The sequence below is a fragment of the Cupriavidus sp. IDO genome, from assembly GCF_000812465.1.
Lineage (GTDB): Bacteria > Pseudomonadota > Gammaproteobacteria > Burkholderiales > Burkholderiaceae > Cupriavidus.
The window spans coordinates 1-56,928 of sequence record NZ_JWMA01000055.1 but is presented as its reverse complement, the minus strand read 5'-3'; the positions used below and the strand labels follow the sequence as shown (position 1 = coordinate 56,928).

General features: G+C 65.7%; 52 protein-coding genes (1 of these 52 only partly in view). 45 read left to right on the top strand and 7 right to left on the bottom strand.

The genetic code is table 11. From position 1 onward, the window contains the following. From RM96_RS17590 to RM96_RS17580, 3 genes are all read right to left on the bottom strand, one after another. Nucleotides 1-497: the beginning of a PhoH family protein gene (locus RM96_RS17590; RefSeq protein ID WP_039012403.1), read on the bottom strand. 1,207 nt of this gene lie to the left of the window's left edge; 497 of the gene's 1,704 nt are visible here — the first part of the coding sequence; the start codon lies at nt 495-497; its stop codon lies beyond the left edge, outside the window. A 364-nt stretch (nt 498-861) separates the two neighbouring features. Continuing rightward, on the bottom strand, nt 862-1,326 hold the full coding sequence (locus RM96_RS17585) for a peroxiredoxin (protein WP_039012401.1): 465 nt from the start codon (nt 1,324-1,326) through the stop codon (nt 862-864). Nucleotides 1,327-1,470: 144 nt separating this feature from the next. Beyond that, complete coding sequence (locus RM96_RS17580; RefSeq protein ID WP_039012398.1) at nt 1,471-1,860, bottom strand: Mth938-like domain-containing protein; 390 nt, start codon at nt 1,858-1,860, stop codon at nt 1,471-1,473. A gap of 321 nt (nt 1,861-2,181) precedes the next feature. Between RM96_RS17580 and RM96_RS17575 the strand changes: the two genes are divergently transcribed. The 7 genes from RM96_RS17575 to crcB all read left to right on the top strand — a co-directional run bounded on the left by RM96_RS17575 (nt 2,182) and on the right by crcB (nt 8,824). Continuing rightward, nucleotides 2,182-3,417 carry a pyridoxal phosphate-dependent aminotransferase gene (locus RM96_RS17575; RefSeq protein WP_039012629.1) on the top strand — a complete coding sequence of 412 codons (1,236 nt, stop codon included), beginning with the start codon at nt 2,182-2,184 and terminating at the stop codon, nt 3,415-3,417. 50 nt (nt 3,418-3,467) lie between these two features. Beyond that, the gene (locus RM96_RS17570) at nt 3,468-4,778 is read left to right on the top strand and encodes a homoserine dehydrogenase (protein ID WP_039012397.1); all 1,311 of its coding nucleotides are present in this window, start codon (nt 3,468-3,470) and stop codon (nt 4,776-4,778) included. A 19-nt stretch (nt 4,779-4,797) separates the two neighbouring features. Further along, on the top strand, nt 4,798-6,243 hold the full coding sequence (gene thrC / locus RM96_RS17565) for a threonine synthase (RefSeq protein WP_039012395.1): 1,446 nt from the start codon (nt 4,798-4,800) through the stop codon (nt 6,241-6,243). A gap of 176 nt (nt 6,244-6,419) precedes the next feature. After that, nucleotides 6,420-7,661, top strand: a complete 1,242-nt coding sequence (locus RM96_RS17560; protein WP_039012394.1) for a molybdopterin molybdotransferase MoeA — start codon at nt 6,420-6,422, stop codon at nt 7,659-7,661. Between the two features lie 29 nt (nt 7,662-7,690). Next, nucleotides 7,691-7,948 (top strand): molybdopterin converting factor subunit 1, encoded by a 258-nt coding sequence (moaD, locus tag RM96_RS17555; protein ID WP_039012392.1) that lies wholly within the window; start codon nt 7,691-7,693, stop codon nt 7,946-7,948. Nucleotide 7,949: 1 nt separating this feature from the next. Then, nucleotides 7,950-8,444, top strand: coding sequence for a molybdopterin synthase catalytic subunit MoaE (gene moaE / locus RM96_RS17550; protein WP_039012391.1), 495 nt, complete (start codon nt 7,950-7,952; stop codon nt 8,442-8,444). Beyond that, on the top strand, nt 8,444-8,824 hold the full coding sequence (crcB, locus tag RM96_RS17545; protein WP_039012628.1) for a fluoride efflux transporter CrcB: 381 nt from the start codon (nt 8,444-8,446) through the stop codon (nt 8,822-8,824). The genes moaE and crcB overlap by 1 nt, the downstream gene beginning before the upstream one ends. On the opposite strand, the gene RM96_RS17540 is transcribed toward crcB, so the two are convergent. Continuing rightward, complete coding sequence (locus tag RM96_RS17540) at nt 8,806-9,678, bottom strand: alpha/beta fold hydrolase (protein WP_063925994.1); 873 nt, start codon at nt 9,676-9,678, stop codon at nt 8,806-8,808. The genes crcB and RM96_RS17540 overlap by 19 nt on opposite strands. Nucleotides 9,679-9,895: 217 nt before the next feature. Here RM96_RS17540 and RM96_RS17535 point away from each other — a divergent pair, with 217 nt between their 5' ends. The 35 genes from RM96_RS17535 (at nt 9,896) to aceA (ending at nt 47,045) form a co-directional block, all read left to right on the top strand. Next, on the top strand, nt 9,896-10,501 hold the full coding sequence (locus tag RM96_RS17535; RefSeq protein WP_039012388.1) for a TetR/AcrR family transcriptional regulator: 606 nt from the start codon (nt 9,896-9,898) through the stop codon (nt 10,499-10,501). Next, nucleotides 10,498-11,280, top strand: a complete 783-nt coding sequence (locus tag RM96_RS17530; protein WP_039012382.1) for an enoyl-CoA hydratase/isomerase family protein — start codon at nt 10,498-10,500, stop codon at nt 11,278-11,280. The genes RM96_RS17535 and RM96_RS17530 overlap by 4 nt, the downstream gene beginning before the upstream one ends. 87 nt (nt 11,281-11,367) lie before the next feature. Continuing rightward, nucleotides 11,368-12,555: a substrate-binding domain-containing protein gene (locus tag RM96_RS17525; RefSeq protein WP_039012381.1), complete on the top strand. Its 1,188-nt coding sequence runs from the start codon at nt 11,368-11,370 to the stop codon at nt 12,553-12,555. After that, nucleotides 12,555-13,418 (top strand): ABC transporter ATP-binding protein, encoded by an 864-nt coding sequence (locus RM96_RS17520; protein ID WP_202966743.1) that lies wholly within the window; start codon nt 12,555-12,557, stop codon nt 13,416-13,418. Before RM96_RS17525 ends, RM96_RS17520 begins: the two co-directional genes overlap by 1 nt. After that, nucleotides 13,411-14,154, top strand: coding sequence for an ABC transporter ATP-binding protein (locus RM96_RS17515; protein WP_039012380.1), 744 nt, complete (start codon nt 13,411-13,413; stop codon nt 14,152-14,154). The genes RM96_RS17520 and RM96_RS17515 overlap by 8 nt, the downstream gene beginning before the upstream one ends. Nucleotides 14,155-14,359: 205 nt before the next feature. Beyond that, a complete protein-coding gene (locus RM96_RS17510; RefSeq protein WP_039012379.1) occupies nt 14,360-15,385 on the top strand; it encodes a branched-chain amino acid ABC transporter permease in 1,026 nt (341 codons plus the stop codon). Nucleotides 15,386-15,401: 16 nt separating this feature from the next. Continuing rightward, on the top strand, nt 15,402-16,478 hold the full coding sequence (locus RM96_RS17505; protein WP_039012377.1) for a branched-chain amino acid ABC transporter permease: 1,077 nt from the start codon (nt 15,402-15,404) through the stop codon (nt 16,476-16,478). A gap of 24 nt (nt 16,479-16,502) precedes the next feature. Continuing rightward, entirely contained in the window at nt 16,503-18,062 is a 1,560-nt protein-coding gene (locus tag RM96_RS17500; RefSeq protein ID WP_039012375.1) for an acyl-CoA synthetase, read from the top strand. Between the two features lie 109 nt (nt 18,063-18,171). After that, a complete protein-coding gene (locus RM96_RS17495) occupies nt 18,172-20,292 on the top strand; it encodes a D-(-)-3-hydroxybutyrate oligomer hydrolase (protein WP_039012374.1) in 2,121 nt (706 codons plus the stop codon). Further along, nucleotides 20,292-21,197 carry a MaoC/PaaZ C-terminal domain-containing protein gene (locus tag RM96_RS17490; RefSeq protein ID WP_039012373.1) on the top strand — a complete coding sequence of 302 codons (906 nt, stop codon included), beginning with the start codon at nt 20,292-20,294 and terminating at the stop codon, nt 21,195-21,197. Before RM96_RS17495 ends, RM96_RS17490 begins: the two co-directional genes overlap by 1 nt. 191 nt (nt 21,198-21,388) lie before the next feature. After that, nucleotides 21,389-23,977: an ATP-dependent chaperone ClpB gene (gene clpB, locus RM96_RS17485; RefSeq protein ID WP_039012372.1), complete on the top strand. Its 2,589-nt coding sequence runs from the start codon at nt 21,389-21,391 to the stop codon at nt 23,975-23,977. A 283-nt stretch (nt 23,978-24,260) separates the two neighbouring features. After that, on the top strand, nt 24,261-24,812 hold the full coding sequence (locus tag RM96_RS17480) for a ferritin-like domain-containing protein (protein ID WP_039012371.1): 552 nt from the start codon (nt 24,261-24,263) through the stop codon (nt 24,810-24,812). 440 nt (nt 24,813-25,252) lie between these two features. Next, nucleotides 25,253-26,257 carry a sulfate ABC transporter substrate-binding protein gene (locus RM96_RS17475; RefSeq protein ID WP_039012370.1) on the top strand — a complete coding sequence of 335 codons (1,005 nt, stop codon included), beginning with the start codon at nt 25,253-25,255 and terminating at the stop codon, nt 26,255-26,257. Nucleotides 26,258-26,321: 64 nt separating this feature from the next. After that, entirely contained in the window at nt 26,322-26,930 is a 609-nt protein-coding gene (gene ssuE / locus RM96_RS17470) for an NADPH-dependent FMN reductase (protein ID WP_039012368.1), read from the top strand. A gap of 186 nt (nt 26,931-27,116) precedes the next feature. Next, nucleotides 27,117-28,172, top strand: a complete 1,056-nt coding sequence (locus tag RM96_RS17465) for a sulfonate ABC transporter substrate-binding protein (protein ID WP_082016584.1) — start codon at nt 27,117-27,119, stop codon at nt 28,170-28,172. Between the two features lie 36 nt (nt 28,173-28,208). Then, complete coding sequence (gene ssuD, locus RM96_RS17460; RefSeq protein WP_039012366.1) at nt 28,209-29,372, top strand: FMNH2-dependent alkanesulfonate monooxygenase; 1,164 nt, start codon at nt 28,209-28,211, stop codon at nt 29,370-29,372. A 10-nt stretch (nt 29,373-29,382) separates the two neighbouring features. Next, entirely contained in the window at nt 29,383-30,186 is an 804-nt protein-coding gene (gene ssuC, locus RM96_RS17455; RefSeq protein ID WP_039012364.1) for an aliphatic sulfonate ABC transporter permease SsuC, read from the top strand. A gap of 24 nt (nt 30,187-30,210) precedes the next feature. Next, complete coding sequence (locus RM96_RS17450; RefSeq protein WP_039012363.1) at nt 30,211-31,137, top strand: ATP-binding cassette domain-containing protein; 927 nt, start codon at nt 30,211-30,213, stop codon at nt 31,135-31,137. A gap of 95 nt (nt 31,138-31,232) precedes the next feature. Then, nucleotides 31,233-31,448: a TOBE domain-containing protein gene (locus tag RM96_RS17445; protein ID WP_011298135.1), complete on the top strand. Its 216-nt coding sequence runs from the start codon at nt 31,233-31,235 to the stop codon at nt 31,446-31,448. 78 nt (nt 31,449-31,526) lie between these two features. Beyond that, nucleotides 31,527-32,408: an EAL domain-containing protein gene (locus RM96_RS17440; RefSeq protein WP_039012357.1), complete on the top strand. Its 882-nt coding sequence runs from the start codon at nt 31,527-31,529 to the stop codon at nt 32,406-32,408. Next, nucleotides 32,405-33,082: an RBBP9/YdeN family alpha/beta hydrolase gene (locus RM96_RS17435; RefSeq protein ID WP_039012356.1), complete on the top strand. Its 678-nt coding sequence runs from the start codon at nt 32,405-32,407 to the stop codon at nt 33,080-33,082. Before RM96_RS17440 ends, RM96_RS17435 begins: the two co-directional genes overlap by 4 nt. Nucleotides 33,083-33,243: 161 nt before the next feature. Continuing rightward, the gene (gene cysT, locus RM96_RS17430) at nt 33,244-34,203 is read left to right on the top strand and encodes a sulfate ABC transporter permease subunit CysT (RefSeq protein WP_039012355.1); all 960 of its coding nucleotides are present in this window, start codon (nt 33,244-33,246) and stop codon (nt 34,201-34,203) included. 1 nt (nt 34,204) lies between these two features. Next, the gene (gene cysW, locus RM96_RS17425) at nt 34,205-35,134 is read left to right on the top strand and encodes a sulfate ABC transporter permease subunit CysW (RefSeq protein WP_039012353.1); all 930 of its coding nucleotides are present in this window, start codon (nt 34,205-34,207) and stop codon (nt 35,132-35,134) included. Then, nucleotides 35,131-36,261: a sulfate/molybdate ABC transporter ATP-binding protein gene (locus RM96_RS17420; RefSeq protein WP_039012352.1), complete on the top strand. Its 1,131-nt coding sequence runs from the start codon at nt 35,131-35,133 to the stop codon at nt 36,259-36,261. Before cysW ends, RM96_RS17420 begins: the two co-directional genes overlap by 4 nt. Continuing rightward, on the top strand, nt 36,258-37,205 hold the full coding sequence (locus tag RM96_RS17415; RefSeq protein WP_039012351.1) for a CysB family HTH-type transcriptional regulator: 948 nt from the start codon (nt 36,258-36,260) through the stop codon (nt 37,203-37,205). The genes RM96_RS17420 and RM96_RS17415 overlap by 4 nt, the downstream gene beginning before the upstream one ends. 227 nt (nt 37,206-37,432) lie before the next feature. Continuing rightward, nucleotides 37,433-37,618 (top strand): LiaI-LiaF-like domain-containing protein, encoded by a 186-nt coding sequence (locus RM96_RS17410; protein ID WP_039012624.1) that lies wholly within the window; start codon nt 37,433-37,435, stop codon nt 37,616-37,618. A gap of 65 nt (nt 37,619-37,683) precedes the next feature. Then, on the top strand, nt 37,684-38,067 hold the full coding sequence (locus tag RM96_RS17405) for a terminase (protein WP_039012349.1): 384 nt from the start codon (nt 37,684-37,686) through the stop codon (nt 38,065-38,067). 72 nt (nt 38,068-38,139) lie between these two features. Beyond that, nucleotides 38,140-39,312 carry a sensor histidine kinase gene (locus RM96_RS17400; RefSeq protein ID WP_039012348.1) on the top strand — a complete coding sequence of 391 codons (1,173 nt, stop codon included), beginning with the start codon at nt 38,140-38,142 and terminating at the stop codon, nt 39,310-39,312. An 83-nt stretch (nt 39,313-39,395) separates the two neighbouring features. Next, nucleotides 39,396-40,214: a LytR/AlgR family response regulator transcription factor gene (locus RM96_RS17395; protein ID WP_039012347.1), complete on the top strand. Its 819-nt coding sequence runs from the start codon at nt 39,396-39,398 to the stop codon at nt 40,212-40,214. Between the two features lie 167 nt (nt 40,215-40,381). Beyond that, a complete protein-coding gene (locus RM96_RS17390) occupies nt 40,382-41,638 on the top strand; it encodes an MFS transporter (RefSeq protein WP_039012346.1) in 1,257 nt (418 codons plus the stop codon). Nucleotides 41,639-41,685: 47 nt separating this feature from the next. Next, nucleotides 41,686-43,392: a thiamine pyrophosphate-binding protein gene (locus tag RM96_RS17385; RefSeq protein WP_039012344.1), complete on the top strand. Its 1,707-nt coding sequence runs from the start codon at nt 41,686-41,688 to the stop codon at nt 43,390-43,392. Between the two features lie 43 nt (nt 43,393-43,435). Continuing rightward, complete coding sequence (rraA, locus tag RM96_RS17380) at nt 43,436-43,933, top strand: ribonuclease E activity regulator RraA (RefSeq protein ID WP_039012343.1); 498 nt, start codon at nt 43,436-43,438, stop codon at nt 43,931-43,933. Nucleotides 43,934-43,935: 2 nt separating this feature from the next. Next, nucleotides 43,936-44,352, top strand: coding sequence for a gamma-glutamylcyclotransferase family protein (locus RM96_RS17375; protein WP_039012342.1), 417 nt, complete (start codon nt 43,936-43,938; stop codon nt 44,350-44,352). Between the two features lie 110 nt (nt 44,353-44,462). Beyond that, nucleotides 44,463-45,416 (top strand): alpha/beta fold hydrolase, encoded by a 954-nt coding sequence (locus tag RM96_RS17370; protein ID WP_039012341.1) that lies wholly within the window; start codon nt 44,463-44,465, stop codon nt 45,414-45,416. 336 nt (nt 45,417-45,752) lie between these two features. Next, nucleotides 45,753-47,045: an isocitrate lyase gene (gene aceA / locus RM96_RS17365; RefSeq protein WP_039012340.1), complete on the top strand. Its 1,293-nt coding sequence runs from the start codon at nt 45,753-45,755 to the stop codon at nt 47,043-47,045. A gap of 181 nt (nt 47,046-47,226) precedes the next feature. On the opposite strand, the gene RM96_RS17360 is transcribed toward aceA, so the two are convergent. Further along, complete coding sequence (locus RM96_RS17360; protein ID WP_039012339.1) at nt 47,227-50,460, bottom strand: BTAD domain-containing putative transcriptional regulator; 3,234 nt, start codon at nt 50,458-50,460, stop codon at nt 47,227-47,229. Between the two features lie 347 nt (nt 50,461-50,807). On the opposite strand from RM96_RS17360, the gene RM96_RS17355 reads away from it, so the two are divergent. Continuing rightward, nucleotides 50,808-52,460, top strand: coding sequence for a hypothetical protein (locus tag RM96_RS17355; protein ID WP_039012338.1), 1,653 nt, complete (start codon nt 50,808-50,810; stop codon nt 52,458-52,460). A 196-nt stretch (nt 52,461-52,656) separates the two neighbouring features. On the opposite strand, the gene RM96_RS17350 is transcribed toward RM96_RS17355, so the two are convergent. Both RM96_RS17350 and RM96_RS17345 read right to left on the bottom strand, forming a co-directional pair. Beyond that, nucleotides 52,657-53,091, bottom strand: coding sequence for a universal stress protein (locus RM96_RS17350; protein WP_039012336.1), 435 nt, complete (start codon nt 53,089-53,091; stop codon nt 52,657-52,659). A gap of 163 nt (nt 53,092-53,254) precedes the next feature. Further along, on the bottom strand, nt 53,255-54,205 hold the full coding sequence (locus RM96_RS17345) for a LysR family transcriptional regulator (protein WP_039012335.1): 951 nt from the start codon (nt 54,203-54,205) through the stop codon (nt 53,255-53,257). Nucleotides 54,206-54,454: 249 nt separating this feature from the next. On the opposite strand from RM96_RS17345, the gene RM96_RS17340 reads away from it, so the two are divergent. Both RM96_RS17340 and aceB read left to right on the top strand, forming a co-directional pair. Continuing rightward, nucleotides 54,455-55,156, top strand: a complete 702-nt coding sequence (locus RM96_RS17340) for a haloacid dehalogenase type II (RefSeq protein WP_039012334.1) — start codon at nt 54,455-54,457, stop codon at nt 55,154-55,156. Nucleotides 55,157-55,199: 43 nt separating this feature from the next. Continuing rightward, nucleotides 55,200-56,786 carry a malate synthase A gene (aceB, locus tag RM96_RS17335; protein WP_039012333.1) on the top strand — a complete coding sequence of 529 codons (1,587 nt, stop codon included), beginning with the start codon at nt 55,200-55,202 and terminating at the stop codon, nt 56,784-56,786. Nucleotides 56,787-56,928: the final 142 nt, after the last annotated feature.

The following is a 56,928-nucleotide window of genomic DNA, read 5'->3' as shown; positions in this document are numbered from 1 at the left end:
CCCACCAGCGAATCGAGCGTGCGGCTCACCATGCGGGCGTTGCGCGCGACTTCGCTCATGCCCTTCTTGTGGTTGTCCAGCTCTTCGAGCGTCATCATCGGCAGATAGATGTCGTGTTCCTCGAAGCGGAAGAGCGAGGCCGGGTCGTGCATCAGCACGTTGGTATCGAGCACGAACAGCTTGCTCGGGCCCTCGGCCTTGCGCGTGCGGCGCGTGGTGCCGGTGGCCGGTTTGACCAGGCTGACCGGCGCGGCGCTGACCGGTGCAACCGGCGCGGCGGGTGTTTCGGTGGAGCGGGCGCGTGTGCCACCGGCGGCGCGCGCCGTGACATCGGGCGCTTTCGATTCACCGGTTTCCAGCAATGCCACGCGCTCAAGTGCCGGCACGGGTTTCTTCCCCTGTGCGGCGGATTTGGCCTTGGGCACCACGGAGACCGGAGCAAATTCGCTCGGATCCAGCAATTGGGCAGGCTTGGCGGGCATGGTAGGCAGCGGCATGCTTGGCTTTCCTTTCAGGGGGACGGGAAGGGGGCGGTGGTGTCCGCATCGCGCCAGTGATTCGAGGCGCGACCGCTGGCCGGGGCATGCATGCGCGAGGCATCCGGCGCGGACAAACAAAAAAGCCGCCATCCCTGCAAGACAGGTAAGGCGGCTTCTTCGCGGACCGGCGACACGGCAGGTCCGCTACCGGCCTGTGGCGCGAACCGCCTGGGCCGGGAAGTCGAAACAGCGTGGCATCCGGAATCTGAACTCATTACGGCCCAATGTATCCGAAGGATTTCGGTTTGGCAATCGCTTGCCACGCCACCGTGCTGCGGTGTGTCGCGGCTGCGCCAACGCCACCTGCGGATGGCATCCCGGATCAGAGCCCTTTTACGATTTCCAGGACTTCGTCGACATGATTGGGCACCTTGATGCTGCGCATTTCGTGCCGCAGGATGCCCTTGCCGTCGATGATGAAGGTGCTGCGTTCGATGCCGCGGTACTCCTTGCCATAGAGTTTTTTCATCTTGATGACATCGAACAGCGTGCAGACCGCTTCGTCGGCATCCGAGATCAGCTCGAATGGCAACTCCAGCTTGGCCTTGAAGTTCTCATGCGACTTCATGCTGTCGCGCGAGATGCCGAAGACATGCACGCCAGCCTTGACGAAGTCGTCGTACTGGTCGCGGAAGTTCATGGCCTCGGTGGTGCAGCCGGGGGTGTTGTCCTTGGGGTAGAAGTACAGGACCACCGTCTTGCCGCGCTGGGCGGCGAGGCTGAACGTGGCGCCGCCGGTCATCGGCGCGCTGAAGTCCGGTACGGCCTTGTTGAGACTGACTGTCATGCTTAGTGGCTCCTGGAGGAGGGGGCAGGAATCGGAGAGGGGCTGCCGCCATAGCGCGAGCAGATTGGGGCGCACCGGAAGACTTCAAGCGTGGCGTTGACTCAACTTTCATTGCGGCGGGCGGGCGCCCGCTCCGGCGACGGTTCAGGCGGCCGGGGCTTCGGGTTCGACCAGCAGCACGGCAGCCACCTTGCGGCCCTCGGCCATCAGGATATTGTAGGTACGGCATGCTGCCTGCAGATCCATGGCATCCACGCCCACATGGCGGCCCGTCAGGGAAGCCGTCAGCCGCGGGTGCGGGAAGCGCAGGCGCGAGCCGGTACCCAGCAGCACCACTTCGGGGCCCAGTTCGGCCAGGGCCTCGAAATGGGCCGGTTCCAGGTCCTCGAAACGGCTGACCGGCCACGGCTGGATCTCGCCCTCGGGCATGACCAGCACGGAAGTGGTGTGACGTACCAGGTTGATTTCGATGTATCCCGGCCCGTAGGCGGTGACCGTATTGAGTGTCTGGGGCTGGTCGGCGTGGAGTTTCAATTGGGGGCCTCGGAGGCGCCCGCCGCAGGCAGCCGGTCCGGCCCGCGGGACGGGCGGCCACAGCGCGGGCGGGCAGCGGGTTGGTGGCAGGGCTTGCCGGCCGGTCGCCGGCGTTCTCGGCGCGTGCCTCGGGTGCACGCTGCAATGCAAGAATCCCTGCCGAAGTCTGTCATAATCCGATAAATTATAGCTTTTGCCTCCCCGTCTGCCACGTTCGCGTTGCACCGCAGCGGACGGCGCCCCCGCTTTCGCTCAGGTTCGCCCAGATTCCCTTGTTTGCTGCCGCTGCCGCGGCACTCATTCGCCTCCGCCGACATCGCCGTGAAACCCATCCAGAAATCCAACAAACTCAATAATGTTTGCTACGACATCCGCGGCCCGGTACTGGAAAAGGCCAAGCAGATGGAGGAAGAAGGGCACAAGATCATCAAGCTGAATATCGGCAACCTGGCCGTATTCGGTTTTGATGCCCCGGAAGAGATTCAGCAGGACATGATGCGAAACCTGCCAAATTCGGCAGGTTATTCCGATTCCAAGGGCATTTTTGCCGCGCGCAAGGCGATCATGCACTACACCCAGCAAAAAAATATCCAGGGCGTCGGGCTGGAAGACATCTATGTCGGCAACGGCGCGTCCGAGTTGATCGTGATGTCGGTGAACGCGCTGCTCAACAGCGGCGACGAAGTGCTGGTGCCGGCGCCCGACTACCCGCTGTGGACCGCCGCGGTGAGCCTGTCCGGCGGCACGCCGGTGCACTATATCTGCGACGAGTCGAACGACTGGATGCCCGACCCGGACGATATCCGGGCCCGCATCACGCCGCATACCAAGGCCATCGTCATCATCAACCCGAACAACCCCACCGGGGCGCTGTATTCGGACGAGCTGCTGCTTGAGATCGTCGCCATCGCGCGCGAGCACGGCCTGATCATCTTCGCCGACGAGATCTATGACAAGGTCCTGTATGACGGTCACACCCATACCTCGATCGCCTCGCTGTCGACCGACGTGCTCACGGTGACCTTCAACGGCCTGTCCAAGAATTACCGGTCGTGCGGCTACCGCGCGGGGTGGATGGTGGTCTCGGGCGACAAGCGTCCGGCGCTCGACTATATCGAGGGCCTGAACATGCTGTCGTCGATGCGCCTGTGCGCCAACGTGCCGGGCCAATGGGCGATCCAGACCGCGCTGGGCGGCTACCAGAGCATCAACGACCTGGTTGCGGAAGGCGGGCGCCTGCGCCGCCAGCGCGACCTGGCCTATGAGCTGATCACCGCCATCCCGGGCGTCAGCTGCGTCAAGCCCAAGGCGGCGCTCTACCTGTTCCCCAAGCTGGACCTGTCGATGTACCCGGTGCAGGACGACCAGGAGTTCATCTACGAACTGCTCCAGGAGTCCAAGGTGCTGCTGGTGCAGGGCTCGGGCTTCAACTGGGCCAGGCCCGACCATTTCCGCATCGTATTCCTGCCGCACGAGGAAGACCTGCGCGAGGCCATCAGCCGCATCGCGCGCTTCCTGGAGGCGTACCGAAAACGCCACGGCAAGGCAGCGGCCTGATCGCGGGCCGCGCCGCAACCTCATCCTTAGCAACTCAGAGTCAAACGTTCATGAACCCCATCAAAGTTGGCCTGCTCGGCATCGGTACCGTCGGTAGCGGCACGTTCAACGTGCTCAAGCGCAACCAGGAAGAAATTCGTCGCCGCGCTGGCCGCGGCATCGAGATTGCCATGGTGGCCGATCTCAACACCGAACGCGCCCGCGAGCTGACCAACGGGGAAGTCGAGGTCGTGAACGACGCCAACCTGGTGGTGACGCGTCCCGATATCGATATCGTGGTCGAGCTGATCGGCGGCTACGGCATTGCGCGCGAGCTGGTGCTCAAGGCGATCGAGAACGGCAAGCACGTGGTCACCGCCAACAAGGCGCTGCTGGCCGTGCACGGCAACGAGATCTTCGAGGCCGCGCGCCGCAAGGGCGTGATCGTGGCGTTCGAAGCCGCCGTGGCCGGTGGCATTCCCATCATCAAGGCGCTGCGCGAAGGCCTGACCGCCAACCGCATCCAGTGGATCGCCGGCATCATCAACGGCACCACCAACTTCATCCTGTCCGAGATGCGCGACAAGGGCCTGGATTTCGACGTGGTACTGAAGGAAGCGCAGCAACTGGGCTACGCGGAAGCCGACCCGACCTTCGACATCGAAGGCATCGACGCCGCGCACAAGGTCACGCTGATGAGCGCGATTGCCTTCGGCATGCCGGTGCAGTTCGACAAGGCGCACGTGGAAGGCATCACCAGGCTGTCCGCCATCGACATCAAGTACGCCGAGGAACTGGGCTACCGCATCAAGCTGCTGGGCATCACCCGCCGCCGCGACGATGGCGTGGAACTGCGCGTGCATCCGACGCTGGTGCCTGCCTCGCGCCTGATCGCCAACGTGGAAGGCGCCATGAACGCCGTGCTGGTGCAGGGCGACGCCGTGGGCGCCACGCTGTACTACGGCAAGGGCGCCGGCGCCGAGCCGACCGCCTCGGCCGTGATCGCCGACCTGGTCGACGTGACCCGCCTGCACACCGCCGATCCGGGCCATCGCGTGCCGCACCTGGCGTTCCAGCCCGATGAGCTGTCGAGCGTGCCGGTGCTGCCGATCGAGGAAATCAACAGCTCTTACTACCTGCGCATGCGCGTGGCCGACGAAACCGGCGTGCTGGCCGAGATCACCCGTATCCTGGCCGAGTCCGGCATCTCCATCGACGCGATGCTGCAGAAGGAATCGCGCGAAGGCGAGCCGCAGACCGACATCATCATCCTGAGCCACGTGACGCGCGAGAAGGAAGTCAACGCCGCCATCGCGAAGATCGAGGCGCTGCCGACCGTGCTGTCCGATGTCACGCGCCTGCGCATGGAAGAACTGAACTGAGCGCACGCCCCGGATTCCCATGAAATACCAGTCGACCCGCGGCCATCAGGTGCCGCAAACCTTTTCCGAGATCCTGCTGGGCGGCCTCGCGCCGGACGGTGGCCTGTACCTGCCGACGCAGTACCCGCAAGTCACCGCCGACGAGCTCGAAGCGTGGCGCGAGCTTTCGTATGCCGACCTGGCATTCGAGATCCTGAGCAAGTTCTGCGACGACATCCCGGCCGATGACCTGCGCGCCCTGACGCGCAAGACCTATACCGCCGAGGTGTACTGCAACGCGCGTGAGGGCGACAACACCGCCGACATCACGCCGCTGCGCACGCTGGGCGAGGAAGGCGGCGCGAAGCTGCAACTGCTAGGCCTGTCCAACGGCCCGACGCTGGCCTTCAAGGACATGGCGATGCAGTTGCTCGGCAACCTGTTCGAGTACGCGCTGGGCCGTGCCGGGCTGGAGCTGAACATCCTCGGCGCCACCTCGGGCGACACCGGCAGCGCTGCCGAATACGCGATGCGCGGCAAGCGCGGCATCCGCGTGTTCATGCTGAGCCCGCACCGCAAGATGAGCGCGTTCCAGACCGCGCAGATGTTCAGCCTGCAGGACCCGAACATTTTCAACCTGGCCGTGGAAGGCGTGTTCGATGACTGCCAGGACATCGTCAAGGCGGTCTCGAACGACCTGGAATTCAAGGCGCGCCAGCGCATCGGCACCGTCAATTCGATCAACTGGGCCCGCGTGGTCGCCCAGGTGGTGTACTACTTCAAGGGCTGGCTGCTGGCCACCAGCGGCCCGCGCCAGAAGGTGTCGTTCTGCGTGCCGTCGGGCAACTTCGGCAATGTCTGCGCCGGCCATATCGCGCGCATGATGGGCTTGCCGATCGACAAGCTGGTGGTCGCCACCAACGAGAACGACGTGCTCGACGAGTTCTTCCGCACCGGCGCCTATCGCGTGCGCAAGTCGGCCGAGACGTACCACACCTCCAGCCCGAGCATGGATATCTCGAAGGCATCGAACTTCGAGCGCTTCGTGTTCGACCTGCTGGGGCAGGATGCCGGCAAGCTGGCCGCGCTGTTCCGCGACGTGGAAGACAAGGGCGGTTTCGACCTGTCCGGCACGCCAAAATTCGACCGTATCCGCCAGTTCGGCTTTGTGTCGGGCCGCAGCACGCACGATGACCGCGTGGCGACCATCCGTGACCTGTCGTCGCGCTATGGCATCACCATCGATACCCATACTGCCGATGGCGTCAAGGTGGCGCGCGAGCATCTCAGTCCCGGCGTGCCGATGGTGGTGCTGGAGACCGCGCTGCCGGCCAAGTTTGCCGACACCATCCGCGAGGCGCTGGGTCACGAGCCGGAGCGGCCCGCCCGCTTCGAGGGCATCGAGAGCCTGCCGCAGCGCTTTGAAGTGATGGCGGCCGACGCCAGCCAGGTGAAGGCCTACATCGCCCGTCACACCGGCCTGTAAGCACGCGTTGTCGCCACGGGCACGGCTGCGGCGCCGCCGCGTGCCGTGCCGGCGCCAACTCGTTACAATCAGGCTGCGGGCCCGAACTCCGGCCCCCGGATTGTCTGCCGCGGCATGCTTCGCGGCGGCAATGCGCGGGCCGTTTTTCATGGGCCAACCCTTTTCCACATCGCACCATGACCCAAGCCGCAGCACCTTCCCGTCCCCCGATGCTGACCATGGCCCAGGCGCTTGACGCGCTGCTTGGCGCCGCCCGTCCGCTGGCGCAGGTGGAGCAGGCCGACACGCTCGCCGCCAACGGCCGCGTGCTGGCCGCGCCCGTGACCAGCACGCTGCGCGTGCCGCCGGCAGATAACACTTCGATGGATGGCTACGCCGTGCGTGCCGCGGATATCCCGGCCGCGGGCACGCGGCTGCGGGTGTCGCAACGGATTCCCGCCGGGCATGTCGGTACCGCGCTCGAGCCCGGCACCGCTGCACGCATCTTTACCGGCGGGCTGATCCCGGGGGGCGCCGATGCCGTGGTGATGCAGGAGCAGTGCACCGCCGAGGGCGAGGACGTCATCGTCAACCATGTGCCGCAGTCCGGTGAGTGGGTCCGGCGCGCGGGCGAGGACATCGAGGCCGGCAGCGTGATCCTGCCTGCCGGCACGCGGCTGACGCCGCAGGCGCTGGGTCTGGCCGCTTCGGTTGGCCAGGCAAAGCTGGACGTAGTGCGCCGCGTGCGCGTCGCGGTGTTCTTTACCGGCGACGAACTGGCGATGCCGGGCGAGCCGCTCAAGCCGGGTGCGATCTACAACTCGAACCGTTTCACGCTGCGCGGCCTGCTGGAAAACCTCGGCTGCGAAGTCAGCGACTTCGGCATCGTGCCGGACACGCTGGCGGCAACGCGCGACACCCTGCGGCGTGCGGCACAGGGGCACGACCTGATCATCACCTCCGGCGGCGTCTCGGTTGGCGAGGAAGACCATATCAAGCCCGCGGTGGAAGCCGAAGGGCGCCTCGACATGTGGCAGATCGCAATCAAGCCGGGCAAGCCGCTGGCCTTCGGGCAGGTGAGCAATGCCAGCTCGGATGCGGCCTTCTTCCTGGGGCTGCCTGGCAACCCGGTGTCGAGCTTCGTCACCTTCCTGCTGTTCGTGCGGCCATTCATCCTGCGCCTGCAGGGCGTGGCCGACGTGGCACCGAAACGCCTGCCGCTGCGTGCGGACTTCGATCTGCCCAAGGGCGACCGCCGCAACGAGTTCCTGCGCGCGCGCCTGAACGCCGAAGGCGGGCTGGACCTGTTCCCGAACCAGAGTTCGGGCGTGCTGACGTCCACCGTATGGGGCGACGGCCTGGTCGACAATCCGCCCAACCAGCCGATCGCGCGCGGCGACACCGTGCAGTTCATTCCGTTTGATGGCCTGCTCGGCTGACGGCCGGGTTCAGGACGAGAGAAGTCGTGATGCATATCGAACTCCGATTCTTCGCCAGCGTGCGCGAGCAGCTCGGGCTGGCTGCCGAGCGCGCTGAAGTGCCGCAGGATGTGCGTACCGTAGGCGAGCTGCGGCAATGGCTGCGCAGCCGGGGCGGTGCATGGGCGGAAACGCTGGCCGAAGGCCGCGCGCTGCGCATGGCCGTGGACCACGCTGTTGCCCGCGCCGACACGCCGATTGCCGACGGCTGCGAGGTTGCCTTCTTTCCACCGGTCACCGGAGGCTGACATGAGCGTCAGGGTACAGCGCGAAGATTTTGACCTCGGCGCCGAAGTCGCGGCGCTGCGCGCCGGCCGGCCCGAGATCGGCGCGGTGGCGAGCTTTATCGGCACCGTGCGCGATGTCAGCGAAGGCAGTGCCGTGAGCGCGATGGAGCTGGAGCACTATCCCGGCATGACCGAGAAGGCGCTGGCCCAGATCGAGGCGGCTGCCTGCGAGCGCTGGGCGTTGCTCGGTGTGACCATCATCCATCGCGTCGGCCCGCTGATGCCGCAGGACCAGATCGTGCTGGTCGCGGTCGCATCGGCGCATCGTGGCAATGCCTTTGCCGCCTGCGAATTCATCATGGACTACCTCAAGTCCGAAGCCCCGTTCTGGAAGAAGGAGGAAACGCCCGAGGGCGCCCGCTGGGTCGATGCCCGCGTGACCGACGAAGCGGCGCTGCAGCGCTGGGGCATTCCCTCGCTCAACGCCACTGGCGAGGACGCCGGGGGCAAGGACTGATGGGGCCGCTAGGGTTTGCTGCCGTCGGCGTAGGGGCTGCGCTGGGTGCCTGGCTGCGCTGGGGCTTCTCGGTGATGTGGAACGCGCTGAACCCGGCGCTGCCGTACGGGACGCTCGCGGCCAACCTGCTCGGTGGCTACCTGGTCGGGCTGGCGGTCGGCTTCTTCGATACCCATGCGGGGCTGTCGCCGGAGTGGCGCCTGCTGGCCATTACCGGGTTCCTCGGCGGCCTGACCACGTTCTCGACTTTCTCCAGTGAGGTCGTGACCAACCTGACGGCCGGCGACTTCGGCTGGGCGCTGATGCATCTCATATTGCACCTCGGTGGCTCGCTGCTGCTGACCGTGCTCGGCTTGTGGACCTACCGGGTGCTGGCCTGATCACATAGGGCCACCAGCGCGGCATTGAAGGCCTGCGGGCGTTCCATGTGGGGGCTGTGTCCGGTATCGGCGATGGTGGCAAATCCTGCATCGGGCCGCAGCGCCAGCGTGGCGCGGCCCACCGCCGGCGCGTACAGGCGGCTTCGTTCCCCGTACAGATGAAAGAGCGGCAGTGTTGCCGCGCGCAATGTCTCGCGGAAGTCCTGCCGCGCCATGTCTTCCCACAACGCTGCCAGCGCCACGGCATCGCACTGATCGTTCATGGCTTCGACACGGGCGACAAGTCCGGCGTCCGGCTGCCGGCCGTCCGCCCAGAGCCCGGCCGCGACCGAAGGTGCCAGGCGCCGCCAGTCCTTGCGGATGCGGGCTGCCATCTGGTCGGCTTGCACAGCGTCATAGCGGCCGTACAGGCCATGCGGCCAGTCGGGTCCGGCCACCAGCCGGGGTGTCATGTCGATAGCGCCGATCGCCGCCAGCGGCAGCCCTGGCTCGCTGCGCATCAGCTCCCAGGCGACCATCGCACCCATTGACCAGCCCACGATGATGACATCGCGCAGGTTCAGGTGCTGGATCAGAGCCGCTGTGTCTGCCGCAAGGCTGGCGATGGAGGCAGCCGGGGAGCCGCGCAGGCGCGACAGGCCATGGCCGGCGTGGTCCGGCGCGATGACGCGATAGCCGCTTTCCGCCAGTGCCGCTTGCCCGAGGAAGGCGTCGCCGTTGACCGACCAGCCGTGCAGCAGCAACAGCGGCCACCCGCTGCCGGCTTCGCGCCAGCCGGGCAGGGCGGCGCTGGCCGGGTAATCCACAAACGGCGTGGCGCCGCCCCTGGCCGGTGCCGAGTCTGAAGCATCCAACGGCGTGTCTCCCCATATTTGGGTGGTGCGGAGTGGCCTTGTGCTACGGGTAAGCCATCTATTGACATCCGCGATCCTAACTTTATATCATGAAACATGAATCAGTTATCATGTTTTGCGGCCTTGGATCGCGGCAGGATGGCAGGATCGGCGGCAAGACATCAGTCATTACTTATAAGAGGGCGTTCCCATCACAGGACGCCACAGCGGAGACACGATGTCCCAGACCGAGTCCGGCATTTGCCCGCCCAAGACAGCGCGCGGACAGAAAACGCGCGAGTCGTTGCTGCGCGCCGCAGAGAAGGTGTTCGGCGAGAAGGGCTACTACGTCGCGTCGATCTCTGAAATCACGCAGGAAGCCCAAGTTGCGATGGGCACCTTCTACCTGTACTTCAAGGACAAGGAAGACATCTTCCGGGCGCTGGTCCAGCACATGCTGGAACTGGTGCGCGCCCACCTGCGCAAGCACGTGGCGCCGGCCACCAGTCAGATCGAAGCCGAACGGCTCGGCTTGAAAGCCTTCCTCTCGTTCGTTTCCCGCCACAAGAACCTCTACCGGATCGTGCTCGACTCGTATTCGGTGGACGAGACCATCTACAGCAGCTACTTCCAGGTCTTTGCCGACCTCTACAGCCGCCGGCTCACGCGTGCCGAAGAGCAGGGCGAAGTCACGCCCGGCGACGCGGAAGTGCGCGCCTGGTGCCTGATCGGCATCAGCAACTTCCTGGGCATGCGCTACGCGCTGTGGAAGCGCCCGGCCTCGATGGACAAGGTGGTGGATACAGCCTTCGACCTGATCACGCACGGGCTGCAAGCGCGATGAACCTGCCCGCGAACGGACTGGTGCTGCTGGAGCGGATCGACGGCATCGCGGTGCTGCGGCTGAACCGCCCTGAACGCCACAACAGTCTGGTGCCGGGTTTGCTGGAAGCATTGCTGTCGGCACTCGATACCGTCGAGGCGGATGTCACGATCAAGTCAGTCGTGTTCACGCATGCCGGCCCGAATTTCTCGACCGGCGGCGACGTGGAAGCTTTTGCCGATCAAGGTGACGGCATTGCGGCCTACGCCGACCGCCTGCTCACCCTGCTGAACCGCGCCATCCTGCGCCTGAGCGCATTGCGATGCCCGGTCGTCGCGGCGGTGGAGGGCTGGCTGACCGGGGGCTCGCTCGGGCTGGTGCTGGCCTGCGACATGGCCGTGGTGGCGCAGGGCGTGCGGATCGCGCCCTACTACACAGTGGTCGGGTTCAGCCCTGACGGCGGCTGGACCGCGATGCTGCCCGACCTGATTGGCACGGCCCGCGCGCGCGCCTGGCAGTTGAACAACAACGTGGTGGCTGCCGAAGAGGCGGTGTCGCTCGGCCTGGCGGCCATGTTGTCCCAAACCGGGCAAGCCGAGCCGGCGGCGATGCGCCTGGCCCGCGGGCTGGCCGACAAGGTGCCTGGCAGCGTGGCGCGCACGCGCGGGCTGCTGCGCTGGGAGCCCGAATGGCTCGCCGGGAGGCTGGAGCGCGAGCGGATCGAGTTTGTGGCGCAGGTGGCGAGCGCCGAGACCGCCGCCGGGATGCGCAGGTTTCTGGAGGGTCGTACACGCGCATAGCCGGTCCGGAACGCGTGCCGAGAGTTCGCTGATTGCTGCAGGTTTCAGTCATACAAACAGAAACGAAACCGGAGAGAGGAGACAACCATGCAACGCAAGAACACCGCAACACTTGCCGTGGCACTTGCCGCCGGCCTGCTGGCCGCCGGCGGCGCGCTGGCGAAGGATATCCGCATTGCCCACGTCTATGACAAGACCGGTGCGCTCGAGGCCTACGCCAAGCAGACCCAGACCGGGCTGATGATGGGCCTGGAATACGCCACCAACGGCACCATGACCGTCAACGGCAACAAGCTGGTGGTGATCGAGAAAGACACCCAGGGCAAGCCGGACGTGGCCAAGGCACAGCTGGCCGCGGCGTACAGCGATGACCGCGCCGACATCGCGCTGGGGCCGACCTCGTCGGGCACTGCGCTGGCGATGCTGCCGGTGGCCGAGGAATACAAGAAGATCCTGCTGGTCGAGCCGGCCGTGGCCGATTCGATTACCGGCGACAAGTGGAACCGCTACATCTTCCGTACCGGCCGCAACTCGTCGCAGGACGCCATCTCCAATGCCGTGGCGCTCGACAAGCCGGGCGTGCAGATCGCCACGCTCGCGCAGGACTATGCCTTTGGCCGCGACGGCGTGAAGGCCTTCAAGGGCGCACTGAAGAACGCGAAGATCGTCCACGAGGAATACCTGCCCACCAACACCACGGACTTCACCGCCGGTGCGCAGCGCCTCTTTGATTCGCTCAAGGACAAGCCGGGCCGCAAGGTGATCTTCATCATCTGGGCCGGCGCAGGCAACCCGTTCAAGATTGCGGACCTGGACCCGAAGCGCTACGGCATCGAGATCGCCACCGGCGGCAACATCCTGCCGGCCATGACGAGCTACAAGAGCTTTCCGGGCATGGAAGGCGCCACGTACTACTACTTCGGCATCCCGAAGAACAAGGCCAACGAGTGGCTGGTGTCGAATCACTACAGCAAGTTCAAGTCGCCGCCCGATTTCTTCACCGCGGGTGGCATGACCGCCGGCATCGCACTGGTCGAGGCGCTGAAGAAGACCGGCGGCGATACCGGCACGGAGAAGCTGATCTCGGCGATGGAAGGCATGTCGTTCGATACGCCCAAGGGCAAGATGACCTTCCGCAAGGAGGACCACCAGGCCATGCAGTCGATGTACCACTTCAAGATCAAGGTCGATCCGGCCTTTGCGTGGGGCGTGCCTGAGCTCGTGCGCGAGATAAAGCCCGAAGAGATGAACGTGCCGATCCGCAACCATCGCTGATGAACGTGGACGCAACCACTGCGCGGGCCGCGGCGGCGCCGCAGGGCCGCCCGGTAAGCGGGAAGGGTGCTGCCGCCGGTGCCGGCGTCCCGCCTCTGCTCGAAACGCGCGGCCTGACCATCCGCTTTGGCGGCCATGTCGCCGTCAATGCGGTGTCCTGCGCGTTCCGGCCGGGCGAGCTGACCTGCATCGTCGGACCGAACGGGGCAGGCAAGACCACCTATTTCAACCTGATCTCGGGCCAGCTGCCGCCCACCGCCGGACAGATCCTGCTCGACGGCGAGGACGTGACACGCCTGCCGGTATCGCAGAAGACCCGGCGCGGCATCGGCCGTGCGTTCCAGCTGACCAGTCTGTTCCCGAACCTGTCGGTGCTGGAGAACGTCCGGCTGGCAGTGCAGGCGCGCCAGCAGCGCGGCGTCGACCTGTTCTCGATGTGGACCAGCCATCGCGACGTGCGCGCACAGGCGCAGGCCTGCCTGGAGCGCGTGGCGCTGGCCGACAAGCGGCACCTGCCGGTGGCATCGCTGCCGCACGGCGACCAGCGCAAGCTGGAGGTGGGCATCCTGCTGGCGCTGCAGCCGCGCATCTTCATGTTCGACGAGCCCACCGCCGGCATGAGCGTGGACGAGGTGCCGGTGATCCTCGACCTGATCCAGGAAATCCGGCAGGACCGGAGCAAGACCGTGCTGCTGGTGGAACACAAGATGGACGTGGTGCGCTCGCTGGCCGACCGCATCATCGTGCTGCACAACGGGACGCTGATGGCGGACGGCAATCCGGCCGAGGTGATTGCCTCGCCGATCGTGCAGCAGGCCTATCTGGGCACAATGGAAAGCGATACGGAGGCCTCGCATGGCTGAACCGCAACAGACTCCGGCGCCGATCCTGCGTTTGCGCGACGTACAGACCCATATCGGCCCGTACCACATCCTGCACGGCGTCAGCCTCGACGTGCCGCGCGGCGGCGTGACCATGCTGCTCGGGCGCAACGGCGCCGGCAAGACCACCACGCTGCGCACCATCATGGGTCTGTGGCAGGCCAGCGCCGGCACGGTGGAGTTCGACGGCGCCGACATCACGCGGCGCAGCACACCGGCCGTCGCGCAGGGCGGCATCGCTTACGTGCCGGAGAACATGAGCGTGTTCTCCGACCTGACCGTGGCCGAGAACATGCGCCTGGCCGCCCGCACCGGCGCCATCGACGAACGCCGGCTGGACTGGGTGTTCCGCATGTTCCCGGCGCTGAAGACCTTCTGGCACCAGCGTGCCGGCGTGCTGTCGGGCGGGCAGAAGCAGATGCTGTCGGTGGCGCGCGCCATTATCGAGCCGCGCAAGCTGCTGATCGTCGACGAGCCGACCAAGGGTCTGGCGCCGGCCATCATCAAGAACATGATTGCCGTGTTTCGGGAGCTGAAGCAGACCGAAGTGTCGATCCTGCTGGTGGAGCAGAACTTCCATATGGCGAAGTCGGTGGGCGATACGGTTGCGGTGATGGATGACGGGCGGACGGTGCATGCCGGGACCATGGCGGCGCTGGCAGGTGACGACTCGCTGCAGCAGAAGCTGCTGGGGCTGTCGCTGGCAGCGCACCAGTAACACTGAACCGATTGTTTGCTCCCCTCTCCCGCTTGCGGGAGAGGGGCAGGGGGAGAGGGCAGGCGCCGGCATACCGACACGCATCACTTCGTCGAAGCATCGGCCCTCTCCCCAACCCTCTCCCGCAAGCGGGAGAGGGAGCACACAATCAGCGATTGGGAGCGAACAGCGCGCGGGGAACATACCCAGCCGCAGGACGAGACACATGACAACAACAACGACCCTATCAAGCGCCGCCCCGGCCGACCTGCCGAAGGTCCGGCTCGACTGGACGCCGCTGGCGCTGGCGCCGTTGCTGATGCTGCTGGCCTATCCGCTGGTTGGCAGTGCTTCGACCTGGCTCACGCTGACCATAGCCGGGCTGGCGATGGGCATGATCATCTTCGTGGTGTCCTCCGGGCTGACGCTCGTGTTCGGCCTGATGGACGTCCTCAACTTCGGCCACGGCGCCTTTATCGCGCTGGGGGCCTATGTGGCGGCGTCGGTGCTGCTGCCATTGGTCGGCTGGGTCGAGGCTGACAGTCTGGCGCTGAACCTGGCGGTGTTTGGCCTCGCGATCCTGGCCGCGATGGTAGCCGCCGGCGCCGTCGGACTGTTCTTCGAGCGCGTGGTGGTGCGCCCGGTCTACGGCCAGCACCTCAAGCAGATCCTGATCACCATGGGCGGCATGATCGTCGCCGAGCAGCTGATCAAGGCCATCTGGGGCCCGGAGACCATCGCGCTGCAGGTACCCACCACCTTCCGCGGCGCGGTGCTGCTGGGCGATGCCGCCATCGAGAAGTACCGGCTGATCGCCATGGTGCTGGGGCTGGTCATCTTCATTGTCATGCTGCTGGTGCTCAATCGCACGCGCATCGGGCTGCTGATCCGCGCCGGCGTGGAGAACCGCGAGATGGTCGAGTCGCTCGGCTACCGCATCCGCCGCCTCTTTATCGGCGTGTTCGTGGCCGGCGCCGCGCTGGCGGGGCTCGGCGGCGTGCTGTGGGGGCTGTATCAGCAGAACATCACTGCGGCGATCGGCGCGCAGGTGAATGTGCTGATCTTTATCGTCATCATCATCGGCGGGCTGGGCTCCACCACCGGCTGCTTCGTCGGCGCGCTGCTGGTCGGGCTGATGGCCAACTACACGGGCTTCCTGTTCCCCAAGGTGGCGCTGTTCTCGAACATCCTGCTGATGATGCTGATCCTGCTGTGGCGGCCGCAGGGCCTGTTCCCGGTAGCCAGGCGCTGAGCGAGGCATCCCGACCATGATCCGAATCCTTTCCGGCGACCTGCCGCGCAGCCGAACGCTGACGCTCCTCCTGCTGGTCATCCTCGTGGCCCTGGCCTGTGCGCCGTTCCTGTTCCCCGGTGCGCGCGCGCTGAACATGGCGGCCAAGATCTGCATTTTCGTGGTGCTGGTGGCGAGCTATGACCTGCTGCTGGGCTATACCGGCATCGTCTCGTTCGCGCATACCATGTTCTTCGGCATCGGCGGCTATGGCGTGGCGATTGCGATGTCGCGCATGGAGCCAGGGTGGGGCGCCTTGCTGGCCGGCACACTTGGTGCGCTGGTGGTGTCGGCGCTGCTGGCGTTCCTGATCGGGCTGTTTTCGCTGCGGGTGCGGGCGATCTTCTTTGCGATGATCACGCTGGCCGTGGCGAGCGCCTTTGCCACCCTGGTCTCGCAGCTCTCGGAATGGACCGGCGGCGAGGACGGCCTGACTTTCAAGGTGCCGGAAATCCTGCGCCCGGGCTTCTCGCTGGGCGATGCGGAATGGTTCGGCGTGCCGCTCAACGGCAAGCTGCTGAGCTACTACTTTGTCTTCGTCGGCGCGCTCGTGCTGTTCCTGCTGTTGCTGCGCATCGTCAACTCGCCGTTCGGGCGGGTCTTGCAGGCGATCCGGGAAAATGATTTCCGCGCCGAGGCAATCGGCTACCGGACCGTGGTCTTCCGCACTGTCTCGACCGTGCTGTCTGCCATATTTGCCACCATGGCCGGCGTGCTGATGGCGGTCTGGCTGCGCTACAACGGCCCGGACACCTCGCTGTCGTTCGAAATCATGGTGGATATCCTGCTGATCGTGGTGATCGGCGGCATGGGCACGCTGTATGGCTCGATTATCGGCACGGTGCTGTTCCTGCTGGCGCAGACCTACCTGCAGGACGTCATGAAGCTGGCGAGCGAGGCGGCCGCCGCGGTGCCCCTGCTGTCCGCGCTGCTGCATCCGGACCGCTGGCTCCTGTGGCTGGGTTTGCTGTTCATCCTCAGCGTGTATTACTTCCCGCAAGGCGTGGTAGGCCGCCTGCGCGGTGACAATGCGACGCATGAAGTGGCATCCTGACGATCGACACGGAGAGTTCAGGCAATGTACGTAATCGACTGGCTGCACAAGAATGCCCAGCACTTTCCCGACAAGGTCGCCCTGGTCGACGTGGAAAGCGGCCGCCGCGTGACCTATCGCCAGTTCGACGAACGCGCCAGCCGCTTCGCGGAGTATCTGCTGCAGCACCTGGCGTTGCCTGCGGGGGCGCGCGTGGCGGTGCTGGCGCACAACAGCTCCGACTACTTCGAGATGCTGTATGGCTGCGCCAAGGCCGGCATGGTGATGGTGTGCCTGAACTGGCGGCTGCCCGCGGCCGAACTGCTGCCAATCCTGCAGGACTGCACGCCAGACGTGCTGGTCGCCGGCGATGGCTTCCTTGGCACGGCGGCCGAACTCAGCCGTGCCGTGCCGCTGCGCGCTGTCTTGCATCTCGCGGACGACGAGGCGGCGGATGTGCCGGGTGGCTGGACCGAGTACGAGGCGGTGCTGGATGCCGCCTCCGGCCGCATCATCGAGATGCCCTGCCGCGACGAGCACGAAGTCTGGCACCTGCTCTATACCTCGGGCACCACGGGCAAGCCCAAGGGTGTGATCCAGACCTATGGCATGGTGTTCTTCAATGCCGTGAACGCCATGCTGGCCAACAAGATCACGCGCGACGACGTGTTCCTGAACGTGCTGCCGTTCTTCCATACCGGCGGACTGAACCTGTACGCCAACCCGGTCCTGCATGCCGGCGGTACGGTGCACGTCATGCGGCAGTTCGACCCGCAGGTGGTGCTCGACAAGCTGGACCGGCGCTCGGGCGAGGGCATCACCCTGTTCTTTGCCGTGCCGGCCGTGTACCTGTTCCTGAGCCAGCATGCGGCATTCGGACAAGCCGACTTCTCGGCCGTGCGCAATATGTCGGCCGGCGGCTCGCCGGTGCCGCGGCCGCTGCTGGAAGCCTACCTGGCCAAGGGCGTGACGATCTGCTTCGGCTTCGGCATGACCGAGACCGGCCCCACCGTGTTCGTTTGCGACGAAGCCACCGCGCGGCGCAAGATCGGCACCATCGGCAAGCCGGTCGGGTCGATGCTGACGCGTATCGTCGACCCGCTGGGCGCGGACGTGGCGCCGGGAGAGCGCGGCGAACTGCTGATCAAGGGGTCGGGTGTCACACCGGGCTACTGGAACCTGCCGCAGGCCACGGCTTCGGCGATCCGCGACGGCTGGCTGCATTCGGGCGACATCGCCTACATGGACGAAGAGGGCGACTACTACATCGTCGACCGCGCCAAGGACATGTTCATCTCGGGTGGCGAGAACGTCTATCCTGCAGAGGTGGAAAACGTGCTGTTCCAGCTGGCCGGCGTGGCCGAAGCCGCGGTCATAGGCACGCCCGATGCGCGTTGGGGCGAGGTCGGCCTGGCGCTGGTGGTGCTGCGCCCGGGCGTGGCGCTCGACGAGGATGCGGTGATCGCCCACTGCAACGCACGCCTCGCCGGCTACAAGGTGCCGCGGCACGTGCGCTTCATCGAGGCGCTGCCGCGAACGCCGTCCGGCAAGGTGGAAAAGCACAAGTTGCGCAAGCGCTTCCCGGATCCCGCTTCCGCGTCATAAGCGGTCCCTGAAATCCCGCCCGTGGCACGACGTGCACGGGCGTCGGCAGTTTGCAGTTCGCGAGTCTTCGTTCCGATAACAGATAAGCCAGCAAACCATGGAGGGGTCCATGCAACACGTCAACAGTGCATGCCTGCGCCGCGCCGCCATCGCGGCCGCCGCGGCGCTGCTTGCCGCAGCGTGCGGCGGCGGCAGCGACAACACCAATCCGAATCCGAATGTCAAGCCGTCCTTCATCGGCACGGTAACGATTACCGCCTACGACGGCACCACCGACGACCTGCTGACCGCCGGTCTCGGCAAGGACGGCCTGTCGAGCAGCACAGCACCGGTACCGGCCGACCAGATCGCGCCCACTGCCGCCGAACTGCGCCGCCTGGCGATCTACACCAACTACCGCGCCATTGTCGATACGACATCCGGCGGCGGCTACGGAACGCTCTACGGCCCCAACGTGGACGCCCAGGGCAATGTGACATCCGGCCAGGGCAAGATCGCCGGCGTGGAATTTCTGGCATTCTCGGACGATGGCACCGGCAAGCAGAATGTGACGATGCTGGTGCAGATCCCGAACACGTTCAATACCAGCAAGCCCTGCATGATCACCGCCACGTCGTCGGGATCGCGCGGCGTGTACGGCGCCATCGCCGTCGGCGAATGGGGCCTCAAGCGCGGCTGCGCCGTGGCCTATACCGACAAGGGCACTGGCGCCGCGCCGCACGACCTCGATACCGACACCGTGCCGTTGATCGACGGCACGCGCACCACCCGCGCCGCGGCTGGCAAGAACGCGCAGTTCGCGGCGTCGCCGGGCGTGATCTCGCTGTCGGATTTCACCGCCTCGGCGCCGCACCGGCTGGCCTTCAAGCATGCGCATTCGCAGCAGAACCCGGAGAAGGACTGGGGCAAGTTCACGCTGCAGGCGATCCGGTTCGGCATCTGGGCGATCAATGAGCGCTTCGGCTCGGTGGCGGGCGACGGCACACGCCAGCTCAGCCTGGACAAGAAGAAGATCGTGGTAATTGCCTCGAGCGTGTCCAACGGCGGCGGGGCGGCGGTTGCCGCAGCCGAGCAGGATACCGATGGCCTGATCGACGGCGTGGCAGTGGGCGAGCCCAACCTGAACCTGCCGGCCAACACGGGCGTTGTGGTCAAGCGCGGCACCAGTCGCGTCAGCGCCTCGGGCCGGGTCCTGTATGACTACATCACCACTGCCAACCTGCTGCAGCTGTGCGCGTCGCAGGCGACGGCCCTGACGCTGGCGCCGGCGTTTGCCGGGAACGTCAATTTCGCCAATCGCTGCCAGACCCTGGCGGACAAGGGCATCGTCTCCGGGACCACGCTGGGCGACCAGGCAGCCAGTGCACTGGCTGCCCTGCATGCGGCCGGCTGGGAGCCGGAATCGGATGATCTCCATCCGTCGCTTGCCGCGTTCGATACGGCGGCCTCGATCTCGATCACGTATGCCAACTCATACGCGCGCGCCAGCGTGACGGACCGCCTGTGCGGCTACAGCTTTGCCACCACGCTGGCCGATTTCAAGCCGGCAGCGATTGCACCGGCGGCGCTGGCATCGATGTTCGCTACCGGCAACGGCGTGCCGCCCACCAGCACGGTGCAGCTGATCAATGACCGCGATCCGCTGAACGGGCCCTTCCTGAACGGGAGGTCGATCTCGGCCTCGACAGCGCGCGCCGACGTCAACTTCGATGGCGCCAACTGCCTGCGCGCGCTGCTGACGGGCACCGATACCCAGGCGCAGGCGTTGCAGTCCGGCCTCTTGCAGACACTGCGCTCCGGCAACCTGCACGGCAAGCCGGCGGTGATCGTGCATGGGCGCAGCGACGGGCTGTTGCCCGTCAACCATACCTCGCGGCCCTACCTTGGCTTCAACCGGCAACAGGAGGGCAGTGCGAGCAAGCTGAGCTACGTCGAGGTCGAGAACGCCCAGCACTTCGATGCATTCATCGGGGCGGTGTCGGGCTACAGCAACCGCTATGTGCCGTTGCACGTCTACCTGATCCGCTCGCTCGATGCCGTCTTCGACAACCTGACAACCGGCAAGGCGCTGCCGCCATCGCAGGTGGTGCGCACCATCCCGCGCGGCGGTGCCACCAATACGACGACTGCGCCCACGTTGCTGCCTGCCAACGTGCCGCCGATCGCGGCAACCCCGGCCCCAGGCAACCTGATTCTCGTCAGCCCATCCGCCGTACAGGTACCAGACTGATGAACGCTTCCCCCCCGCGCGTCCTGACGCAGACGGACTTCGACCGCTTCGCCGCACTGTCGCGTGACGACAACCCGATCCACTGCGATCCGGCGTTCGCCCGCGCTACGCACTTCGGCGCCACCGTGGCCCATGGGATGTTCCTGTTCTCGCTGCTGTGCGCCCGGATGGCGCGCCAGCAGCCGGAACCGGTGCTGCCGGTGGGGCAGACACTGATGTTTCCTCTGCCAACGTTCGTTGCCGATGGGGTGGAGGCGGTGCTGGTGCCGCAAGAGGCGCACGGCGGGAACCTGCTCGGGCTGGAAACGTCGATCCGGTGCGTGCAGCGCGGCGGGCAGCCGCTCCGCGAAGGGGAACAGCCTGTTACTGCACTCGGCGAGGCCTTGTTGATGACGGACGCGCACGCCGGGGCGCTGGCCTTGCTGCCGCCCCTGGCGGAGGCCGGCCAGGCCGCGCCATCTGGTGACGCTGCCCTGTACCACCTGCGGCGCGGGCAGCAGGCGGAGGCCGGGCGTGCGTTCAGCACACCGGATATCGACGAGTATGTGTCGCTGACCGGCGATGCCAGTCCGTTCCATGCCGATCCTGCCTTCGCGCGGCGTCGTGGCTTTGACGGTGCCGTCGTGCCGCTGCCGCTGCTGGCCGGCATGTTCTCCGACCTGCTCGGCACACGGCTGCCGGGGCGGGGCACGGGGTGGATGAAGCAATCGCTGAGGCTGTGTTCGGCTGCCCGGCTGGGCGAGCCGCTGACGGCGTCGGTCCGGATCGTGCGGCTGCGCGCCGACAAGGATCTGGTCAACCTGGCAAGCCTGGTGACCGGTAGTGATGGCCGGGTGGTGGTTCAGGGAGAGTCGCTGGTGCTCGTGCGCAATCTGGAGGACAAGGGCGAAGCCAGGGCGGCGTAGGGGAGCGTATCTCTTGCTCCACTTTCTCCTGGACGTGCAATGCACAGATTGCGGCCTTGAAATGTCACGACAAAGCCTTATCTTTCGGAAAGACATCCAGTGTCCGGCAGGGCATCCAGGTACGGTCCGGCAACCATGGCGGACCCAAGCCATCCCTCGCATCAGGACACCTTTCCGAGAGAGAGTTCCCAATGCGTCTTGACAAACTGACTACCCGGTTCCAGGAAGCGCTCGCCGATGCGCAGAGCCTGGCGCTGGGCAACGATAACCAATACATCGAACCGCAGCACCTGCTGCGCGCCCTGCTGGCGCAGGACGATGGCGCCGCCAAGGCGCTGCTGTCGCGCGCCGGCGTGAACGTGCAGGGCCTGCAGACGGCGCTCGACGCCGCCATCAAGCGGCTGCCGCAAGTGCAGGGCACCAGCGAGGTCCAGATCGGCCGCGACCTGGTGAATCTGCTCAACGCTACCGAGAAGGAAGCCATCAAGCGCGGCGACCAGTTCATCGCCAGCGAGCTGTTCCTGCTCGCCGTGTCCGAGGACAAGGGCGAAGCCGGCCGCATCGCGCGCGAGAACGGCCTCAACCGCAAGTCGCTGGAAGCGGCCATCCTGGCCGTGCGCGGTGGTGAATCGGTCAACAGCGCCGAAGCCGAAACGCAGCGCGAGGCACTCAAGAAGTACACCGTCGACCTGACCGAGCGCGCCCGCATCGGCAAGCTCGACCCGGTGATCGGCCGCGACGACGAAATCCGCCGCGCCATCCAGATCCTGCAGCGCCGCACCAAGAACAACCCGGTGCTGATCGGCGAACCGGGCGTGGGCAAGACCGCCATCGTGGAAGGCCTGGCCCAGCGCATCGTCAACGGCGAAGTGCCCGAGAGCCTGAAGAACAAGCGCGTGCTGGTGCTGGACATGGCCGGCCTGCTGGCCGGCGCCAAGTACCGCGGCGAGTTCGAGGAACGCCTGAAGGCCGTGCTGAACGACATCGCCAAGGACGAAGGCCAGACCATCGTCTTTATCGACGAGATCCACACCATGGTCGGTGCCGGCAAGGCCGAGGGCGCGATCGACGCGGGCAATATGCTCAAGCCCGCGCTGGCGCGCGGCGAGCTGCACTGCATCGGCGCGACCACGCTGGACGAGTACCGCAAGTACATCGAGAAGGACGCCGCGCTGGAGCGCCGCTTCCAGAAGGTGCTGGTCGACGAGCCAAGCGTGGAGGCCACGATCGCCATCCTGCGCGGCTTGCAGGAGAAGTATGAACTGCACCACGGCGTGGAGATCACCGACCCGGCCATCGTCGCCGCGGCGGAGCTGTCGCACCGCTATATTACCGACCGCTTCCTGCCCGACAAGGCGATCGACCTGATCGACGAGGCAGGCGCGCGCATCAAGATGGAAATCGACTCCAAGCCGGAGTCGATGGACAAGCTCGAGCGCCGCACCATCCAGCTAAAGATCGAGCGCGAAGCGGTCAAGAAGGAGACCGACGAAGCGTCGATGAAGCGCCTGGAGCTGATCGAGCAGGAGATCACGCGCCTGGAGAAGGAGTACGCCGACCTCGACGAGATCTGGAAGGCCGAGAAGGGCGCCGCGCAGGGCACCGCCGCGCTCAAGGAAGAGATCGACAAGATCAAGCTGGAAATCGCTAAGCTGCAGCGCGAAGGCAAGCTGGACAAGGTGGCCGAGCTGCAATACGGCAAGCTGCCCGGCCTGGAGGGCAAACTGAAGGCCGCGACCGATGCGGAAGCCAGCGAGCAGAAGCAGCCCAACAAGCTGCTGCGCACGCAGGTTGGCGCCGAGGAAATCGCCGAAGTGGTGAGCCGCGCGACCGGCATTCCTGTGTCGAAGATGATGCAGGGCGAGCGCGAGAAGCTGCTGAAGATGGAAGACCGGCTGCACGCACGCGTGGTGGGCCAGGACGAGGCCGTGCGGCTGGTGTCCGACGCCATCCGCCGTTCGCGTGCCGGGCTGGCGGACGAGAACAAGCCATATGGCTCGTTCCTGTTCCTGGGCCCGACCGGCGTCGGCAAGACCGAGCTGTGCAAGGCACTGGCCGAGTTCATGTTCGATTCGGAAGAGCATCTCATCCGCATCGATATGAGCGAGTTCATGGAGAAGCACAGCGTCAGCCGCCTGATCGGCGCGCCGCCCGGATATGTCGGCTATGAGGAAGGCGGCTACCTGACCGAAGCCGTGCGCCGCAAGCCGTACAGCGTGGTGCTGCTCGACGAAGTCGAGAAGGCCCACCCGGATGTCTTCAACGTGCTGCTGCAGGTGCTGGACGACGGCCGCCTGACCGATGGCCAGGGCCGTACGGTGGACTTCAAGAACACGGTCATCGTGATGACGTCCAACCTCGGGTCGCAGATCATCCAGTCGATGGTGGGCGAGCCGCAGGAAGCGGTGAAGGGCGCGGTCTGGCAGGAAGTGCGTACGCATTTCCGGCCTGAGTTCCTGAACCGGATCGACGAAGTGGTGGTGTTCCACGCGCTTGACCAGAAGCATATCGAGTCGATCGCACGCATCCAGCTGCAACGCCTGCAGTCCCGCCTGGCCCGCATGGACATGACGCTGGAAGTGAGCGAGGCGGCGCTGGAGAAGATCGCCAGCGCAGGCTACGACCCGGTGTTTGGCGCGCGCCCGCTCAAGCGTGCGATCCAGCAGCAGATCGAGAACCCGGTGGCACGCTCCATCCTCGAAGGCAAGTTCGCCGCGAAGGATGTGGTGCCGGTGGACTACGTCGACGGCGAGTTCACCTTCGGGCGGGTAGTGCACTAAGTGAAGACCCGGCGGCCCTTGGCGGGCTGCCGGTCTGCACCCTGAAAACCCCTGCGCGAAAGCGTGGGGTTTTTTTTCGTCCTGTGACCACGCATTGCGTGTAAGGCGGTCGCGGGCCGTGCAAATTTTTCAAGACGGTACGCCGGCCAGGATACTGACGGGCGTTGCCAGGCCGCAGTTTCCGCTCCGGACGCCGAGTGGCACACTTTTCGCGTTGCGGAAGGGCTGAGTTTCCTTGCAATGCGCTGCACCGTCCGCAGCCCATCCCCACAGGAGCCAATCCATGACCGACAAGCCTTTCCTCACAGACGTCAAGACGCTGCGCGAGCGCGCCCGCAAGCATATCGACGACGGCGCGGTGACCGCTGGCTATGCCGCGGAGCGCGATACCGTGCTGAAGCTGCTCAACGATGCGCTGGCCACCGAACTGGTTTGCGTGCTGCGCTATCGCCGCCACTACTTCATGGCCAAGGGCCCGAACTCGAAAAGCGTGGCCGATGAGTTCCTCGCGCACTCCAACGAAGAACAAGCCCATGCCGACCAGATCGCCGAGCGCATCGTGCAGCTCGGCGGCGCGCCCGACTTTGCGCCAGGTGGCCTGAGCGGCCGCTCCCACTCGGAGTATATGGAGGGGACTACGCTGACCGAAATGATCAAGGAAGACCTGGTCGCCGAGCGCATCGCCATCGACAGCTATCGGGAGATCATCCAGTTCCTGGGTGAGCGTGACCCGACCTCGCGCCGCATGATGGAAGACATCCTCGCGGTGGAAGAGGAGCACGCGGACGAAATGGCCGACCTGCTCAGCCGGCAATCCGGGAAGGAGGGCGGCTGAGCGCTACGCATCCGAGCCTGCTCTCGTCCCGCGGATCCGATAGCCCTGCAATTGACCTTGATCAACCCGCGGCCGCCGGCGTGCCGATAACATCCATCCTGTCATGGAGATGCGGGGGCGCTCTTCATGACTTGTCTACCCGTTTCCAGAATGGAAACTTCGCCCGCGCCGGTCAAACGGCGCGGGCGTTTTCTTTTGTGCGCCTCGTTCAGGGCGTGCAGGAAGCACCGCTTTTGCGCCATCGGCCGCGGTGCTGCCGGCATGTGCATATTTCCGCCCGATCTTATGCGGAAAACATGCAAGGATCGGCGAAAGCATTCGTTCCGTTCAGATAGCCCCCTCGGTAGTCTTGCTCCTGACAGAAGCCCGCCAGAAAAAGGCGGGCAGGCAAACGAAGCGCTCCGGCGCTCATTCACGACACCTGACGGGAGCAATACAAGATGATTCGCAAGCTGGCCATCGGCCTTGCTGTACTGAGTGCGATCGGCGCCGCGCAGAGCGCCTTCGCCACCAATCTGCTGAACGTTTCGTACGACCCCACGCGCGAGCTGTACGTCGATGTGAACGCCGCGTTTGCCAAGGCCTGGAAGGCGCAGGGCGGCGACGCCGTGACGGTGCGCCAGTCGCACGGTGGCTCGGGCAAGCAGGCACGCTCGGTGATCGACGGCCTCGATGCGGACGTGGTGACGCTGGCCCTGGGCTACGACATCGACGCCATTGCCGAGAAGGGCCTGCTCAAGCCCGACTGGCAGAAGCGCCTGCCGCACAACGCCTCGCCGTACACCTCCACCATCGTGTTCCTCGTGCGCAAGGGCAACCCCAAGGGCATCAAGGACTGGAACGACCTCGTCAAGCCGGGCGTGCAGGTGATCACCCCCAATCCCAAGACCTCGGGCGGCGCCCGCTGGAACTACCTGGCCGCGTGGGGCTACGCGCTGCGCCAGCCGGGCGGCAATGACGCCAAGGCGCGCGAGTTCGTCGGCGAGCTGCTCAAGCACGTGCCTGTGCTCGATTCCGGCGCTCGCGGCGCCACGACGACCTTTGTCGAGCGTGGCCTGGGCGATGTGCTGATCGCCTGGGAGAACGAAGCCATCCTCGCCATCAAGGAGCTGGGTCCGGACAAGTTCGACATCGTCGCGCCGTCGGTGTCGATCCTGGCCGAGCCGCCGGTCGCCGTGGTCGACAAGGTGGTCGACAAGAAGGGCACGCGCAAGGCGGCCGAGGCCTACCTGCAGTTCCTGTACACCGACGAAGGCCAGGAAATCGCCGCGAAGAACTACTACCGTCCGATCTCCGCGAAGGTGGCTGCGAAGTACGCGGCGAACTTCCCGAAGGTGAAGCTGTTCACCATCGATGAAGCATTTGGCGGCTGGCAGAAGGCACAGAAGGCGCACTTTGCCGATGGCGGCTCGTTCGACCAGATCTACCAGCCCGGCAAGAAGTAAGCACAAGACGGACGGGCTGGCTCCAGGCCGGCACCGTCCCGGCCACCAAAAAGAAGGAAGCCCGATGTCCATCCTGACCCTGTCCGGCAGCCCGTCGGCCCAGTCCCGTTCCGCGCATCTGCTTGCGCACCTGCGTGCCGTGCTGGAAGCCGCCGGCGAGCGCACCGGCCATATGGACTTGCGCGAATTGCCCGCCGGCCCGCTGCTGGCCGCGCGGGTGGATGATCCCGCCATCGCCGCGGCCACGCGTGCCGTGGCCGATGCCAAGGTGGTCGTGCTGGCCACGCCGGTCTACAAGGCCGCATACAGCGGCCTGCTCAAGGCATTCCTGGATCTCCTGCCGCAAACCGGCCTGCGCGACAAGGTCGTGCTGCCGATCGCCACCGGCGGCAGCCTGGCGCATGCGCTGGCCATCGACTACGCGCTGCGGCCGGTCCTCTCGGCGCTCGGCTCGCGCCAGATCCTGCCCGGCATCTTTGCCGTCGATCAGCAGATCGAAGTCTCCGATACCCGCGAAGTGCGCTTCGACGCCGCCCTGGCGGCCCGCCTGGACGAGGGTGTGCTGCGCGTGCGCGACGCGCTGGCGCATTCGCGCATTGAAGTACCCCTCGACGTCCTGCCCGGCGCATTCGTGCAGAGCGCAGTCGCTGTGGCCGAGCGATGTTCCGCCTGAACTGAATGGACGTGGCGCCGGGCCGTCCCGGCGCACCAGCGGCAACGCTGACCCCGTGCCACCCGCGAAGCGGGTCGGCAGGGATGACTGTTGCCGTCGCACACCCTTGCCGGCCGGCATTGCCCGGCCACGCTCCCGAATTTCAGAACACCACGCCGGACTGGTTCCGGCCCCGGAGGAAATCGCATGACATCGCCCATCCTGTCTTCGGCCAATGGCCAACCCGCTGATACCCGCTTCGCGCCGTTGACCGGCCAGCGCCGTCGCCGCCTGATCATTGCTGCGCTGGTGGCCGCCACCGGGCTCGCCTATGGCCTGGTCACCGGCCGTGCCGAAGCGCAGTCGCAGACCATCAACCCTAAGGTGCTGCGCATCGGTTACCAGAAGTACGGCACGCTGACGCTGCTCAAGGCACGCGGCACGCTCGAAAAGCGGCTGGCGCCCGAAGGCATCACCGTCAAATGGACCGAGTTCCCGGCCGGCCCGCAGCTGCTGGAGGGCCTCAACGTCGGCGCCATCGACTTCGGCACCGTGGGTGAAGCGCCTCCGATCTTTGCGCAAGCGGCCGGCGCGCAGCTGGCCTATATCGGCAATGAACCGCCCGCGCCGACGGCGGAAGCCATCGTGGTGCCCAAGGGCTCGGCGATCAAGTCCGTGGCCGACCTGCGCGGCAAGCGCGTGGCGCTGAACAAGGGCTCGAACGTGCATTACCTTCTGGTGCGCCAGCTGGAGAAGGCCGGCATCCCCTACAGCGAGATCCAGCCGGTCTACCTGCCGCCGGCCGATGCGCGCGCCGCCTTCGAGCGCGGCGCGGTTGACGCATGGGTGATCTGGGATCCGTTCCTGGCCGCCGCCGAGAAGCAGCTGGGCGCGCGCGTGCTGGCCGATGGCCGCGGCGCCGATGGCAAGAACGTCGTCAGCAACCATCAGTTCTACCTGGCCTCGCGACCCTATGCGCAGGCCAGGCCGCAGACCGTGAAGCTCATTCTCGATGAACTCGCCGCGCTGGGCGCGTGGGCCGAGAAGAACCCGAAGGAAGCGGCCAGCGTGCTGACCCGCGAAGTGGGGCTGGAACCCGCCGTGCTGGACCTGGCCGTGTCGCGCTTCTCGTACGGTGCGCGTCCGGTGAGCGCTGAAGTTCTGGCCGAGCAGCAGCGCATTGCCGACGTCTTCCACACGCTCAAGCTGATTCCGAAGCCGATTCGCGTCGCCGACGCCAGCTGGCAGGAGGCGCAGCGATAAATCCGGCGTTCCCCCATCACAACGCGAGGCAACGACATGCAAGTCTTCTGGTTCATCCCCACCCACGGCGACAGCCGCTACCTCGGCACCTCCGAAGGCGCGCGCGAGGTCAGTTTCGACTACCTGAAGCAGGTGGCCGTCGCCGCCGACACGCTCGGCTACGAAGGCGTACTCATTCCTACTGGCCGCTCCTGCGAAGACCCCTGGGTGGTGGCATCCGCGCTGGCGGCAGTGACCCGTCGCCTGCGCTTCCTCGTGGCAGTGCGCCCAGGCCTGATGGCGCCCACGCTGGCTGCACGCATGGCCGCCACTTTCGACCGGATCTCCGGCGGGCGGCTGCTGGTCAACCTGGTAACCGGTGGCGATCAGGCTGAGCTGGAAGGCGATGGCCTGTTCCTCGATCACGCTGCGCGCTACGAGGCCTCGGCGGAGTTCATCCGGATCTGGCGCGAGGTGCTGGCCGCCAGCCACGACAATGCGGAGCTGGACTACGAAGGCCGGCATCTCAGGGTCAAGGGCGCTCGCGTGCTGTATCCGCCGTTGCAGCGTCCGCATCCGCCGGTGTACTTCGGCGGCTCGTCGGCGGTGGCGCACGAGCTGGCGGGCGAGCAGGTCGATACCTACCTGACCTGGGGCGAGCCGCCGGCCGACGTGGCGCAGAAGCTGGATGACGTGCGCCGGCATGCCGCGCGCCACGGCCGCACGGTGAAGTTCGGCATTCGCCTGCACGTGATCGTGCGCGAGACCGAGGCCGCTGCCTGGGCTGCCGCCGACGACCTGATCAGCCGGCTCGACGACGAGACCGTGGCCCGGGCGCAGGCGGTCTTCGCGAAAATGGATTCGGAAGGGCAGCGCCGCATGGCCGCGCTGCACGCAGGCGGCGCGCGGCGTACGCGCGAGGCGCTGGAGATCAGCCCCAACCTGTGGGCCGGCGTGGGTCTCGTGCGTGGCGGCGCCGGCACGGCGCTGGTAGGCGATCCACATACCGTGGCCGAGCGCATACGCGAGTACTCGGAACTGGGGATCGACACCTTCGTGCTGTCCGGCTACCCGCACCTGGAAGAGGCCTACCGCTTCGCCGAACTGGTGTTCCCGCTGCTGCCGCGCTCGGTGCGCGACAAGCTGCCTGGCAAGGTGCTGTCGGGGCCGTTCGGCGAAGTGATGGCGACTGGCATCGTGCCGCGCGCGTCGCAGAGTTGAGGACAACGCCATGTCTGCTCCGAAGACTCCCATCCCGGGTCATGACCGGCATGCGCTGGCGCATGCGCTGGCGCCGTGGATCGTTCCCGTCCTGCTGATCTTCGTATGGCAGGCGGCCTCCCATTACGGCTGGCTGTCGAGCCGTGTCCTGCCGGCACCGCTGGCAGTTCTGCAGGCGGCCTGGAGCCTAGCGGTCTCGGGCGAATTGTGGACGCACGTCTGGGTCAGCACCTGGCGCGCACTGGCCGGCTTCGCCATCGGCGGCGGCCTGGGCCTGCTGCTGGGGCTGCTGACCGGCACGTTCCGTTCCGCGGCCACGCTGCTCGACAGCACGCTGCAGATGGTGCGCAACATCCCGCCGCTGGCGCTGATCCCGCTGGTGATCCTGTGGTTCGGCATCGACGAGACCGCCAAGCTCTTCCTGGTTTCGCTCGGCGTGTTCTTCCCGGTCTATCTGAATACCTATCACGGCATCCGCTCGGTCGATCCCAGCCTGGTCGAGATGGCGCGCAGCTACGGCCTGTCCGGCTGGCGGCTGTACCGCGAGGTGATCCTGCCCGGCGCGCTGCCCGGCATCCTGGTCGGCGTGCGGTTTTCGCTGGGCCTGATGTGGGTGATCCTGATCGTGGCGGAGACCATCTCGGCGCAGTCGGGCATCGGCTACATGACCATGAATGCGCGCGAATTCCTGCAGACCGATGTGGTGCTGGTCGGCATCCTGCTCTATGCGCTGCTGGGCAAGCTGGCCGACCTGCTGTCGCGCGGGCTGGAACGCTACTGGCTGCGCTGGCATCCGGGCTACCAGTCCGCCTGACCCACTATTCGCGAAGGAATCCCCATGCAAAGCAATCCGGTGGAACAGGCGGCGCTGGCGCTGCTGGACGCAGGGCTTGCCCGAAGCCATTCGACGCAGCCCGATCCACGCGTTGAAACGGCAGCGCCTGGTGGCGTTGCGCTCAACGTGCAACAGGTGGTCAAGCGCTACGACGGACGCGAAGTGCTGCACGGCGTGGACCTGCACGCCGTGCCCGGCGAATTCGTCGCCATCGTCGGCCGCAGCGGCTGCGGCAAGAGCACGCTGCTGCGGCTGGTGGCCGGGCTGGAGCCTGCCGACGAAGGCGCGGTCACGCTCGATGCGCAGGCCGGCCGCGCGCAGCGGCAGGACATTCGCGTGATGTTCCAGGACGCCAGGCTGCTGCCGTGGAAGCGGGTGCTCGACAACGTCGCGCTGGGCCTGCCGCGCGAACGCCGCGCCGAAGCCGCGGCCGTGCTCGCGCAGGTCGGCCTGGCCGAGCGCGCACAGGCGTGGCCGGCGCGCCTCTCAGGGGGCCAACGGCAACGCGTGGCGCTCGCCCGCGCCCTGGTGCATCGCCCGCGCCTGCTGCTGCTCGACGAACCGCTGGGGGCGCTCGATGCACTTACGCGCATCGAAATGCAGGGGCTGATCGAATCGCTGTGGCGCCGTCTCGGCTTCACGGCGCTGCTGGTCACGCACGATGTGTCTGAGGCCGTGGCGCTGGCCGATCGCATCGTGCTGATCGAAGACGGCTGCATCGCGATGGATGAGCGGGTGGCATTGCCGCGCCCGCGCCAGCGTGGCTCGGCAGCCTTCGCGCAGCTTGAGGACACCGTATTGCGGCGGGTGATGCAGCACCCGACGCAAGCGGAGCGCAATGGAGACGTCGATCTCCATGTGCAAGAGCAGGCGCCCACGGCCGACTGGTCGCTGATTCGCACCGTCGAATCCGTGCGCTGGGCAGTGTAGCAACCGCCTGCCCTGGCAGGGGCGGGTGCACTGCGGGAGACCCGCAGATCGTCATTACCGAATCTTCATACGCCATCACGAAAGGAGCTTCTATCATGAGCATTCAGGCCATCAACGTACGCAACCAGTTCCGCGGCAAGGTCGCCGCCATCATCGAAGGCCCGGTGGTTTCCGAAGTGGACGTGGAAACGCCGGCCGGCATTGTCACCTCGGTCATCACCACGCGCTCGATCCGCGATCTCGGCCTCACGCTGGGCAGCGAAGTCGTGGCGCTGGTGAAGGCCACCGAGGTGTCGATCGCCAAGCTGTAAGCGGGCAGGGACCTGCCGGCGACACAATGCCGGCATCCCGCGCCCTTGACGTCCATACCTATGACAGAAGGAATCACCATGGCAGGCGCGAACGAAACCGGAACCGGACTGAGCGCGCTCGAACGCTATCTTGAAACGCTGCCGCGCAAGCCTCTGGCTGACCGGCAATTGTGGCGGGATGCGCGCGGGCAGGTGCAGGGCCAGTTCTTCAACTGTTCGCTGACCAGCGCGTTCGAGCCGCTGGTGACGCTTGCCGACCGCGAGGTGGTCGCGCATGAAGGTGCCATCCACACCTATGCCGAGGACGGCGTGGGCCTGGCCGCATGGAAGCTGTTCGCGATGGCGGCGGACGATGCCTCGCTGGTCTCGCTGGATCGCCTCTCGCGGCTGGTCCACGCTATCAACTACTTCGCCTCGGAAGGCAGCCACAAGCTGGTGCTCAACGTGCACAACCGCCTGCTGGCGGCGGTGGCCGACGATCACGGCGCGGCCTTCCGGCGCGCCTTGCAGTCGCTGGGCTTGCCGCTGGAACGCTTCGTGATCCAGGTGCCGGCCAGCGCCAATGATGACCTGCCACTGCTGCTGCACGTGGTCGGCAACTATCGCCGCAACGGGTTTGCGGTGAGCCTGCAGGCATCGGACCCGGCCGAGGCTGGCGCGCTGATGGCGCATGCGCTGCCGGACTGGCTCAAGCTCGACATGCGGCGCACCTGGACCGACCGCCAACTGGCCGGCCTGCGCGCCAGCGCGGCCAATGCCGGCGTGACGCTGATCGGGCGCCGCCTGCAGGACGCGCTGAGCATCGAGCGGCTGCAGGCCGCCGGCATCGTGCTGGGGCAGGGCGCCTTTGCGGGCGCGCGGGTCAGCCCGGCCGGCTTGAGGCACTGGAATGCCAGCGCGGGCACGGAACATGCTGTATCCGGAACAAGAAGAGGGGAACTGAACGAGGAGCCGATATGACGCAGTCGATCAAGCCTGCCAGCGAGCACGAGCCGCTGGCGCGGCTGGCGGTCCCGAAGTGTTTGCAGGTGCTGACCGTGCCGGGGCTGCACGGCAGCGGGCCGGGCCACTGGCAAAGCCGCTGGGAGCACCGGTTCCCGGACTGGCAGCGCATCGAGCAGCACGACTGGTCGCGCCCGAGCCTGCCGCTGTGGGCGGAGCGGGTGTCCGAAGGCGTGATGCGGGCCCAGCGCGTGGCGCATCGCGGCGCGGTGCTGGTCGCGCACAGCTTCGGCTGCCTGGCATCGCTGCGGCAGGCTGCACTCGATCCTGCCGGAATTGCCGGCGCCTTGCTGGTGGCGCCCGCTGATCCGGACAAGTTTGCCGTCGGCAGCCTGCTGCCCGCCTATCGGTTGCCGTTCCCGACGATATTGGTGGCGAGCCGCAACGATCCATGGATGTCCCAGCGCACGGCGTTCAGCTGGGGCACCCTGTGGGGCAGCGAACTGGTCGATGCGGGCAACGTGGGGCACATCAATGCCGATTCCGGGCTGGGCGAGTGGCCTGAAGGCCTCGCCATGCTTGCCACACTTATCCAGCGGATCGAGTCTGAAGGCAGTTCTGAGACCGCAGGTGACGGAATCGGCCCTTGGGAGGCTGGCGTCGAAGTCGCATCTGCCGTCCCTTATATCTAAAACGTCTAAGAAAATTCGTAAAGATTCGTTCTGTTTATAAGGGCGCATCTGCAGAATTTGTCTCGTAGGCCGGCGCAATATGCGCCGGTTTCATAAGAAGCCCCCACGCAGCGCCGGTGTTTTGTCTCTGGTGGTGGCGGGCCGATGACAGACGAGACGACATGCCACCCTCTATTTCCCGGGCGGAAACACCGCCACCGGCAACGCCGGAAGCGCCGCGCGCCAGCCGGCGCACGCCGGCCGGCAAGACCAGCCAGCGCTTTACCGTGCTGCCGGGCTTTGGCCTGTCGCTGGGCTTCACGCTGTTCTACCTGACGCTGATCGTCCTGATCCCGCTGTCGGCCACGTTCCTGAAGACGTTCACGATGACGTGGGAGGCCTTCTGGGTTGCGGTGACGGCGCCGCGCGTGGTGGCTTCCCTTGAACTGAGCTTTGGCGCATCGCTGATCGCGGCGCTGATCAATACGGCATTCGGCCTGGTGGTGGCGTGGGTGCTGGTGCGCTACCGCTTTCCGGGCAAGCGCCTGATCGATGCGCTGGTGGACCTGCCGTTCGCGCTGCCGACCGCAGTGGCCGGCATTGCGCTGACCGCGCTGTTCGCCGGCAACGGCTGGATCGGCCGCTACCTGGAGCCGCTCGGCATCAAGGTCGCATTCACGCCGCTGGGCGTGGTGGTGGCGCTGACCTTCATCGGCCTGCCGTTCGTGGTGCGCACGGTGCAGCCGGTGCTGGAAGATGTGGAGCAGGAGCTGGAAGAGGCCGCAGCCAGCCTGGGCGCAACCCGGCTGCAGACCTTCATCCGCGTGATCCTGCCGGCCGTCCTGCCGGCGCTGCTGACGGGCTTTGCGCTGTCGTTCGCACGGGCGACGGGCGAGTACGGCTCGGTGGTCTTCATCTCCGGCAACATGCCGATGGTCTCCGAGATCGCGCCGCTGATGATCTATTCCAAGCTGGAGCAATACGACTACGCCGGCGCTACCGCCGTGGCGGTGGTGATGCTGGTGATCTCCTTCGCGCTGTTGCTGCTGATCAACCTGTTGCAGGCCTGGACACGCCACCACCAGTCGGGCGCGCGTGCCGGCCTGGCACTTGAAGCGCCCGCCACGGGCAAGGAGTTCTGACATGGCAGGCGCAGTTTCGCGCCGGCTAGGCGGACAACCTCCGGCCAGGGCCCATCACACTTTCGACGCCACCGGTGAGGTGCCATGGGTGCGCTACACGCTGATCACCGTGGCCGTGCTGTTCCTGTCGCTGTTCCTGTTCGTGCCGCTGGCCTCCGTCTTTTACGAGGCGCTGCGCAAGGGCGTGCAGACCTACTGGGAAGCGCTCATCGAGCCGGACGCCTTGTCGGCCATCCAGCTCACGCTGACGGTGGCGGCGATCGCGGTGCCGCTGAATGTGGTGTTCGGCGTGGCGGCGGCCTGGGCCATCGCCAAGTTCGACTTTCGCGGCAAGAACCTGCTGATCACGCTGATCGACCTGCCGTTCTCGGTGTCGCCGGTGATCTCCGGCCTGGTCTACGTGCTGCTGTTCGGCGCGCAGGGCTGGTTCGGGCCGTGGCTGGAAGCGCACGACATCAAGATCATGTTCGCGGTGCCAGGCATCGTGCTGGCGACCATCTTCGTGACCTTTCCCTTCGTGGCGCGCGAGCTGATCCCGCTGATGCAGGCGCAGGGCAGCGAGGAGGAAGAGGCCGCCATCGTGCTGGGTGCCTCGGGCTGGCAGACCTTCCGCCATATCACGCTGCCCAACATCCGCTGGGGCCTGCTGTATGGCGTGATCCTGTGTAACGCACGGGCGATGGGCGAGTTCGGCGCGGTGTCGGTGGTGTCGGGCCATATCCGCGGGCTGACCAACACCATGCCGCTGCATGTGGAAATTCTCTACAACGAGTACAACTTCGCGGCAGCTTTCGCGGTGGCCTCGCTGCTGACCCTGCTGGCGCTGGTGACCCTCGGCATCAAGACGCTGGTGGAATTCCGCGCCCGCAAGGAACACGAAGACGTCGCCGTCGAGCGGCCGCTGGCAACACTGCAAGGACAGGCATCATGAGCATTCAGGTCAAGAACGTAGAGAAGCGCTTTGGCGATTTCGTCGCGCTGGACAATGTCTCGCTGGACTTCGACGAAGGCGAGCTGACCGCGCTGCTGGGGCCGTCGGGCTGCGGCAAGACCACGCTGCTGCGCATCATCGCTGGCCTGGAGCGTGCCGATGCCGGACAGATCGTGCTGGCCGGCCGTGACGCCTCGCAGCAGCACGTGCGCCAGCGCCAAGTGGGCTTCGTGTTCCAGCACTATGCATTGTTCAAGCACATGAGCGTGTTCGAGAACGTGGCTTTCGGCCTGCGCGTGAAGCCGCGCGGCGAACGTCCGGGCGAAGCGCAGATCCACGAGAAGGTGCGCTCGCTGCTCGAACTGGTGCAGCTGGACTGGCTGGCTGACCGCTATCCGTCGCAGCTGTCGGGCGGCCAGCGCCAGCGCATCGCACTGGCCCGCGCGCTTGCGGTGGAGCCGCGCGTGCTGCTGCTGGACGAGCCGTTCGGCGCGCTCGATGCCAAGGTGCGAAAGGAACTGCGCCGCTGGCTGCGCCGCCTGCACGATGAGCTGCACGTGACCAGCGTGTTCGTCACGCACGACCAGGAAGAGGCGCTCGAAGTGGCCGACCAGGTGGTGCTGATGAACCGCGGCCGCGTGGAGCAGTTCGGCTCGCCCGAGGCGGTTTACAACCATCCGGCCACGCCGTTCGTATTCGGCTTCCTCGGCAACGTCAACCTGTTCCACGGCCGGCTGGAAGTGGGCGAAAGCGGCGGGCTGCTGCATACCGGCGAGGCCGTGCTGCCGGTGATCGGCAGCGGCCACGAGACCGCCGGCGATGCGGTCGCCTATGTCCGTCCGCACGACCTGGACCTCGAGCGCTATGCGCCGGGCGCGGACGGCATTGCCGTCACGCTGCGCCGCGCGCTGACGCTGGGCCCGGTCGCGCAGCTCGAACTGGAACGCGAAGACAACCAGGATGTGATCGAGGTGGCTTTGCCGCTGGAACGCTTCCGCCACGCAGGCTTCCGCGAAGGCGAGCTGCTTGCCGTGCGTCCGCGCCAGCTGCGCGTGTTCACGCAACCGAACACTCAGCCGCGTGCCACCGGCACCGCGGCAACCCAACAAGAAAAGGCGGCACCATGAACTTCCAGCAACTCCGATCCATCCGCGAGGCGGTGCGCCGCCAGTTCAACCTGACCGAGGTGGCCAATGCCCTTTACACCTCGCAGCCCGGCGTCTCGCGCCAGATCCGCGAGCTGGAGGAAGAGCTCGGCGTGGAAATCTTCGAGCGCTATGGCAAGCGCCTGACCGGGCTGACCGAGCCGGGCCGCGAGATCGTGCGCATCGTCGAGCGCCTGCTGCTCGAAGCCGAAAACCTGCGCCAGGCCGGCGACGAGTACGCTGGCCGCCACACCGGCCGGTTGACGATCGCCACCACCCACACGCAGGCGCGCTACGCCTTGCCCAAAGTCGTGCAGTCCTTCCGCCGCGAATTTCCGCATGTGACGCTGGCGCTGCAGGAGGCATCGCCGACGCATATCGTCGAGCTGCTGCTGACCGGCCAGGCCGACATCGGCATCGCCACCGAAGCACTGGCGAGCGAGGCCGGGCTGACCTCGTTCGAAGCCTACAGCTGGCAGCACGTGCTGGTGGTCTCGCCCGACCATCCGCTGACGCGCCTGCCCGAGCCGACGCTCGAAGACGTGGCCGGCTTCCAGATTATTACCTATGACGCCGGCTTCACCGGCCGCCGCAAGATCGACAGCGCCTTTGCCGAAGCCGGGCTGCAGCCGGAAATCGTGCTGACCGCGCTGGACGCCGACGTGATCAAGACCTACGCCGAGCTGGAGCTGGGCGTGGGGATCATTGCGTCGATGGCTTATGACGAGCGCAAGGATTCCGGGCTGGTGCGCATTTCGGCCGATCACCTGTTCGAGCCCAACACCACCAGCGTGGCCGTGCGCCGCGGTGCCTACCTGCGCGGCTATGCGCACGCCTTCATCAATATGTTCGCCCCGCATCTGTCGCGCGACACGGTCACCAGCGCGCTGACCGAAGCGGACGTCAAACAGGCCATCGCGGCCTGAGCTGCAAGCGTCGCCAGGCGGGCCGGACGCCACTTTGCCGCTGTCCGGCCCGCGCGCGGTGCTGTTCGCGCCCTGCGTGCACCGTTCGTCGCAAGAATCTTTCTTCCCGCCACTGTGAGGCGTAAAGTCCCTGCACGTGCCGGACGATGTGCATTGGCATCGTCAATGGCGACCGCCGCAGCGCAGCAAATATTGCGCACGGCAGCCACCAGCGAGGGAGGGAGACCATGAGGACTGGCCGCAGCGGCCGGGGGCTGTTTGTCCCGGTATTCCTGATTTTGGTGGGAGGCGTGTTCCTCCTACAGAACCGTGGCCTGTTGCCACATCATTTCGCGCATGAGTGGTGGCCGGTGCTGCTGCTGATTGCGGGCGCCGTGCTGTTGTTGCGTCGCCTGGCCTTCCGCCGCCACTAGTCCCAGGTCCCACGGCACCGATACTTCTGCGGCGCCCGCCGGGCCAGCCGCCCAAGGAGACAACAATGCGCGACGAACCGCTGCTGCGCTGGCAGTGGCGCGGCTATGGCCGCAATCACCAGCATCCCCGCAACCTGCTGCTGCATATCGTGGCCGTGCCGATGTTCATGGCCGGCACGCTGCTGTGTGTCTATGGTGTGCTGCGCCTGAGCCTGCCCGCTGGCGTGCTCGGGCTGGTCTGCATGGGCATGTCGATGGCGCTGCAGGGCCGCGGGCACCGGCTCGAGGCCGTGGCGCCCGAGCCCTTTGCCGGGCCGGCCGATATCCTTGGCCGCATCCTGGCCGAGCAATGGATCACCTTTCCGCGCTATGTGCTGTCCGGCCAGTGGTGGTCGGCGCTGACCGGGCGTGTGCAGGGTAGCGGACAAGGACCGGGTCCGGGTGGCTGACGGCGGAGCCGTCACACCCGTGCGCGAGCCTTCCGACTTACCCCCATTGCACCCGGCGCAGGCCAAGCTAACATGAACGCCATGAACCGCTGTCTCTCAACCGCCATTCCTTCCCGCCTGTCGATCCTCGGCCGGGACCTGCTGTTCGTGCTCTGCATGAACACCGTGATCGCGGTGAGCCTGAACTACGGCTTCCAGACCGGCGGCACGTTCTGGCACAACTTCGTCTACAGCCAGCTGATCGGCCTGTCGATCTGGATCCTGATCGATATCCCCCGCGTGCTGATCTGGTGGAACGACCGCCCGCGCCGCTGGCCGTTCCTGTGCCTGGCCGTGGCAGCGGTGCCGATGGGTGTGGTGCTGGGCAGTTGGGCCACGCGCGTGGTGCTGAACCTGCCGCCAAAGCTGTCCGCCGAAACCGGCGACATGCTGCGCATGTGCCTGGTGGTCGGCATGCTGGCGTCGGCCAGCATGATCTATTTCTACTGGTCGCGGGAGAAGCTGGCTTACCTGGAGCGGCAGGCCGCTCTCGATGCCCTGCAGCGCGAAGAAGCCGAAAAGCAGCTCGTGCGCGCGCAGCTGATGGCGCTGCAGGCCCAGATCGAACCCCACTTCCTGTTCAACTCGCTGGCCAACCTGGACGGCCTGATCGCCACCGATCCGCGCGCGGCGCGCCAGCTGCTGCAGCGCCTGATCGGCTTCCTGCGCATGTCGCTGGCCCATACGCGCGCCGAGCAGTGCACGCTGCGGCAGGAGTTCGAGCTGCTGCGCAGCTACCTGGAGATCCAGTGCATGCGCTTTGGCACGCGCCTCGGCTTCGAGATCGACCTGCCGCCCGCCCTGGCTGGCGTGGAGATCCCGCCCATGCTGATCCAGCCGCTGGTGGAAAATGCCGTCACGCACGGCATCGAGCCCTGTATGCGGGGCGGCCATATCACGCTGTCGGCGCGGGCCATTGGCGACAACGCCGTGCAGGTCACCATTTCCGATACCGGCGTAGGCGTCGGCCATGGCTCGGGCAAGGGTTCCGGCCTTGGCATCACCCACGTGCGCGAGCGGCTGGCGCGGATCTTCGGCGCCGCTGCCTCCATGCAGATGGAGGAAAATGCGCCGCGCGGCGTGGTGGTGCGCCTGACGCTGCCGGTCACGCGGCAGGCGGAAGCGCCGGCCCCGGCAACTGCGCCCGCTGGCACGGCACACCACGGCACGCCCGCGGTCTCCACCCCGGCCATGCAGCGCCCCTGAATACCTGATGGTTGCCGGGCGCGCCAGCGGACGTGCCCGGACTTCCCGTCATCCCACCAGACCTGGCCCCCGACTCGTCTCCCATGACCCCGACCATCCTGATCGCCGATGATGAAGTGCTCCTGGCCCGCGTGCTGCAGACCGAACTGACGGCCCTCTGGCCTGAGTCAAAGATCGTCTCGGTGGTGCACGACGGCGTGGCGGCACTGGAAGCCGCCCGTGAGCACCAGCCGCTCGTGGCGTTCCTCGACATCCGCATGCCCGGCATGAGCGGCATGGACGTGGCGCGCGAGCTGATCGAGTTCGATCCGCCGCCGCTGGTGGTTTTCGTGACCGCCTACGACCAGTTTGCGCTGGAGGCCTTCGAGCGGGCAGCGGTCGACTATGTGCTCAAGCCGGTGCAGCACGAGCGGCTGGAGGCCACGGTCAACCGCCTGAAGGCCCGGCTGGCGGTGATGGCGGAAGACGAGCCGGCTGCGGCGCAACTGGACAACGACCGGTTGGCGCAACTGCTGACCCGCCTCGAATCGCTGGAAAACGCCACGCCGGAACGCGGCGCGCCGGGCCAGCGCGGCCAGTACCTGCGCTTTATCAAGGCGCTGGTCGGGCAGGAAGTGCGCATCATCCCGGTGGACGAAGTGATCTACCTCGAGGCCACCGACAAGTACGTCAACGTGGTCTCGGCCAGTGGCGAGGCGCTGATCCGCACCAGCCTGCGCGAACTGATCCAGCAGCTCGATCCGGAGCGGTTCTGGCAGATCCATCGCGGCACGGTGGTCAACATCTCCTGCGTGGCCAGCGCGGTCAACCAGTCGCTGGGGCGGCTGTCGCTGCGCCTGCGCGACCGGCCCGAGTCGCTGCCGGTGGCGCGCCAGTACGCGCATCTTTTCAAGCAGATGTGACATCCGGCGCCATGTCGCACAGATTGCGGCGTGGACGGCACCCCGCTGCAGCGCGGCGCGGTTTTCCTCTATGATGCGAGCTTCGGTGCGCGCTTTCCCTCGCTCCCGCGCAAGCGGCCGGCGCGCGATGTCGTCCGTCCCTCCATCCCCGCGAATCCGCACGCGTCATGTCCACCGCCACCCTCGAACCCAGCCGCAACCCCCTTCGTCATGACGCCCAGGTGATCGGCCTGGTCGGACTGGCGCACGGTGTTTCCCATTTCTATCACCTGTTGCTGGCGCCGCTGTTCCCATGGATCAAGGCAGAGTTTGGCCTGAGCTATGCCGAACTCGGGCTGCTGATGACTGTGTTCTTTGCGGTCTCCGCCGTCGTGCAGACGGCCTCGGGATTCGTGGTGGATCGCTTCGGCGCGCGGCCGGTGCTCTTCGGCGGGCTGGCCTGCCTCGGGGCGTCGGCATTGCTGCTTTCCGCCAGTTCCGGCTATGCGGCGCTGCTGCTGGGCGCCGGCGTGGCGGGCCTGGGCAACGGAGTATTCCATCCGGCCGATTTCACGCTGCTCAACAAGCACGTCTCGCAGCCGCGGCTCGGCCACGCATTCTCCGTGCATGGCATTTCGGGCAACCTGGGCTGGGCCGCGGCGCCGGTCTTCCTGGTGACGATCGCCAACCTGGCAAGCTGGCGCGTGGCGCTGGCAGCCGCCTCGCTGGTCGCGTTTGCGGTGCTCGCCGTGCTGCTGGTCCTGCGCCACGTGCTCGACCCGCGCGAACTGAGCGACGCGGTTGGCCGCCCGGCAGCCAAGGCTCCGAAGGCGGCGGGCGGCAGCCTGCTGGGCTTCCTGCGGTTGCCGCAGGTGTGGGTTTGCTGGGCCTTCTTCCTGCTGACGACGTTCTCGGCGGCCGGCATCCAGAGCTTTGCCCCGACCGCGCTGACGCAGCTCTACGGCATTCCGTTCACGCTCGCCACGGCTTCGTACACCATCTATATGCTGTGCAGCGCCGGCGGCATGGTCGTCGGCGGGTTTGCCGCCAGCCGCACCAGCAACCACGACCGCCTGATTGCAGTGAGCTTCACGCTGTCGGGGCTGATGGCCGTGCTGGTCGGGCTGAACGTGGCGCCTGGCCTGCTGGTGCCGGTATTGCTGGGCGTGATCGGCTTCGGCGCAGGCACGGCCGGCCCGTCGCGCGACCTGCTGGTGCGCGCCGCGGCGCCTGCCGGCGCGACCGGCCGGGTCTATGGCGTGGTCTATTCCGGGCTCGATATCGGCCTGGCCAGCGGGCCGCTGTTCTTTGGCGCGCTGATGGATGCGCACCTGCCCAACTGGGTGTTCTTCATGATCGGCGCCTTCCAGCTAGCCTCCATCTTCACCGCGGTCACGGTCGGCAACGGCAATCGTTCGCGCCGCAGCGCGGCGGCGGCGGTCTGACGCGCGGCTTCAATTCGGCATTTGCAGCGCATTAAAGAGGAACAAGGATGTCTTCGACAGATACCCCGCAGCTCGGCGGACATATCCTGGTGGATGCCTTGCTGGCGCACGGCGCCGAACTGGCCTTCGGCGTTCCGGGCGAAAGCTACCTGGCGGTGCTGGACGGCTTTCACCTGCGGCGCGACCAGATGCGCTTCGTGATCTGCCGGCAGGAGGGCGGGGCGGCGGTCATGGCTGAAGCCTACGGCAAGCTGACCGGCCGGCCGGGGCTGGTGTTCTGCACGCGCGGGCCGGGCGCCACCAACGCCAGCATTGGCGTGCACACCGCCTTCCAGGATTCAACGCCGATGATCCTCTTCATCGGCCAGGTCGGTACGGACTTCATGGACCGCGAGGCCTTCCAGGAAATCGACTACCGCCGCATGTTCGGCCAGATGGCGAAATGGGTGGCGCAGATCGATCGCGCCGAACGCATTCCCGAGTACATCGCCCGCGCCTACCAGACTGCTACGTCCGGCCGCCCGGGGCCGGTGGTGCTGGCGCTGCCCGAAGACATGCTCACGCAGGAAGTCAGTACGCCGCAGCTGGCCGCCTGGCAGCGCGTGATGAGTTGGCCAGGCGATGCCGACATGCAGCGCCTGGCCGAGATGCTGAATGCCGCCGAGCGGCCGTTCGTGATCGTGGGCGGCAGCGGCTGGACGCCCGAGGCGTGTGGCCAGCTCCGGCAGTTTGCCGAGCGCTTTGCCTTGCCGGTGGGCTGCGCCTTCCGCGGCCAGGACCTGTTCGACAACCGGCATCCGAACTACGCGGGCGATGTCGGCATCGGCATCAATCCGGCGCTTGCCGAGCGTATCCGCAATGCGGACCTGGTGCTGGCCATCGGCCCGCGCCTGGGCGAGATGACGACCGGTGGCTATTCGCTGATTGCCGCGCCGCGCCCGGCCCAGAAGCTGATCCATGTCCATGCCGGCGCCGAAGAGCTGGGCAGCGTCTACCAGGCCGACCTGATGGTGCAGGCGTCGATGCCCGCCATCGCCGCGCGGCTGGCCGGGCTGGAGCCCGCGCCGGAATCCGCGCGCTGGAAGGACTGGACCACCGCCGCGCATGCCGACTACGAGCGCTATCTCACGCCGCCGCCGTTCACGGGGAAGGGCGTCGACATGGCCGAGGTCATCCGCACGCTGGACCGGCTGCTGCCCGACGATGCCGTCGTCACCAACGGCGCAGGCAACTATGCAAGCTGGCTGCATCGCTATTTCCGCTACCGCCCGTTTTCCGGCGGCGGCCGCGGGCAGCTGGCACCGACCAGCGGCGCCATGGGCTACGGCGTGCCGGCAGCGGTGGGCGCCAAGATTGCTTTCCCTGAACGCACGGTGGTGGCGCTCGCTGGCGACGGCTGCTTCCTGATGAACGGACAGGAGCTGGCCACCGCCATGCAGTACCGCGCACCGGTGGTGTTCATCGTGGTCAACAACGGCATGTACGGCACCATCCGCATGCACCAGGAGCGTGAGTACCCGGCCCATGTTTCGGGCACCGAGCTGCATAACCCGGATTTTGCCGCGCTGGCCCGCGCCTACGGAGCGAGGGGCGCGACCGTGACCACGACCGAGGCCTTCGAGCCCGCCCTGCGCGATGCACTGGCCGCGCCGGTGTCGACGCTGATCGAGATCCAGGTCGATCCCGACGTGATCACGCCGCGCACCACGCTCAGCGCCATCCGCGCCCAGGCGCTGGCCAGCCACAAAGGCTGAGCCGCCGAACCGATTTCCCGTTTCCATTCTTTGGAGTTCATCGATGAAGCCTGTCACCACTGATCTGTGCGATGCCAACGAAGCTCGCCTGGCCGACGGTACGCTGCGCGTGCTGGCGCCGGTGTTCCGCGCATTCGGCAAACAGGAGGCCTTTGCCGGCCCGGCCGCCACGCTGAAGGTATTCGAAGACAACTCGCTCGTGCGCGAGGCGGTGGAATCGCCCGGACAGGGCCGCGTGCTGGTGGTGGAAGGCGGTGGCTCGCTGCGCTGCGCGCTGGTGGGCGGCAACCTTGGCCTGCTGGCGGAGAAGAACGGCTGGGTCGGGATCGTGGTGAACGGTTGCGTGCGCGACACGGGCGAGCTGGACGTGTGCGACATCGGCATCCGCGCCCTGGCGGTGCATCCGCAAAAGAGCCAGAAGCGTGGGGCCGGCGAGCGCGACGTCACCGTGCAGATGCCCGGTGCGGTGGTGCGTCCCGGCAACTGGATCTATGTCGACGCGGATGGCGTGCTGGTGTCGGACGAGAAGCTGGGAGCCTGACCATGCCGATGGTGTTTGTCTACGGCACGCTGCGCGCCGGCGAGGTCAACGACCTGAACGCCGCCGCGCGCAAGCACGGCATTGCCGCGCCCACGCTGGTCGGCACCGGCACGGTGGCGGGGCGCCTGTATGACTTCGGCACCTACCCCGGGCTGGTGCCCGATGCAGCCGCCGGCCAGGTAGTGGGTGACATCTACGATGTGCCCGAGGCGCTGGTGCCCGTGCTCGACGAGATCGAGGAAGTCTATCCGGGTCAGGCCACGCTGTTCGTCCGCACAGAGCAAGCGGTGAACCACGGCGGCAAGCCGGTGACCTGCCTGCTGTATCCCGTGGACGAGGCTGCCGTGGCGACGCTGCCACGCATCGACGGCGGCGACTGGGTGGCCTACCGCCGGGCGAGGGACGCCGCGGCGGCCTGACTCCCGAAGTACCGCTGCCGGCGATGTTTCAAACGGCAACGCCGCATTCGCGGTGCTGCCGTCTTCCGCGTAGCATCCGTGGTCAACCATGACATCGAAGGATGTGATTGATGACCTCGGACGCCGCCTTGCCATCGGGCCCTGCCAGTACATGCTTCGTTCAGTCCGGCGAGGTCCGCCTGGCCGTCTCGGAATGGGGCGCAGCGCCTGCACCCGGCCGGCCGACCATCGTGCTCGTGCATGGCTATCCCGACAACAGCCACGTCTGGCATGAAGTCGCGGCGCGACTGTCGGACCGATTCCACGTGGTGGCCTATGACGTGCGCGGGGCAGGGCGCTCCAGTGCTCCGGACGCGGTGTCTGCCTACCGGCTGCAAAGGCTGGCCGACGACTTTATCGCCGTGATCGACGCGGTCTCGCCTGAACGGCCGGTCCACCTCGTCGGCCACGACTGGGGGTCGATCCAGAGCTGGGAGTGCGTGACCGATGCGCGCCTGCGCGGACGCATCGCATCGCTGACTTCCTGTTCCGGTCCTTGCCTGGACCATGCCGCAATGGGTTTGCGCGAGCTGCGGGCGCAGCGCTCTCTGGCATCGCTGGGCCGCACCCTGCGCCAGCTTGCCGCGTCGTGGTACATCGGCGCATTCCATTTGCCCTGGCTGCCGGAGTTGACCTGGCGCCTGTGGCTGGGCCGCGCATGGCCGCTATATCTTCGAATCACGGAAGGGGTGAGGGCAGGGCACAGTCCCACGCAGGTAGAAGATGGCCGCCATGGTGTAAAACTCTATCGCGCCAACTTCCTTCCCACGCTGCGCGCGCCGCGCGAGCGTCACGCGCATGCGCCAGTGCAGGTGATCGTTCCGACCCTGGACCGCTACGTCAAGCCATTCCTCACCGAAGACCTTCACCGCTGGACCGCGCAGTTGTGGCGCCGGCCGGTGCGTGCAAAACACTGGCTGCCGCTCTCGGACCCCCAGCTTTTTGCCGGGATGGTGCGCGAGTTTGTCGAGCACATGGAGGGCGCACCAGCTACACCGCTGCTGCTGCGGTCCCGCGTTCGCTAGCCAGCCTGCTTTCCATAGCCAGGATTTCCATTTTTCACGATGCGGAAAGCCTTTTTGATGCGCAAAAATACATGGTTGCGCGGCAGCATGCCCATTTCTCATGATGGAAGATTACTTGCCGCATCGTGAGATGAATCTTGCAAAGCATTGAAAATAAAGAGTAAAAAAACTAAGCGTCAGCGCCATTCAGAGCTTGTTGCGACGCGGGATGGTTCCCTACACTCTTATATAAGACACATGACTTGAGGCGCAAAGAACGCTGCAACCAGCGAGCGCCCCAGGACAGGTGGTTCAAGAGATTCTCAGCCATCCGCCGAAGCTTTCAGGAGAGTGACCATGAACCGACAAGAGCAAATCCAGGCCCTGCAAAAAGACTGGGATACCAATCCTCGCTGGAAGGGCACCAAGCGCAACTACACCGCCGAAGACGTCGTGCGCCTGCGCGGCTCTGTTCAGGTCGAGCACACCCTGGCCCGCCGCGGTGCCGAAAAGCTGTGGGGCCTGCTGCACACCGAACCGTTCGTCAACTCGCTGGGCGCGCTGACCGGCAACCAGGCCATGCAACAGGTCAAGGCCGGCCTGAAGGCCATCTACCTGTCGGGCTGGCAAGTCGCCGGCGACGCCAACTTGGCCGGTGAAATGTACCCCGACCAGTCGCTGTACCCGGCCAACTCGGTGCCGCAAGTGGTCAAGCGCATCAACAACACCTTCCAGCGCGCCGACCAGATCCAGTGGAGCGAAGGCAAGGGCGACACCGACTACTTCGCGCCGATCGTGGCTGATGCGGAAGCCGGTTTCGGCGGCGTGCTGAACGCCTTCGAACTGATGAAGTCGATGATCGAAGCAGGCGCTGCCGGCGTTCACTTCGAAGACCAGCTGGCTTCGGTGAAGAAGTGCGGCCACATGGGCGGCAAGGTGCTGGTCCCGACCCGCGAAGCCGTTGCCAAGCTGACTGCTGCCCGTCTGGCTGCCGACGTGTCCGGCGTGCCGACCCTGGTGATCGCCCGTACCGACGCCGAAGCCGCCGACCTGCTGACCTCGGACGTGGACGAGAACGACAAGCCGTTCTGCACCGGCGAACGCACCGTGGAAGGCTTCTACCGTGTGAAGAATGGCCTGGAGCAATCGATCTCCCGCGCCCTGGCCTACGCGGAAGTGGCTGACCTGGTGTGGTGCGAAACCGGCAAGCCGGACCTCGAGTTCGCCAGGAAGTTTGCCGAAGCCGTGCACGCCAAGTTCCCGGGCAAGATGCTGGCCTACAACTGCTCGCCGTCGTTCAACTGGAAGAAGAACCTGGACGACGCCACCATCGCCAGGTTCCAGAAAGAACTGGGCGCGATGGGCTACAAGTTCCAGTTCATCACGCTGGCCGGCTTCCACTCGCTGAACTACTCGATGTTCAACCTGGCCTACGGCTACGCCCGCAACCAGATGACCGCCTTCGTCGAACTGCAGGAGAACGAGTTCAAGGCCGCCGAGAAGGGCTTCACCGCCGTGAAGCACCAGCGCGAAGTCGGTACCGGCTACTTCGACGCCGTGACGCAAACCATCGAAGGCGGCCAGTCGTCGACGACCGCACTGAAGGGCTCGACGGAAGACGAGCAGTTCTTCGACAAGAAAGTGGCCTGACTCTCCTGGTCACCTCCGCCGGGTCCCTGATCCGGCGGAACGAAGGCGTGCGACCATCACGCCTTCTCTTTAGGCGCCGCGCCGTTCTCTCTCAGGGACGGCGCGGTTTTTTATTCTGAGTCCGGGCGATACCGCAGCGCCTCGATTAGCCTGCAGGCACCGTCATCCAGATCGGTCTGCCCTACGCCTGTCGCGTCCAGTCCAGCATTGCCGCCAGAGTTGGAGATGGCGCGGCACCATGGACGATCTTTAGTGTGCGCTCCCATTCCATGAAGAACGCTTTGGCTTCATCAGCCTTGCCTTCCGCCCGCAGGCATCCCAGCAGGCGTCGGCATACGGCTTCCGCTGTCGGGTGAAGGTCGAGTGCGCGCTGGTACAGGGCGACGGCCGAAGGACTTGCCTTGCGCGCTTCCAGTCGTTCGCCAGCGGCCAAAACGGCGCGCACTGACTGGGCACGTAGACGCTCCCGCTGTGGAAGAAGCCAGGGCTGCTCGGCTTCGCCGGCAAGAAAATCCCCTTTGTAGGCCATCAGCATCTCCAGGGCTGCCGCCAGAAGCGTGTCGGCATCAGGCTCGGGCATCGTCGCCAGTTCGAGCACGGCTTGGCAATCGGCTTGAAAGGTCCATAGATCGAGTCCACACAAGCTCGTATTGAGGCTGACCTTGCCATTGGCAACCTGGATAGCGTCGGCATTGCCGAGCAATTTGCGCAGCCGGTGGATGGCCACGTCGAACGCGCCCTTGGCGCTGTCGCCATCCGCGTCTGGCCACAACGCTGCTGCCAGATGATCGATGGCGACTTCTCGTGCGCCGTACGCGATGATCGCCTTGAGCGTGTCCAGCGTGCGCCGGTTGCCTTTGCCGCTCTGCGCCAATGGATTGCCAGACCGGTAAACGCTAAAGGCTCCCAGGACGCGGATGTCAATCTCCCACGGCCAGTTCTTCAGTCGAGCGGCCGGCGCCTGCAGATCGCGCTTGCGCACCAAGGCCGTCGCGTAGTCCGCTTCAACGCCCGTCGCCAAGGCATGTGCAGCCAGGCGGGCCATCATGCCTGCATGCCATCCCGGAAAATTCATGATCCCAAAGCGCTTGCCAAGGGCTAGCGCCTCGGCCAGCCATGGGCTGGTCGATAAGCCGCGCTCAAGGGCAATCGCCGCGCGTACCATCAGGGCCTGGTAGAGCGCCACGTGGCTGTCGATCTGGCGCGCGAGCGCTTCCGCGTGAGCGGCGAGCGTGTCCGCCTGTGCGCCATGACCGAGCAAGTGGTTGACGTAGGCGCAAGTGGACAAGCTAAACGCAACGCCATAGCGGAAATTGAGTGCGCGGAAGCCATTCAGGCCAAATTCGATCTTGAGCTCGGCTTCGCGCAGCTGGCCTCGCTGCAACGCCAGCCATCCACATTCGAAGTGATGCATTGCCTGGTCGAGCGGACGACCGGTGTGGATGTCCTGTGTCAGCTTAGCGCGGAAGGATTCCGCCACGGAGTAGTCTCCGGCGGAGATCGCTGCGGCTAGCCCATGATTCAGCAAAGCGTGCTTCCACAGGTAGATACCGCTGGCATGCATCAGTGCCTCGGTCTGCTCCACCACGGCAATACAGGCGTCGTTATCACCGAAGAACCAGTAGCCCATGGCCTCGGTGGTCAGAATGGTCGTGCGCAGCAAGTCGCTGGTCTCAGGTGCCGCGACGGCAGCCCGCATCAGCTGGAGTACCACGCGGGCACGCTCAAGGTCGCCTGTCCACAGATGGTAGACCGTCAGCATGAAGCCAAGCGACGCCTGCGTTTGCACATCCACCGTGCCAATAAAAGCCAATGCCTGATCCGTCCAAACCGTACGATCGGGGTGGTCCATGGCGTAAAAGGCCAGAGCGGCCAGCACGCTCGCCAGCACCCGTGCCTCGATCTGTGCTTCGGGGAAGACGGGATAGCGGGCGCATAGCGTGTCGAGAACTTCGAGCCAGTGGCCAAGCGGCCGATAGTCCCGAGATTCGAAATAGATGCAGTCGACAATGCTGGACCATGCCAAAAAGCAACCCACCGCATCGCTTTGGCTCTCAAACAAGGCCAGCGCCGGGTCGAAGTACTGACGGGCTCCGGCCGGATCGAGCGCGATGCGGCAAGACCCCGCCCAGAACAGTAGCCAGGGGTCGCCGGTGAGCATGGTTGAGGGTAGCGGCACCAGCAAGTCGCTCAGCGTGCGATAGCGGCCTTGCTGCATCAGCTCCGGGGCGCACCGCAGCGCCAGCGTCGCCAACTGCTGTTGCAGTCCGGTGCCGGCCAGCAGCTCGCCCGCCCCGGTAATCTCTCCCCGAGCCTCCAGCATGGCGGACGCCTTGATGACAAGCTTGTGGCGCTCCTCGACCGAGAAAGCGTCCGCTAGCTGCGTAAGCAGGAATTCACGGAACAGCGCGTGATACTGGTAGGAAGCATTGGCTCCCGCGCCGAACTGATCGACGAAGTATTGCTGGCGGTAGGTCAGATCAACGAAGCGCCCGGCTTCCGGGTCTCCGCTGATTTGCCGGGCGTCCGCCAGATCGAAGTGGGGCAGGATGGCGGTGCACAGAAGGAAATGACGCAGATCGGGCGAAGCAGCAGCGAACATTTCCTGGGCGAAATACGGAAACAGCACCTTGCGCGAGTCCAACCGGTCGAGGTCGTCGCTGCCTAGCCGGCCAATCTGGTCCAGCAGCAGCACCACGGCGGCCACCCAGCCCTCACTGCGTGCATGAAGCTTTCGGGCAAGGTCTGACTGTGTCTGCAGGCGGTGGTCATGGGACGCATCCCGGGGTTGTGCCAGCGCGGCTGTGTGGCGAGCCAGGATCGCGCCCGTTTCTTCCTCGGTCAGCCTGAGTTGCTGCCAATCCAGCAGGGCAAGCCGTTGATTGGCCTGCAGTCGCGCCAATTCGGGTGGTGGCACGGAGCGGCTAAGAACCAGCACCTGGATATGGTCAGGTACCGAGCACAAGGCCTCGCGCAGAATGAGATTGAAGCTGGATTCGGCCTCCGCGGCATGATAGTTGTCGATCACCAACAGCGCGGGTCCGGAAAAGCCCGAGAACAGCGCGCGGAAGTATCGGCTGGCGAACGTTGCCAGATCAAACAAATGATCCGGCTTGAATTGCGGCAGCGATGCGGTCAGGGAATGCGCAGTACAGGCCAGGCTGAGGTAGTGGAAAAAGCTGGCTGGGTCGCTATCACCGCTGTCCACCTCATACCAGATTGCAGGCAGCGCACTCGCGTCGAGGTAGCTGGCCGCCAGTTTGGTCTTGCCAGAACCCGCGAGGCTGCTGACCCAGACCACGGGGCTTTTCCTATAGACCTGTTGCAGATGCTCCAGCAGCCGGGGGCGGGGCACGATGCTGCCCGATTGCGGGCGGCTGATCTTGGAATAAATGGAGGCGGAGGTCGAAGTCATCGGCGAAAAACGTTTGCAACAAGCGCGCCATGTCCCTGTACTCGCGGGGACTGCCAGCTCAACGTCCTTCCAGTCGGCGGCAAAGGGCCAGCCATTCTCGCCGTTCCGCGCCCGCTCAGCCATTCACGCAAACGACCCCCTCTAAGGAGGGGGTTGACCGCCCAGTCTCCGCTCAGGATCCGCCGAAAATATGTGAGCCAAGGCAGGCAGTTGCCATCGCCCATTTTTCGCCTGGTGTTATGTGTAAGTGATCGGTAAGTGCACGCATGGCCTAATCCCCACACGCGGCGTTATCGACTGTGGGTCGATGACTAAGCCGCCAGAGCCAACATCAGGGGGAAAACACAATGAAACTGTCATGGATTGCCTTAACCGTTAGCGCATTTGCCTTGTCGGCCTGCGGCGGGGGCGGGGATTCCGCGCCCACGTCGGACGGAACGTCCACCCAAAAGCCGGCGTCGCAGACCGTCAGCGGGGTGGTCGCCACCGGTTTGCCTTTGTCTGGCGCCGCGGTCAATCTGGCCTGCGCATCTGGTTCGGGAGCGGCAACCAGCGCTGCGGATGGTAGCTATTCGATCCCGGTCAATGGCGTCAGCTTGCCTTGCGTGCTGACCGCTACGGGCAGCGACGGCAAGACCGTCCTGCATTCCGTGCTTCCGGGCGCCGGGTCGAGCAGCAGCAACGCGACCGTGCAGATCACGCCGCTCACCGAGCTGCTGGTCGCCCAGGTGGCCAGGCAGGATCCGGCGCAGTACGTGGCGGCATTCGGTCCGACCACGACCGTGAGTGCCGCCGACGTCAGCACCGCCCAATCCACCCTGACCAAAGTGCTCCAGAGCGCAGGTTTCGATGCTTCGAGCGTCGGCGACTTCATCAGCGGCACGATCAGCGCGGGTAGTGGCCAGGGCTACGACGGGGTGCTGGACAAGCTGCAATCGACGCTGACCAGCGCCGGCGTCACCCTGACCGACCTGAGCACGGCGGTGGCCAGCACTACCGGCAGCACCACCGCCGCAACCTCGACCATCGGCACCGTCCTCGCTCCGGCGAATTCAGCCTGTCCGGCGCTCAAGAGCGGCGATCACCGGCTGATCAAGTTCTCCGATGGGTCTGCGCAAGTGGTGACCATCGACGCGACCACGCTGACCGTCGCCATGGGCGCGTCTAGCTATCAGCTCACCCAAGGCGCGACGGCCTGCGATTTCTCGTTGAACGATACGGGCTCGACGCGCGTGCTCGTGGCCAGGTCGGGGCTGGCGGTCTGGACCAACGGAAGCGGCAGCACGGGCACGCTCTCGATTTCGATGCCCAGGCAGACCATGGACCCGAGCGTGGTCAACGGGGCCTATAACTATGCGGCCTTGAGCGGGTCAGCCCAAGGCGAGTATGGCACCCACAATTATTCGAAGGGCGTCACCACGGCAGCCACGAACTGCTCGGTCGGCTTCCCTTGCGCGGTGGATACCAAATCGCCCTATGGGCATCTGGTCGCCACGTCGGACGGTGGCGCCGATTGGGTTGACGATGGCGCCTCGGCAGGCACCGTGGACTTCCATGCCTATGGATTCCAGAACGCGCAAGGAAACATTGTCTGGATCGCCACGATGGTCGGAGGCGTGGGCGTGTTTGCTCCGCAGACGACGCTGTCCGTGCCTGCGGTCAGCACCACCAGCGCCTTCTGGCAAAGCACGGTGAGCAGCACCGGCCTGAGACCGGTCTCGGAAGACAGCCATACCATCACTGCCGTGAACGGTTCGACCGTCACCCGCACCTTTGCGGATAACCATACGGACCAGATCAGCTACAACAATCCGTTCAATGGCCTGCGCTACCGTCCTGGTACCAAGGTCTGCACGAATACGTCCGGCGTCGCCACTTCTTGCAAGGAGACGTGGCAACTGCCCTTGGGCGGGTTGACGCTGGCATGGAACGGGTCCCCGTTTGTCACGCCCAGCACGTATAGCGTGAGCTTTTCGGTGAACAAGCCTGGCACCATGTGAGCAAGCACCTGTAGCCGAAGCCTGTGATAGTTGGCGCTGGCCGCCTGTAATGAGCCAGTGCCAACTCATGTCCTGACCGCCCCAGGTACATGGAAGACCGCATCCGCAAGGGCGAGTAAGCCTTCTTCCGGATGAAAAAATGCCCACACCGGTTAGCCCGGTGCGGGCATTTTCGCTTTGAGAGGCTGGACTACATTCAGCGATAGACGATCACCGGGATGTCGGTATGCGTCAGCACCTTCTGGGTCTCGGAGCCGAGCAGCAGGCCCGACAGCCCGCGCCGTCCGTGCGACGCCATGAAGATCACGTCGCAGCCGTGGCGCTCCGCGGCGTCGATGATGCCGAGATAGGGCACCGCGAAGGTCGACATATCGGCATCGAAGGTCACGCCCGCCGCGATGGCGAGATTCTCCACTTCCTTCAGGTACAGCTTGGCCTGGTTCTCGATGCGGTCCTTGAAGGCCTGGGGCGCTTCCACCACGATCTCGCTGAACGGGGTATATGGATACTCCTCCAGGCAGACGTAGGCCGTGACACGCGCGCCAATGGTCTTGGCCAGTTCAAGGCCGCCATTGATGGCCTTCCTGGACAGTTCCGATCCGTCGGTCGGTAGCAGTATGTGTTGGAACATGCGGGGCTCCTTTCTGGCGAGGGGGGATGGGGCAGGCCCGGAAGCATGGCCGGAATGTGCCTGTCTGCAATTCATTGTAGTCAGTGTGCCGAGTAGGGCATTGCGCAATATCAATTGCAACAAAGTGCCTCAGCAGACAGACGCCTGTCCCATCCTTGGGCCGTCAGCTCGCTATCGCCTCCGCTACGGCATGCAAAGGGACCTGTTCGGCGCGCCGCCAGTAGGCCGGATTGCCGTAAGTGTTCTTCAGATGGTCAATAAAGAGCCGCACGCGCAGCGGCAGGTGCTTGCGCTGCGGAAAGACTGCGTGAATGCCGATCGGCGGTGCCTGGAAGTCGTCCAGCACGGTGACCAGCCGCCCGCTGGCCACCTCCTGGCCGACCTCCCACCACGAACGCCAGGCCAACCCGTTGCCCTGCAGGCACCACTCGTGCAGCACCGCGCCGTCGGAGCATTCCATAGTCCCGCCGACCTTCACGGTGGTTGTGCTCCCATCCTGCTGGAAGACCCACCCACGCTGCACATTGGCGCTCGCGCCGAAGGCGAGGCAATTGTGACGCTGGAGATCCTCGGGTTGCTTCGGCGTGCCGGCGCGCGCGAGATAGTCAGGTGACGCCACCACCACACGCCGCGTCTCCGCCAGGCGGATCGAGACCAGGCTCGAATCGGGCAGGTCGCCCAGGCGAATGGCGCAGTCGAAGCCTTCATTGACCAGATCGACCACGCGATCCGACAGATCCAGCGTAATCGACACATCCGGGTGCGACTCAATGAACAGCGGCACCAGCGGCGCCACATGCTTGCGCCCATAGCCGGCCGGCGCCGTTACACGCAGGTGGCCGCTGGCCTTCACGCCACCCGCCGAGACACTGGCCTCGGCGTTGTGCAGATCATTCAGGATGCGCTGGCAGTCTTCCAGGAATGCCGATCCCTCGAAGGTCAGGCTGATCTTGCGCGTGGTCCGCACCAGCAGCTTCACGCCCAGCCGCTCCTCCAGCGCGTCGATGCGCCGCCCGATGATGGCGGGCGCCACGCCCTCGGCCGCCGCCGCGGCGGACAGGCTGCCGCGCGAGGCGACGGATACAAAGGTCTCCAGTTGTTTGAAATGGTCCACAAATGTTCGCCGGTTATGCCTGCGCGGCCACTCCGGCGCGGGATTCGTGTCGGGATGGTCGGCAATGGGGAGGATTTGGTGCGGATTGTTCTAAGAGTCAGGCAAGATTAGTGGTCTAAAAGTAAAAGATCAAGTGACCCGCCCCCACTTTGCCGCACTGCAGCGGACTTCTACAATGCGATGCATTCAATGGTGTACAGGGCCACGCATGCGTGGGCCAGGCACGTTTTCAGGGTTCCGAACCAGTCCATGTCCAAGATCCGCGCAGTCGTGTTCGATGCCTATGGCACGCTGTTCGACGTGTATTCCGTCACGGCGCGCGCGGAGCAGCTGTTTCCGGGCAAGGGCGAGGCGCTGGCCCTGCTCTGGCGCGAGCGGCAGATCGACTACACCCGCATCCGTACCCTGGCCGCGCCGGACGGCGCATACTACAAACCGTTCTGGGCGCTCACGGTGGATGCCTTGCGCTACGCCGCCGAGCGCCTGCGACTGGAGCTGGACGAGGCCACCGAGGCGCAGCTGCTCAAGGAATATGCCTGCCTGTCCGCGTTCCCCGAAAACCTGGGCGCGCTCAAGCGACTGCGCCGTGCCGGCCTGCCGCTGGGCATCCTGTCCAACGGCAACCCCGAGATGCTCGACATCTCGGTCAAGAGCGCCGGCATGCACGGGCTGTTCGACCACGTGCTGTCGGTCGACGCCGTGCGACAGTACAAGACCGCCCCGGCTGCCTACGCACTCGGGCCTGCAGCGTTCCAGCTCCCGGTGGAAGAGATCCTCTTTGTCTCGTCCAATGGCTGGGATGCGTGCGGCGCCACCTGGTATGGCTACACCACTTTCTGGATCAATCGTGCCGGCCATCCGGCGGAGCGGCTCGACGTAGCCCCCTCCGGCACCGGGCACGACATGAACGACCTGCTCGAATTCGTCCGCACCCGTGGTGTGGCGGTCTAGTAGGGCACACCCAACCAGCCTATCGATTAACAGGAGAAGACTGATGGCTATCACGCTGCCCGCGGGCATGAAGATTACCGGCGAGATCCTGCCGGCCTACGAAGATATCCTCACGCCGGAAGCCCTGGCCCTGGTAGACAAGCTGCACCGCGCCTTCGAACCGCGCCGCCAGGAACTGCTGGCCGCGCGCGTCGCACGCGCCAAACGCCTGGACGCCGGCGAAGTCCCCGATTTCCTGCCGGAAACCAAGAGCATCCGCGAAGGCGACTGGAAGGTAGCCCCGATCCCCAAGGCGCTGGAATGCCGCCGCGTGGAAATCACCGGCCCGGTCGAAGCCAAGATGGTCATCAACGCCTTCAACTCGGGCGCTGACAGCTACATGACCGACTTCGAAGATTCCAACACCCCCAACTGGCACAACCAGCTGCAGGGCCAGGTCAACCTGAAGGCCGCCGTGCGCCGCACGCTGACCCTGGAATCGAAGGGCAAGCAGTACAAGCTGAACGACAAGATCGCCACGCTGCAAGTGCGTCCGCGCGGCTGGCACCTGGATGAGAAGCACGTCACCATCAACGGCAAGCGCATCTCGGGCGGCATCTTCGACTTCGCGCTGTTCCTGATCCACAACGCCAAGGAACAGATCGCCCGCGGCGACGGCCCGTTCTTCTACCTGCCCAAGATGGAAAGCCATCTGGAAGCGCGCCTGTGGAACGACATCTTCGTGATGGCACAGAAGGAAATCGGCCTGCCGCAAGGCACCATCAAGGCCACCGTGCTGATCGAGACCATCCTCGCCGCGTTCGAAATGGATGAAATCCTGTACGAACTGCGCGAGCACAGCGCTGGCCTGAACGCCGGCCGCTGGGACTACATCTTCTCGTGCATCAAGAAGTTCAAGAACGACAAGGACTTCTGCCTGGCCGACCGCGCCAAGGTCACCATGACCGCGCCGTTCATGCGCGCCTACGCGCTGCTGCTGCTCAAGACCTGCCATCACCGCGGCGCCCCCGCCATGGGCGGCATGAGCGCCCTGATCCCGATCAAGAACGATCCGGAGAAGAACGCCATCGCCATGGAAGGCATCATCAGCGACAAGCGTCGTGATGCCACCGACGGCTACGACGGCGGCTGGGTTGCCCACCCGGGCCTGGTCGAGCCGGCCATGAAGGAATTCGTGGCAGTGCTGGGCGACAAGCCCAACCAGTTCGAAAAGCAACGCCCGGACGTGCAAGTGAAGGGCGCCGACCTGCTCGACTTCAAGCCGGAAACGCCGATCACCGAGCACGGCCTGCGCATGAACATCAACGTGGGCATCCACTACCTGGGTGCCTGGTTGGCCGGCAATGGTTGCGTGCCGATCCACAACCTGATGGAAGATGCCGCTACGGCTGAGATCTCGCGCTCGCAGGTGTGGCAGTGGATTCGCTCGCCGAAGGGCAAGCTGGAAGATGGCACCAAGGTTACGGCTGAGCTGGTGCGGAAGCTGATTCCGGAGGAGCTGGCTAAGGTGAAGGCGCTGGTTGGTGGCGATACCAAGACGTATGACCGGGCTGCTGAGATTTTTGAGCAGATGTCTACGTCGGAGGATTTTGCTGAGTTTCTGACGTTGCCGCTGTATGAGGAAGTTTGAGCGGGGGTAGGGCTCTTGCAAGATGAAAAAACCGCAGCTTTGGCTGTAATGCCGTTCAGTTAAGCGCTGAACGGCATTTTTCATTGTTAGCCGCAGAAGCAGTTGTAAACCGTGAGCCGCAATGTTAACTTTGCGGCGCCGT

What these genes read in the sequence shown, in the direction of transcription:
- RM96_RS17585 (WP_039012401.1), bottom strand. Translation starts at nt 1,326, where the DNA reads ATGACAGTCAGTCTCAACAAGGCCGTACCGGACTTCAGCGCGCCGATG.
- RM96_RS17570 (WP_039012397.1), top strand. Translation starts at nt 3,468, where the DNA reads ATGAACCCCATCAAAGTTGGCCTGCTCGGCATCGGTACCGTCGGTAGC.
- thrC (WP_039012395.1), top strand. Translation starts at nt 4,798, where the DNA reads ATGAAATACCAGTCGACCCGCGGCCATCAGGTGCCGCAAACCTTTTCC.
- RM96_RS17560 (WP_039012394.1), top strand. Translation starts at nt 6,420, where the DNA reads ATGACCCAAGCCGCAGCACCTTCCCGTCCCCCGATGCTGACCATGGCC.
- moaD (WP_039012392.1), top strand. Translation starts at nt 7,691, where the DNA reads ATGCATATCGAACTCCGATTCTTCGCCAGCGTGCGCGAGCAGCTCGGG.
- moaE (WP_039012391.1), top strand. Translation starts at nt 7,950, where the DNA reads ATGAGCGTCAGGGTACAGCGCGAAGATTTTGACCTCGGCGCCGAAGTC.
- crcB (WP_039012628.1), top strand. Translation starts at nt 8,444, where the DNA reads ATGGGGCCGCTAGGGTTTGCTGCCGTCGGCGTAGGGGCTGCGCTGGGT.
- RM96_RS17535 (WP_039012388.1), top strand. Translation starts at nt 9,896, where the DNA reads ATGTCCCAGACCGAGTCCGGCATTTGCCCGCCCAAGACAGCGCGCGGA.
- RM96_RS17530 (WP_039012382.1), top strand. Translation starts at nt 10,498, where the DNA reads ATGAACCTGCCCGCGAACGGACTGGTGCTGCTGGAGCGGATCGACGGC.
- RM96_RS17525 (WP_039012381.1), top strand. Translation starts at nt 11,368, where the DNA reads ATGCAACGCAAGAACACCGCAACACTTGCCGTGGCACTTGCCGCCGGC.
- RM96_RS17520 (WP_202966743.1), top strand. Translation starts at nt 12,555, where the DNA reads ATGAACGTGGACGCAACCACTGCGCGGGCCGCGGCGGCGCCGCAGGGC.
- RM96_RS17515 (WP_039012380.1), top strand. Translation starts at nt 13,411, where the DNA reads ATGGCTGAACCGCAACAGACTCCGGCGCCGATCCTGCGTTTGCGCGAC.
- RM96_RS17510 (WP_039012379.1), top strand. Translation starts at nt 14,360, where the DNA reads ATGACAACAACAACGACCCTATCAAGCGCCGCCCCGGCCGACCTGCCG.
- RM96_RS17505 (WP_039012377.1), top strand. Translation starts at nt 15,402, where the DNA reads ATGATCCGAATCCTTTCCGGCGACCTGCCGCGCAGCCGAACGCTGACG.
- RM96_RS17500 (WP_039012375.1), top strand. Translation starts at nt 16,503, where the DNA reads ATGTACGTAATCGACTGGCTGCACAAGAATGCCCAGCACTTTCCCGAC.
- RM96_RS17495 (WP_039012374.1), top strand. Translation starts at nt 18,172, where the DNA reads ATGCAACACGTCAACAGTGCATGCCTGCGCCGCGCCGCCATCGCGGCC.
- RM96_RS17490 (WP_039012373.1), top strand. Translation starts at nt 20,292, where the DNA reads ATGAACGCTTCCCCCCCGCGCGTCCTGACGCAGACGGACTTCGACCGC.
- clpB (WP_039012372.1), top strand. Translation starts at nt 21,389, where the DNA reads ATGCGTCTTGACAAACTGACTACCCGGTTCCAGGAAGCGCTCGCCGAT.
- RM96_RS17480 (WP_039012371.1), top strand. Translation starts at nt 24,261, where the DNA reads ATGACCGACAAGCCTTTCCTCACAGACGTCAAGACGCTGCGCGAGCGC.
- RM96_RS17475 (WP_039012370.1), top strand. Translation starts at nt 25,253, where the DNA reads ATGATTCGCAAGCTGGCCATCGGCCTTGCTGTACTGAGTGCGATCGGC.
- ssuE (WP_039012368.1), top strand. Translation starts at nt 26,322, where the DNA reads ATGTCCATCCTGACCCTGTCCGGCAGCCCGTCGGCCCAGTCCCGTTCC.
- RM96_RS17465 (WP_082016584.1), top strand. Translation starts at nt 27,117, where the DNA reads ATGACATCGCCCATCCTGTCTTCGGCCAATGGCCAACCCGCTGATACC.
- ssuD (WP_039012366.1), top strand. Translation starts at nt 28,209, where the DNA reads ATGCAAGTCTTCTGGTTCATCCCCACCCACGGCGACAGCCGCTACCTC.
- ssuC (WP_039012364.1), top strand. Translation starts at nt 29,383, where the DNA reads ATGTCTGCTCCGAAGACTCCCATCCCGGGTCATGACCGGCATGCGCTG.
- RM96_RS17450 (WP_039012363.1), top strand. Translation starts at nt 30,211, where the DNA reads ATGCAAAGCAATCCGGTGGAACAGGCGGCGCTGGCGCTGCTGGACGCA.
- RM96_RS17445 (WP_011298135.1), top strand. Translation starts at nt 31,233, where the DNA reads ATGAGCATTCAGGCCATCAACGTACGCAACCAGTTCCGCGGCAAGGTC.
- RM96_RS17440 (WP_039012357.1), top strand. Translation starts at nt 31,527, where the DNA reads ATGGCAGGCGCGAACGAAACCGGAACCGGACTGAGCGCGCTCGAACGC.
- RM96_RS17435 (WP_039012356.1), top strand. Translation starts at nt 32,405, where the DNA reads ATGACGCAGTCGATCAAGCCTGCCAGCGAGCACGAGCCGCTGGCGCGG.
- cysT (WP_039012355.1), top strand. Translation starts at nt 33,244, where the DNA reads ATGCCACCCTCTATTTCCCGGGCGGAAACACCGCCACCGGCAACGCCG.
- cysW (WP_039012353.1), top strand. Translation starts at nt 34,205, where the DNA reads ATGGCAGGCGCAGTTTCGCGCCGGCTAGGCGGACAACCTCCGGCCAGG.
- RM96_RS17420 (WP_039012352.1), top strand. Translation starts at nt 35,131, where the DNA reads ATGAGCATTCAGGTCAAGAACGTAGAGAAGCGCTTTGGCGATTTCGTC.
- RM96_RS17415 (WP_039012351.1), top strand. Translation starts at nt 36,258, where the DNA reads ATGAACTTCCAGCAACTCCGATCCATCCGCGAGGCGGTGCGCCGCCAG.
- RM96_RS17410 (WP_039012624.1), top strand. Translation starts at nt 37,433, where the DNA reads ATGAGGACTGGCCGCAGCGGCCGGGGGCTGTTTGTCCCGGTATTCCTG.
- RM96_RS17405 (WP_039012349.1), top strand. Translation starts at nt 37,684, where the DNA reads ATGCGCGACGAACCGCTGCTGCGCTGGCAGTGGCGCGGCTATGGCCGC.
- RM96_RS17400 (WP_039012348.1), top strand. Translation starts at nt 38,140, where the DNA reads ATGAACGCCATGAACCGCTGTCTCTCAACCGCCATTCCTTCCCGCCTG.
- RM96_RS17395 (WP_039012347.1), top strand. Translation starts at nt 39,396, where the DNA reads ATGACCCCGACCATCCTGATCGCCGATGATGAAGTGCTCCTGGCCCGC.
- RM96_RS17390 (WP_039012346.1), top strand. Translation starts at nt 40,382, where the DNA reads ATGTCCACCGCCACCCTCGAACCCAGCCGCAACCCCCTTCGTCATGAC.
- RM96_RS17385 (WP_039012344.1), top strand. Translation starts at nt 41,686, where the DNA reads ATGTCTTCGACAGATACCCCGCAGCTCGGCGGACATATCCTGGTGGAT.
- rraA (WP_039012343.1), top strand. Translation starts at nt 43,436, where the DNA reads ATGAAGCCTGTCACCACTGATCTGTGCGATGCCAACGAAGCTCGCCTG.
- RM96_RS17375 (WP_039012342.1), top strand. Translation starts at nt 43,936, where the DNA reads ATGCCGATGGTGTTTGTCTACGGCACGCTGCGCGCCGGCGAGGTCAAC.
- RM96_RS17370 (WP_039012341.1), top strand. Translation starts at nt 44,463, where the DNA reads ATGACCTCGGACGCCGCCTTGCCATCGGGCCCTGCCAGTACATGCTTC.
- aceA (WP_039012340.1), top strand. Translation starts at nt 45,753, where the DNA reads ATGAACCGACAAGAGCAAATCCAGGCCCTGCAAAAAGACTGGGATACC.
- RM96_RS17360 (WP_039012339.1), bottom strand. Translation starts at nt 50,460, where the DNA reads ATGACTTCGACCTCCGCCTCCATTTATTCCAAGATCAGCCGCCCGCAA.
- RM96_RS17355 (WP_039012338.1), top strand. Translation starts at nt 50,808, where the DNA reads ATGAAACTGTCATGGATTGCCTTAACCGTTAGCGCATTTGCCTTGTCG.
- RM96_RS17350 (WP_039012336.1), bottom strand. Translation starts at nt 53,091, where the DNA reads ATGTTCCAACACATACTGCTACCGACCGACGGATCGGAACTGTCCAGG.
- RM96_RS17340 (WP_039012334.1), top strand. Translation starts at nt 54,455, where the DNA reads ATGTCCAAGATCCGCGCAGTCGTGTTCGATGCCTATGGCACGCTGTTC.
- aceB (WP_039012333.1), top strand. Translation starts at nt 55,200, where the DNA reads ATGGCTATCACGCTGCCCGCGGGCATGAAGATTACCGGCGAGATCCTG.